The sequence below is a fragment of the Enterobacter cloacae complex sp. CDL013 genome (assembly GCF_049238805.1).
GTDB lineage: Bacteria > Pseudomonadota > Gammaproteobacteria > Enterobacterales > Enterobacteriaceae > Enterobacter > Enterobacter hormaechei_C.
The window spans coordinates 516,340-569,563 of the sequence record NZ_JBMKGT010000002.1 but is presented as its reverse complement, the minus strand read 5'-3'; the positions used below and the strand labels follow the sequence as shown (position 1 = coordinate 569,563).

Annotated in this window: 69 protein-coding genes and 4 pseudogenes (2 of these 73 running past the window's edge); 35 read left to right on the top strand and 38 right to left on the bottom strand. The window is 54.2% G+C overall.

Going from position 1 to position 53,224, the window contains the following annotated elements; genetic code table 11:
- The 27 genes and pseudogenes from ACOTXD_RS05740 to ACOTXD_RS05610 form a co-directional block, all read right to left on the bottom strand.
- On the bottom strand, positions 1–217 hold the beginning of the coding sequence (locus ACOTXD_RS05740) for a hypothetical protein (RefSeq protein WP_421766384.1). It extends 440 nt beyond the left edge of the window; 217 of the gene's 657 nt are visible here — the first part of the coding sequence; the start codon lies at positions 215–217; the stop codon falls past the left edge of the window.
- A 219-nt stretch (positions 218–436) separates the two neighbouring features.
- On the bottom strand, positions 437–667 hold the full coding sequence (locus ACOTXD_RS05735) for a hypothetical protein (RefSeq protein WP_003859853.1): 231 nt from the start codon (positions 665–667) through the stop codon (positions 437–439).
- Positions 668–1,266: 599 nt separating this feature from the next.
- Positions 1,267–1,785, bottom strand: coding sequence for a Rha family transcriptional regulator (locus ACOTXD_RS05730; protein WP_061856548.1), 519 nt, complete (start codon positions 1,783–1,785; stop codon positions 1,267–1,269).
- Between the two features lie 273 nt (positions 1,786–2,058).
- On the bottom strand, positions 2,059–2,226 hold the full coding sequence (gene lysC, locus ACOTXD_RS05725; protein WP_309143738.1) for an Rz1-like lysis system protein LysC: 168 nt from the start codon (positions 2,224–2,226) through the stop codon (positions 2,059–2,061).
- Complete coding sequence (locus ACOTXD_RS05720; protein ID WP_061856549.1) at positions 2,210–2,587, bottom strand: DUF2570 domain-containing protein; 378 nt, start codon at positions 2,585–2,587, stop codon at positions 2,210–2,212. Before ACOTXD_RS05720 ends, lysC begins: the two co-directional genes overlap by 17 nt.
- Positions 2,584–3,036, bottom strand: coding sequence for a lysozyme (locus ACOTXD_RS05715; protein WP_223866363.1), 453 nt, complete (start codon positions 3,034–3,036; stop codon positions 2,584–2,586). Before ACOTXD_RS05715 ends, ACOTXD_RS05720 begins: the two co-directional genes overlap by 4 nt.
- A gap of 55 nt (positions 3,037–3,091) precedes the next feature.
- The gene (locus ACOTXD_RS05710) at positions 3,092–3,412 is read right to left on the bottom strand and encodes a hypothetical protein (RefSeq protein ID WP_032141950.1); all 321 of its coding nucleotides are present in this window, start codon (positions 3,410–3,412) and stop codon (positions 3,092–3,094) included.
- A gap of 736 nt (positions 3,413–4,148) precedes the next feature.
- Positions 4,149–4,838, bottom strand: a complete 690-nt coding sequence (locus ACOTXD_RS05705; protein WP_126501621.1) for a bacteriophage antitermination protein Q — start codon at positions 4,836–4,838, stop codon at positions 4,149–4,151.
- 17 nt (positions 4,839–4,855) lie between these two features.
- Positions 4,856–4,951 (bottom strand): hypothetical protein, encoded by a 96-nt coding sequence (locus ACOTXD_RS05700; RefSeq protein WP_421766383.1) that lies wholly within the window; start codon positions 4,949–4,951, stop codon positions 4,856–4,858.
- Positions 4,948–5,145 carry a Lar family restriction alleviation protein gene (locus ACOTXD_RS05695; protein WP_353622155.1) on the bottom strand — a complete coding sequence of 66 codons (198 nt, stop codon included), beginning with the start codon at positions 5,143–5,145 and terminating at the stop codon, positions 4,948–4,950. Before ACOTXD_RS05695 ends, ACOTXD_RS05700 begins: the two co-directional genes overlap by 4 nt.
- Entirely contained in the window at positions 5,142–5,783 is a 642-nt protein-coding gene (locus ACOTXD_RS05690) for a recombination protein NinG (RefSeq protein WP_126501620.1), read from the bottom strand. Before ACOTXD_RS05690 ends, ACOTXD_RS05695 begins: the two co-directional genes overlap by 4 nt.
- The gene (locus tag ACOTXD_RS05685; protein WP_126501617.1) at positions 5,776–5,946 is read right to left on the bottom strand and encodes a NinE family protein; all 171 of its coding nucleotides are present in this window, start codon (positions 5,944–5,946) and stop codon (positions 5,776–5,778) included. The genes ACOTXD_RS05690 and ACOTXD_RS05685 overlap by 8 nt, the downstream gene beginning before the upstream one ends.
- Positions 5,939–6,388, bottom strand: a complete 450-nt coding sequence (locus ACOTXD_RS05680) for a recombination protein NinB (RefSeq protein ID WP_126501615.1) — start codon at positions 6,386–6,388, stop codon at positions 5,939–5,941. Before ACOTXD_RS05680 ends, ACOTXD_RS05685 begins: the two co-directional genes overlap by 8 nt.
- Before the next feature lie 180 nt (positions 6,389–6,568).
- Positions 6,569–6,826, bottom strand: coding sequence for a hypothetical protein (locus ACOTXD_RS05675; RefSeq protein WP_126501613.1), 258 nt, complete (start codon positions 6,824–6,826; stop codon positions 6,569–6,571).
- 25 nt (positions 6,827–6,851) lie between these two features.
- Positions 6,852–7,106, bottom strand: a complete 255-nt coding sequence (locus ACOTXD_RS05670) for a DNA polymerase III subunit theta (protein WP_126501611.1) — start codon at positions 7,104–7,106, stop codon at positions 6,852–6,854.
- Positions 7,107–7,108: 2 nt separating this feature from the next.
- Complete coding sequence (locus ACOTXD_RS05665; protein ID WP_045344942.1) at positions 7,109–7,357, bottom strand: hypothetical protein; 249 nt, start codon at positions 7,355–7,357, stop codon at positions 7,109–7,111.
- A gap of 33 nt (positions 7,358–7,390) precedes the next feature.
- Entirely contained in the window at positions 7,391–8,221 is an 831-nt protein-coding gene (locus ACOTXD_RS05660) for a hypothetical protein (RefSeq protein ID WP_126501609.1), read from the bottom strand.
- A 199-nt stretch (positions 8,222–8,420) separates the two neighbouring features.
- Positions 8,421–8,609 (bottom strand): annotated as a pseudogene (locus ACOTXD_RS05655) (ead/Ea22-like family protein); the annotation flags it as partial.
- A gap of 158 nt (positions 8,610–8,767) precedes the next feature.
- Positions 8,768–9,055 (bottom strand): hypothetical protein, encoded by a 288-nt coding sequence (locus tag ACOTXD_RS05650; protein ID WP_241237795.1) that lies wholly within the window; start codon positions 9,053–9,055, stop codon positions 8,768–8,770.
- The gene (locus ACOTXD_RS05645) at positions 9,052–9,579 is read right to left on the bottom strand and encodes an ead/Ea22-like family protein (protein ID WP_241237794.1); all 528 of its coding nucleotides are present in this window, start codon (positions 9,577–9,579) and stop codon (positions 9,052–9,054) included. Before ACOTXD_RS05645 ends, ACOTXD_RS05650 begins: the two co-directional genes overlap by 4 nt.
- Positions 9,576–9,875, bottom strand: coding sequence for a protein ren (locus ACOTXD_RS05640; protein WP_206512253.1), 300 nt, complete (start codon positions 9,873–9,875; stop codon positions 9,576–9,578). Before ACOTXD_RS05640 ends, ACOTXD_RS05645 begins: the two co-directional genes overlap by 4 nt.
- A gap of 4 nt (positions 9,876–9,879) precedes the next feature.
- Complete coding sequence (locus tag ACOTXD_RS05635; RefSeq protein WP_126501606.1) at positions 9,880–11,253, bottom strand: replicative DNA helicase; 1,374 nt, start codon at positions 11,251–11,253, stop codon at positions 9,880–9,882.
- Positions 11,250–12,275 (bottom strand): replication protein, encoded by a 1,026-nt coding sequence (locus ACOTXD_RS05630; protein WP_241237793.1) that lies wholly within the window; start codon positions 12,273–12,275, stop codon positions 11,250–11,252. Before ACOTXD_RS05630 ends, ACOTXD_RS05635 begins: the two co-directional genes overlap by 4 nt.
- A 52-nt stretch (positions 12,276–12,327) precedes the next feature.
- Complete coding sequence (locus tag ACOTXD_RS05625; RefSeq protein WP_164552230.1) at positions 12,328–12,474, bottom strand: hypothetical protein; 147 nt, start codon at positions 12,472–12,474, stop codon at positions 12,328–12,330.
- A pseudogene (locus ACOTXD_RS05620) lies at positions 12,469–12,546 on the bottom strand (replication protein); the annotation flags it as partial. The pseudogene ACOTXD_RS05620 and the gene ACOTXD_RS05625, both read right to left, overlap by 6 nt.
- An 11-nt stretch (positions 12,547–12,557) precedes the next feature.
- Entirely contained in the window at positions 12,558–13,103 is a 546-nt protein-coding gene (locus ACOTXD_RS05615; protein WP_126501602.1) for a toxin YdaT domain-containing protein, read from the bottom strand.
- A gap of 29 nt (positions 13,104–13,132) precedes the next feature.
- The gene (locus tag ACOTXD_RS05610) at positions 13,133–13,384 is read right to left on the bottom strand and encodes a transcriptional regulator (RefSeq protein WP_001514164.1); all 252 of its coding nucleotides are present in this window, start codon (positions 13,382–13,384) and stop codon (positions 13,133–13,135) included.
- Positions 13,385–13,511: 127 nt separating this feature from the next.
- On the opposite strand from ACOTXD_RS05610, the gene ACOTXD_RS05605 reads away from it, so the two are divergent.
- The 13 genes and pseudogenes from ACOTXD_RS05605 to ACOTXD_RS05545 all read left to right on the top strand — a co-directional run bounded on the left by ACOTXD_RS05605 (position 13,512) and on the right by ACOTXD_RS05545 (position 21,630).
- Positions 13,512–14,204, top strand: coding sequence for a LexA family transcriptional regulator (locus ACOTXD_RS05605; protein WP_023300413.1), 693 nt, complete (start codon positions 13,512–13,514; stop codon positions 14,202–14,204).
- 756 nt (positions 14,205–14,960) lie between these two features.
- Positions 14,961–15,149: a hypothetical protein gene (locus ACOTXD_RS05600; protein ID WP_063840717.1), complete on the top strand. Its 189-nt coding sequence runs from the start codon at positions 14,961–14,963 to the stop codon at positions 15,147–15,149.
- A 117-nt stretch (positions 15,150–15,266) separates the two neighbouring features.
- The gene (locus ACOTXD_RS05595) at positions 15,267–15,659 is read left to right on the top strand and encodes a hypothetical protein (RefSeq protein ID WP_174719944.1); all 393 of its coding nucleotides are present in this window, start codon (positions 15,267–15,269) and stop codon (positions 15,657–15,659) included.
- Positions 15,660–15,817: 158 nt separating this feature from the next.
- Complete coding sequence (locus tag ACOTXD_RS05590) at positions 15,818–16,042, top strand: hypothetical protein (protein ID WP_103883404.1); 225 nt, start codon at positions 15,818–15,820, stop codon at positions 16,040–16,042.
- Positions 16,039–16,197 carry a hypothetical protein gene (locus tag ACOTXD_RS05585; protein WP_164552225.1) on the top strand — a complete coding sequence of 53 codons (159 nt, stop codon included), beginning with the start codon at positions 16,039–16,041 and terminating at the stop codon, positions 16,195–16,197. Before ACOTXD_RS05590 ends, ACOTXD_RS05585 begins: the two co-directional genes overlap by 4 nt.
- Positions 16,194–16,403 (top strand): cell division protein FtsZ, encoded by a 210-nt coding sequence (locus tag ACOTXD_RS05580; RefSeq protein WP_126501442.1) that lies wholly within the window; start codon positions 16,194–16,196, stop codon positions 16,401–16,403. The genes ACOTXD_RS05585 and ACOTXD_RS05580 overlap by 4 nt, the downstream gene beginning before the upstream one ends.
- A 70-nt stretch (positions 16,404–16,473) precedes the next feature.
- Positions 16,474–17,441, top strand: a pseudogene (locus ACOTXD_RS05575) (hypothetical protein).
- A 7-nt stretch (positions 17,442–17,448) separates the two neighbouring features.
- Positions 17,449–17,733, top strand: a complete 285-nt coding sequence (gene gamL / locus ACOTXD_RS05570; RefSeq protein WP_126501444.1) for a host nuclease inhibitor GamL — start codon at positions 17,449–17,451, stop codon at positions 17,731–17,733.
- Positions 17,734–17,751: 18 nt separating this feature from the next.
- Complete coding sequence (locus ACOTXD_RS05565) at positions 17,752–18,789, top strand: DNA methyltransferase (RefSeq protein ID WP_421766382.1); 1,038 nt, start codon at positions 17,752–17,754, stop codon at positions 18,787–18,789.
- Positions 18,786–19,004, top strand: coding sequence for a hypothetical protein (locus tag ACOTXD_RS05560; protein WP_061856564.1), 219 nt, complete (start codon positions 18,786–18,788; stop codon positions 19,002–19,004). The genes ACOTXD_RS05565 and ACOTXD_RS05560 overlap by 4 nt, the downstream gene beginning before the upstream one ends.
- Before the next feature lie 505 nt (positions 19,005–19,509).
- Positions 19,510–19,983, top strand: a complete 474-nt coding sequence (locus ACOTXD_RS05555) for a hypothetical protein (protein ID WP_017693148.1) — start codon at positions 19,510–19,512, stop codon at positions 19,981–19,983.
- A 60-nt stretch (positions 19,984–20,043) separates the two neighbouring features.
- A complete protein-coding gene (locus tag ACOTXD_RS05550) occupies positions 20,044–20,289 on the top strand; it encodes an excisionase family protein (protein ID WP_014070846.1) in 246 nt (81 codons plus the stop codon).
- 45 nt (positions 20,290–20,334) lie between these two features.
- Positions 20,335–21,630, top strand: coding sequence for a tyrosine-type recombinase/integrase (locus tag ACOTXD_RS05545; RefSeq protein WP_061856565.1), 1,296 nt, complete (start codon positions 20,335–20,337; stop codon positions 21,628–21,630).
- A gap of 26 nt (positions 21,631–21,656) precedes the next feature.
- Here the strand turns inward: ACOTXD_RS05545 and fliE are convergent, their stop codons facing one another.
- Positions 21,657–21,971: a flagellar hook-basal body complex protein FliE gene (fliE, locus tag ACOTXD_RS05540; RefSeq protein ID WP_003859612.1), complete on the bottom strand. Its 315-nt coding sequence runs from the start codon at positions 21,969–21,971 to the stop codon at positions 21,657–21,659.
- Positions 21,972–22,199: 228 nt separating this feature from the next.
- On the opposite strand from fliE, the gene fliF reads away from it, so the two are divergent.
- From fliF to rcsA, 14 genes and pseudogenes are all read left to right on the top strand, one after another.
- Entirely contained in the window at positions 22,200–23,882 is a 1,683-nt protein-coding gene (gene fliF / locus ACOTXD_RS05535) for a flagellar basal-body MS-ring/collar protein FliF (protein ID WP_045617692.1), read from the top strand.
- Complete coding sequence (fliG, locus tag ACOTXD_RS05530) at positions 23,875–24,873, top strand: flagellar motor switch protein FliG (protein WP_003859608.1); 999 nt, start codon at positions 23,875–23,877, stop codon at positions 24,871–24,873. Before fliF ends, fliG begins: the two co-directional genes overlap by 8 nt.
- A complete protein-coding gene (fliH, locus tag ACOTXD_RS05525) occupies positions 24,866–25,573 on the top strand; it encodes a flagellar assembly protein FliH (protein ID WP_045346618.1) in 708 nt (235 codons plus the stop codon). The genes fliG and fliH overlap by 8 nt, the downstream gene beginning before the upstream one ends.
- On the top strand, positions 25,573–26,943 hold the full coding sequence (gene fliI, locus ACOTXD_RS05520; RefSeq protein WP_045330340.1) for a flagellar protein export ATPase FliI: 1,371 nt from the start codon (positions 25,573–25,575) through the stop codon (positions 26,941–26,943). Before fliH ends, fliI begins: the two co-directional genes overlap by 1 nt.
- Before the next feature lie 21 nt (positions 26,944–26,964).
- Entirely contained in the window at positions 26,965–27,408 is a 444-nt protein-coding gene (fliJ, locus tag ACOTXD_RS05515; RefSeq protein WP_006811155.1) for a flagellar export protein FliJ, read from the top strand.
- Complete coding sequence (gene fliK / locus ACOTXD_RS05510; protein WP_061856566.1) at positions 27,405–28,619, top strand: flagellar hook length control protein FliK; 1,215 nt, start codon at positions 27,405–27,407, stop codon at positions 28,617–28,619. The genes fliJ and fliK overlap by 4 nt, the downstream gene beginning before the upstream one ends.
- A 106-nt stretch (positions 28,620–28,725) precedes the next feature.
- A complete protein-coding gene (fliL, locus tag ACOTXD_RS05505; protein ID WP_003859598.1) occupies positions 28,726–29,196 on the top strand; it encodes a flagellar basal body-associated protein FliL in 471 nt (156 codons plus the stop codon).
- 4 nt (positions 29,197–29,200) lie between these two features.
- Positions 29,201–30,205 carry a flagellar motor switch protein FliM gene (fliM, locus tag ACOTXD_RS05500; RefSeq protein WP_003859594.1) on the top strand — a complete coding sequence of 335 codons (1,005 nt, stop codon included), beginning with the start codon at positions 29,201–29,203 and terminating at the stop codon, positions 30,203–30,205.
- Entirely contained in the window at positions 30,202–30,615 is a 414-nt protein-coding gene (gene fliN, locus ACOTXD_RS05495; RefSeq protein ID WP_003859592.1) for a flagellar motor switch protein FliN, read from the top strand. The genes fliM and fliN overlap by 4 nt, the downstream gene beginning before the upstream one ends.
- Positions 30,616–30,617: 2 nt before the next feature.
- Entirely contained in the window at positions 30,618–30,992 is a 375-nt protein-coding gene (fliO, locus tag ACOTXD_RS05490) for a flagellar biosynthetic protein FliO (RefSeq protein WP_003859591.1), read from the top strand.
- Entirely contained in the window at positions 30,992–31,729 is a 738-nt protein-coding gene (gene fliP, locus ACOTXD_RS05485) for a flagellar type III secretion system pore protein FliP (protein ID WP_003859589.1), read from the top strand. Before fliO ends, fliP begins: the two co-directional genes overlap by 1 nt.
- 10 nt (positions 31,730–31,739) lie before the next feature.
- The gene (gene fliQ / locus ACOTXD_RS05480; protein ID WP_003859587.1) at positions 31,740–32,009 is read left to right on the top strand and encodes a flagellar biosynthesis protein FliQ; all 270 of its coding nucleotides are present in this window, start codon (positions 31,740–31,742) and stop codon (positions 32,007–32,009) included.
- A 6-nt stretch (positions 32,010–32,015) separates the two neighbouring features.
- Positions 32,016–32,808 (top strand): annotated as a pseudogene (gene fliR, locus ACOTXD_RS05475) (flagellar biosynthetic protein FliR); the annotation flags it as partial.
- 290 nt (positions 32,809–33,098) lie between these two features.
- Positions 33,099–33,722: a transcriptional regulator RcsA gene (gene rcsA / locus ACOTXD_RS05470; protein ID WP_003859584.1), complete on the top strand. Its 624-nt coding sequence runs from the start codon at positions 33,099–33,101 to the stop codon at positions 33,720–33,722.
- A 99-nt stretch (positions 33,723–33,821) separates the two neighbouring features.
- Here rcsA and dsrB read toward each other — a convergent pair whose 3' ends face one another.
- The gene (dsrB, locus tag ACOTXD_RS05465) at positions 33,822–34,010 is read right to left on the bottom strand and encodes a protein DsrB (RefSeq protein ID WP_003859583.1); all 189 of its coding nucleotides are present in this window, start codon (positions 34,008–34,010) and stop codon (positions 33,822–33,824) included.
- Between the two features lie 128 nt (positions 34,011–34,138).
- On the opposite strand from dsrB, the gene yodD reads away from it, so the two are divergent.
- Together yodD and ACOTXD_RS05455 are read left to right on the top strand one after the other, a co-directional pair.
- Complete coding sequence (yodD, locus tag ACOTXD_RS05460) at positions 34,139–34,366, top strand: YodD family peroxide/acid resistance protein (protein ID WP_017383339.1); 228 nt, start codon at positions 34,139–34,141, stop codon at positions 34,364–34,366.
- 295 nt (positions 34,367–34,661) lie between these two features.
- Complete coding sequence (locus ACOTXD_RS05455; RefSeq protein WP_003859579.1) at positions 34,662–35,462, top strand: mannosyl-3-phosphoglycerate phosphatase-related protein; 801 nt, start codon at positions 34,662–34,664, stop codon at positions 35,460–35,462.
- Here ACOTXD_RS05455 and dgcQ read toward each other — a convergent pair.
- The 3 genes from dgcQ to ACOTXD_RS05440 form a co-directional block, all read right to left on the bottom strand.
- Entirely contained in the window at positions 35,447–37,147 is a 1,701-nt protein-coding gene (gene dgcQ, locus ACOTXD_RS05450) for a cellulose biosynthesis regulator diguanylate cyclase DgcQ (RefSeq protein ID WP_061856568.1), read from the bottom strand. The genes ACOTXD_RS05455 and dgcQ overlap by 16 nt on opposite strands.
- A gap of 84 nt (positions 37,148–37,231) precedes the next feature.
- A complete protein-coding gene (locus ACOTXD_RS05445; protein WP_003859574.1) occupies positions 37,232–37,414 on the bottom strand; it encodes a YodC family protein in 183 nt (60 codons plus the stop codon).
- A 77-nt stretch (positions 37,415–37,491) separates the two neighbouring features.
- Complete coding sequence (locus ACOTXD_RS05440) at positions 37,492–38,403, bottom strand: DUF808 domain-containing protein (protein ID WP_003859571.1); 912 nt, start codon at positions 38,401–38,403, stop codon at positions 37,492–37,494.
- 178 nt (positions 38,404–38,581) lie between these two features.
- On the opposite strand from ACOTXD_RS05440, the gene yedA reads away from it, so the two are divergent.
- Positions 38,582–39,496: a drug/metabolite exporter YedA gene (gene yedA / locus ACOTXD_RS05435; protein ID WP_003859569.1), complete on the top strand. Its 915-nt coding sequence runs from the start codon at positions 38,582–38,584 to the stop codon at positions 39,494–39,496.
- On the opposite strand, the gene ACOTXD_RS05430 is transcribed toward yedA, so the two are convergent.
- The 3 genes from ACOTXD_RS05430 to ACOTXD_RS05420 are packed head-to-tail and all read right to left on the bottom strand — an operon-like array spanning position 39,468 to position 42,118.
- Entirely contained in the window at positions 39,468–39,959 is a 492-nt protein-coding gene (locus ACOTXD_RS05430) for a very short patch repair endonuclease (RefSeq protein ID WP_003859567.1), read from the bottom strand. The two genes, yedA and ACOTXD_RS05430, sit on opposite strands and share 29 nt — an antisense overlap.
- Positions 39,940–41,373 carry a DNA cytosine methyltransferase gene (locus ACOTXD_RS05425; RefSeq protein ID WP_057979973.1) on the bottom strand — a complete coding sequence of 478 codons (1,434 nt, stop codon included), beginning with the start codon at positions 41,371–41,373 and terminating at the stop codon, positions 39,940–39,942. Before ACOTXD_RS05425 ends, ACOTXD_RS05430 begins: the two co-directional genes overlap by 20 nt.
- Positions 41,374–41,416: 43 nt before the next feature.
- A complete protein-coding gene (locus ACOTXD_RS05420) occupies positions 41,417–42,118 on the bottom strand; it encodes a phosphohydrolase (protein ID WP_061856569.1) in 702 nt (233 codons plus the stop codon).
- A 284-nt stretch (positions 42,119–42,402) separates the two neighbouring features.
- On the opposite strand from ACOTXD_RS05420, the gene ompC reads away from it, so the two are divergent.
- Positions 42,403–43,569 (top strand): porin OmpC, encoded by a 1,167-nt coding sequence (ompC, locus tag ACOTXD_RS05415; protein WP_061856570.1) that lies wholly within the window; start codon positions 42,403–42,405, stop codon positions 43,567–43,569.
- A gap of 54 nt (positions 43,570–43,623) precedes the next feature.
- Here ompC and ACOTXD_RS05410 read toward each other — a convergent pair whose 3' ends face one another.
- On the bottom strand, positions 43,624–44,487 hold the full coding sequence (locus ACOTXD_RS05410) for an N-acetylmuramic acid 6-phosphate etherase (RefSeq protein ID WP_045330355.1): 864 nt from the start codon (positions 44,485–44,487) through the stop codon (positions 43,624–43,626).
- 153 nt (positions 44,488–44,640) lie between these two features.
- On the opposite strand from ACOTXD_RS05410, the gene ACOTXD_RS05405 reads away from it, so the two are divergent.
- Both ACOTXD_RS05405 and dcuR read left to right on the top strand, forming a co-directional pair.
- Complete coding sequence (locus ACOTXD_RS05405; RefSeq protein ID WP_032659246.1) at positions 44,641–46,257, top strand: sensor histidine kinase; 1,617 nt, start codon at positions 44,641–44,643, stop codon at positions 46,255–46,257.
- On the top strand, positions 46,254–46,973 hold the full coding sequence (gene dcuR / locus ACOTXD_RS05400; RefSeq protein WP_032609598.1) for a two-component system response regulator DcuR: 720 nt from the start codon (positions 46,254–46,256) through the stop codon (positions 46,971–46,973). The genes ACOTXD_RS05405 and dcuR overlap by 4 nt, the downstream gene beginning before the upstream one ends.
- Here the strand turns inward: dcuR and ACOTXD_RS05395 are convergent.
- Positions 46,954–47,916 carry an FAD:protein FMN transferase gene (locus ACOTXD_RS05395; protein WP_032609600.1) on the bottom strand — a complete coding sequence of 321 codons (963 nt, stop codon included), beginning with the start codon at positions 47,914–47,916 and terminating at the stop codon, positions 46,954–46,956. The two genes, dcuR and ACOTXD_RS05395, sit on opposite strands and share 20 nt — an antisense overlap.
- Before the next feature lie 58 nt (positions 47,917–47,974).
- On the bottom strand, positions 47,975–50,755 hold the full coding sequence (locus ACOTXD_RS05390; protein WP_061856571.1) for a flavocytochrome c: 2,781 nt from the start codon (positions 50,753–50,755) through the stop codon (positions 47,975–47,977).
- Between the two features lie 609 nt (positions 50,756–51,364).
- Here ACOTXD_RS05390 and ACOTXD_RS05385 point away from each other — a divergent pair.
- Together ACOTXD_RS05385 and fumA are read left to right on the top strand one after the other, a co-directional pair.
- A complete protein-coding gene (locus ACOTXD_RS05385) occupies positions 51,365–52,873 on the top strand; it encodes an anion permease (protein ID WP_421766381.1) in 1,509 nt (502 codons plus the stop codon).
- Positions 52,874–52,925: 52 nt separating this feature from the next.
- Positions 52,926–53,224, top strand: partial view of a class I fumarate hydratase FumA gene (gene fumA, locus ACOTXD_RS05380; RefSeq protein ID WP_063132158.1) — the 5' end (the start) only. 1,351 nt of this gene lie beyond the right edge of the window; only the first 299 of its 1,650 coding nucleotides appear in the window; it begins with the start codon at positions 52,926–52,928; the stop codon falls past the right edge of the window.

The window sequence follows — 53,224 nt, the reverse complement described above, 5'->3', positions numbered from 1 at the left end:
TGCTTTCGTTGCGTACCTGTTTGCGTACCTCCTGTTTGCGTACCAGATCATCAGCCTTTTGCTGAATCTTCGCATTGAGGTCACGCGACCAGTCGTCACGCTTGGCGCGCTTACGGATAGCGCCTTCGCTGATACCGTGTTGTGATGCTATTTCTCGGAGGGACATCACTCCGGCCCGGTACGCCGTCTCGATGGCCTCCCAGTCCGGTTTTGCCATTATTCACTCCAATAAAAAAAGCCACCAGCGAGTGCCAGTGGCTTGAATGTGGTAATCAGAAATGGGTTCGAACCGTTGGGACAAACAATATTAAGCGCTCACCCGCTGGATTAAAGTAGCATCACGCTTCGTCTGGCCGATATGAACTCCTGTATCACTCTACTGACGTATAGAACCAAGCATGCCCCATCCTACTGCTACGCGCCAGTCTCGCTGCTTTCAACCAATTAGAGCATCATAAGCCTCGATAATTTCTTTCCTGCTCACGTATCTGTCGGCTGCCACCAATATGGCCCCACTTTCGCCTTTCAGAAAAGTTGAAAAAAAAATCACCACATCCAAACACCTCACCTCATCATTAGCATACAGATAAAGAATCTTGCTCCGATAACTTCGAATTTTCAGCAACTTAGCAGGCTCATCATCAGCAAAAATCAATAGCTGTGCCATAAAATCTCCTTCTACACATAATTCCTTACAAGAGAAGATTGTTAGTCCCATGAACACTCAATCACATTGACGAATCTTTTGCCTGTGATTTACGTTACCTTTAATAGCCCAAAAGTCTTTTTTAACTCATTCACCTGAATTCAATTCTGAAAGAAGTGAAAATGGCAGCAAACAAATCACCAGGAGTTTAACTTTCTTTAATTAGTTATAGTGCAGAATGCTTAACCCTGTATATAGAGTTCGCTTCTTCGCACTTTTCTTTCAAGTATATGAACCGGGTGGATACTTCACTGTTTGAGCAGTTCGTCACAATGCAGTAACCCTCTACCCATGCCTTTTCATCCTTTTCGGTAAACAAACTTTCGAAAATGGCAGCCCAAGTGCTGTTAGGCATGCGTTCCAGTTCAAAATACTTCATTGTCCCTCCCTCACGAAGGGTTCTGTACTCATCCAATCCTAAGATTTTCATACTGCATCTCACGGTCTTTTTAATGTTATGATTTCTAGCATCATATCCAGGCTTTTCCTACCCCAAAATCCATGGGACTCTGCATTTTATCACCATTAGCAACCAGCAGATGAGCTTTGTAATGGCCGGCTTAGCTAATCAGCAACTCAGGCTGCGTAACCTGCATGATGTGCTCATGCTCGAGCTCCAGAACGCGCTTCTCTTTCTTCCGCTCATTCATCAATCGGCTTCCGATCGTGCCTTTCAGCTTTGAGCGCGTTTCTTTAATGGCGAAGCGGTGCTGCATTTCTTCACCCATCGCCATGCGTCGGTTTAGCTGCTCGGCCATCCAGTTAAAGGCATTGATGTAACACTCCTTTACTGCGGCAGCTGTTTTGCCAGTGAACCCCATCACGAGCATCATGCATCCGTCACGGGTGATGTTATACATAGGCTGAACATCGCCATTTTTATCAATGAAATCAATGGGCGCAAAATTGCGCTGGGTGAAGTCATCGGAGCATTTCAGGTTACGTATGGCACGCAAAACGTCTTTGTGTCGCTTGCCAAAGTAATTCGCCACCTTGAGTGATGTGGTGATTATCTTGTTGTCGAGGGTCGTGACCATTTCACGAAAATCGAAAGCCGGAATAACTGACGGATTATTCATAGCGTGTACCTTTCTTTGAGATGAACCTTTGCCGCATAGGAAATCAGCCCGTCGAGGCTCGCCAGCTCTAACTGACTTCCTCAAAGGCTCATTTCAAAGGGTATGGTTCGACGTGGTTTAAATGCGCATGCGGTGCGCGGTGAAATGCGGATACAAAAAAGCCCCGGCGATTGCCGAGGCTCAGAATTTTGTTTTTGACACTTGATGATTTCTCTTCAGCTGGACTGCTCACAGCATGACTGAGTTTTACTACTTTCATTTCTCGAATTCAATTTATTTTTTTCTCGCTTCTTCAACTTTCCTGATCGCCGCCTTATCCAGATTGCACTGCCCCAGCGCCGTGTAGAGCTGAGCGTTTAACTCGAGACTTGCCTGCCATGTGAACGGAACCACCATTCCGGGGATCGGTGTGTCTGCGGTCAGGTCAGCGCTTATCGGCACCACCGGGGCCGGAACGTAAACTGTCTGCGTATTCCCGCAGGCTGTCAGCAGCGGCAGAAGGAACAAGCTGGTTAGCACACGGATCGCCTTCAAGTGCCTGCCTGATGTAGACAATGCGCGTTTCGCCCTTTTGAGCCAGTTCGTTCTTTGCATTCTGGGTAGCCTGTGAGATGTCACGGATAAGGTTCATCGTGGTGATCACGTTGTTGGTGATCGCTTCCGATGTGTCTGCCCTGACCGTCGCCTTGTCGCGCTGGTCCTTGTAGGTGATGGCGTTGTCGCGGTAATGGTTAATCATCCAGGCCATGGAAACCAGCAGACAGATAACGAAAGCACAGATGATTGCTGTTAACCGGCTCATTTAACACCTTCCAGGCAGAGCGCCTTTTCTTTCCCTGCTCGAGTTACCAGACCAGGCAGAACCTTGCCGCCTCCCCATACCCAGCGAGGGAACTGGTTGCATGCCGCCGTGATGTCTCCACTTCTGAGAAGAGAGAACATCGTGGAGGTGCGCATGTTCCCACAGCCAGCACGAAACGTTACCGATACAGCTGCTGAGAAAGTATCGTCAGATAGCTTTCTGCCATTCCCGTAACGGTTAACGCAGGACTCAGCATCAAGGATGTTGCGCTCCCATTCGGCTGCGATCTGCTGGTCAGACTTAACGGTGCCAAGCTTCACGCCATGCGTGTTCCCCATACCGTCAGTCAGCACACCGGCCGGGCAGACATATGGATCTCGTCGGCAAGATTCAGCGTTGCCGATTAACTCCAGCCCGCGCTCGTTAGTCCGGACGTGTCCCGCATTCATCACAATAGCGATGATCGTTCCTACGGAGCAGACAATGCCCGCCGCGCCGCTTTTCTTACTCAGTTTCAACTGTGCCACCGGAAATTCTCCGCATTGCCTCCGTAACCACCTCGGCGGCAGCCGGACGATCGGAGTGAGGTTTTTTACCTACATCAGATAAGTAGTTTTCCAGCAGCTGGGTTCGTTTCCTTTCCTCAGCCATACGCTCACGCTCTTCTTTCCGTTTTGCGTAATAGGTTTTTATCGTGAAGAACGCCGATACCAGCGCGCCGATAATAAAAACGTAATCCTGTAGGCTAAGCAAAGAGAACAGACCCAAGGCCGCCGACCACCAGTACGGCAGATCGTGTCCATTTGTTGGGTTCATACGTTGCATTCCACACCTCCGGGTCCGGGGTGCTGTGTGGTAGTTGGGAAAAGGCCGTCAGACACGATAGCTACGTGGCATCTGGAATTGATTGTCTGCGGCCTGAATAATAAACCTGGCGACAAGCCAGGAAGATGAGGGTAAGGCAATGTCGGCTCTCTGGCCGAAGGGTCCCAGGTAGTGGGTTTGGTCGGTGGTGGCCGGCGCTGATCTCCGGCTTGCTGCGACTGCCTACAGCGGGCTGCGTGGCCACACCGAATCCAGCGAAAGATTCTTGCCCTTGCGCATCAGCCTGCGCATTCACCACAACGGACAGAGCACTGAGCACTTCGCGCCAACTCCATGCTGCTGCGTGGGTTGGGTTATGAGCCCTTCACGCCAATGCTCTTTCCTGTTGTGCAGATACGAAAAAGCCCCGCACAATGGCGAGGCTCTTAATTTTCTTCTTTGCAGTTAAGGTGCTGGTTTCCAGTCACCCCATTCAGGCTCGCTTGATGATTTAAACCAACTCTCGATCGCCTTCATGGCTGCTTCGGTGCATGCTTCACAACTGGATGGGTGAACTGCCTCTCCTTCAGCACCGATGCTACAGGAGCAACCATTACGCCACTCCTCTATTACCTTGAGTGGGTGCATGGGCCTTTTTAGCTGGCTTACTTCCATCTCAACCTCTTAACGAAGCGTTTGATACCGCCAATGCATACATCAATGGCACAATATCAGATTTACATGAAATATATGCGTTTCAGTTCGGTTTTGCAAGACTTACATCTAAATTTGTCGCCTTTTGTTGTGAACGTGATCGCGTTACAGAGATAAGCGCACCGCTATCGAGTCGCTTAAAGCTGTTACGCATAGCCAGCCAGTGAGGCAGATAGGTTTCTGTCCAGGTGGATTTCGCAACGCCCGCCAGTTCCGCCAGCGCCTGATATTCGTACGTCTCACGCCCTGCCAGTTCAGCTTTGACGTCCTGCGCCGCCAGCCATATCAGCTTCTTCAAGCGCTCCATAGTCTTGCCAGCCACCTTCTTCGCGCCGAGTTGCCCACGGAACTCTGCCCACGCCCACTGGGTGATCGACACCTGGTACTCGAAGCGGATATTTTCGCTGTAGTTCCAGAGCAGCCATGCTTTCTGGTGTTCTTCCAGCGACAGGACAGCGCGGCGCCACGATGCTGTCACGAACTCAACCGGGCCCACCAGCGCGATGGATGATCCTTTGGCGCGGGACTGGCTGCCGCTCATCGCCGGGCCGTTGGGGTTAACCTTCCGGCCGGTGACCGGGTCGGTTATTTTCTTCCGTCCCCGACTGCGCGCCGTCGCGGTGAATTGCGCGTTCTCGGCGAAAGCTACCAGCTGCCCTTTCGTCGCCCCGCTCAGATCTGCGGTCGCCACAATGAGCTGCTGACGTACGTATTCCAGTTGCTGACTGTTCATGCGGCTTCCTTCTGTGGCTAGTTGGTTTTGGTCTGGCTGTGCTTTGCTACTGGCGGCAGGTTGGCGCGCTTAACGCTTTCAGCCTGGTATCTGGCAATCTGCTCTCTGGTCATGATGGCCTCCGATTCCACGCACGAATCGCATCTCGTTTTGTTGGATATGTGTCGGTTATTGGCTTTATCAGGCACTGCTTGGTAGCGCATCCGGCATAAACACCATCGCCATCGGCAGCCAGCTCTGCCTCACCACCACTGAATGGGCAGTTAAGCAGTGAAGCCCAATGCGGAAGCTTGAGGTCGTAAATCATGCTGTCTCCCGCTGCTTCAGTGCTTTGAGCTTGGCGCGGTACTCATCGCGGATCCTGATGAAGTCTTCCCGGCGGTAGCTGGTCATTTCGTGGGGGCCGTTGAGCCAGTCGACGTATTCCTGACCGTAACGAGCGACCAGGCCCGCTTCGTAGTGCTGCGCGACAGTGGCCTCCTTGGCGGTGTATTTACCCGCTCCGGCATTACACGATTTGCACTGCTTATGGGCGTTGCGCTCTTCAAAGCGCAGTTCAGGATTAGCGCCGACCGTTTTGAAGTGTCCGCAGTCCCACTGGCCGCCATGCAGATCTGGTGGATTAGTCTCACCGCAGCTGATGCATGGCAAATCGGCATCGCGCGCACGGATGAAGGCGTTGAAAGCCTGCTGTGCCTGCGCTTTGTAGTAACCTGCTGGCCGTAGCTCTGCCAGCCTCTCCTTACGGCGTTTGCGCCCGGCCTTCTCTGCCTCCTTCTGCTCTTTAATGCGCTTAGCAGCGGCTTTCACCTTCTCCTTCTCGCGTTCTTCCATCGCGAGAATTGCTCCGTGCTCCGGGCAGCACCAGCGGATCCGGATGTCGTGGAATTTCGGCACGAAGTATTCACCGCATACTTTGCACTTACGGCGGGATGGTTTACGCATGATTCCTCCGCGCCGCGAGACGCAGCCATTTCTGATCCACCAGGCGGGCGGTGTAGCCTTTCAAGGTCGGGATGTCTGACGGCTTAACCGCGGGCTTACGCTGGCGGCGTGCCGGAACGCGGAAGATGTGATTTGTGATGACGCGTGCGAGAGGATTACCCACGGGAAGCCCTCCACTCTTGCGCCCAGGCGATGCGCTTACTGGATGCTTCTGAGAACTTCACACCGCGGTCGGTGCCGAACCAGTAAATCGCCTCGATGACATCGACCATGTAGCGCTTGCTGGATTTGGATGTGCGGACGCCGAAATAAACGCGGCCGCCGTTGATGCCAGGCGCGGATTTCTGTTCCTGGTCCTGGGTCTGATTCACCAGAACGGTGATGAGGTCCTTCCACTCTTCGCGGGTAAGCTTTTCGCCGTGCCAGACTACCTGGTCAGACAGGTCTTTCAGCAGCGGCCACATCAGACGGTTTTGCTTGTCGGTGCGGGTCTCTTCACGGGCCTCGACAACAATCGGCGCGCGAGGGTTTACCGGCAAGGTGCGAATGTACGCGATGAGATTGTCTTTAACGGTATCGTTGACGATGCAGTAGTGCTGCTTCATACGCCACCTCCGAGAGGTAACGCAGAATGCAGAAAATCGCAGTTGCATTTCTGCATCTGTGACAAGGTGAGGAGTTCATATTGTGGTCGCATTTAAGTCCCCTTAAATGCGCAGAAGTCACCGGAGTTGTTCAGGCTCCGATGACATGATTATGGCTTAATGATTTTGCAAAATCAAAATTTAGAATCTGGTTAAAGTGATAATTAATTCCCTGCCGACATGAGATCCGTTAGGAGACAGATTGCTGCTAATTGTTCTTGTTCCAGCCACAGTGCTGTTCTGAAGTTCTTCCAGAAAAATACCATTAACCTGATGGATGTTTAGTTTAGGAGAAACTTCATACATCCCTTGAATTACACTCATGTGCTCAGAACCGGAGGTAAATAGTATTAAACTGTTTACAACCTCCATCGCCTCCTCAAGAGTATTGATAACCATCCGATCTTCTCTCATTGATTCCCCTTTATTTTTTGTTAGCTTCAGCCATCTCAACATAGCTCGGATCAGAAGGCTTAGGCAATGCAACGCTCTGCTCGCGATAGTGCCGCACGCGATCCATGAAATACTCTCGTAGATGCTCTGGTTGCTCACGAGCTACCTGCTCGGCGATAACAGGCATGTTCAGGCGCTCTTTGTAGGCCACACCGGACGCTGCAAGATCGACGTTAACCTTATCCTGCTCGTCTTTCGGCTTTGATGCGATATTGAATCTACTCATTTTTAATCGTCGACATATCGCACATCTAAAACTACATTTCCTTCAAGGTCCTTTCTCACAATATGGACATTTTCCTTAAATGGAGGCTTTGTCTGCTCGATAACAGTAACTGTGGCTGTGCCAATTTTGTTCTGATTATCGTCAAGGACAATGTAATTTCGGTCAATGCGGCTCGCTAAATGCCCCCTTCTGAAGGTACCGTCGTCCATAAGAGTGTAGCCAGCTTCAAGATTCATTTTTTCTTTAAACATAAAACCCCCTCGGTTATTTGAGGGGATTATAGATCACTTCTGCTGCGGTGATGCTGCTACCATCCGGCGATACACATCATAAGTTCCGAATTGTTCATCACCAGCCTCAAGCATTTCATGGGTGGGTTCTTCTGGCACCAGCACCCAACCATCCGGAATCACCGGAGATTTGGCGGTAAGGGGGATGTAATCTAGTCCCCATACCGATGATGGGTCTTTTTTACCCAAAACGAACAGCGGAGCATTACCCCGCAGACCGCGATTATCATCCTGATAATCAGCACGTAGCCAACCAATCTCTGGCAACTTGTAAGCCGTCGTTACAGGTTCGGATTTACCCTGATTTATGCCGGTGTACGACTCGGCAATTTTTGGCGAAGAATCCAGTGCTGGCGCGGTCTGCATGGTGGTGGGCGTCTCGGCGTTTTCGGCACCCTGAAGCATGGCGGCGCGGCAGGCGTTCCAGGAGTCAGCTGCTGCATTGCACTCATCTCTATCCCACTGGTATGTAATGCCGCGTGGCGCGAATGTGCTGGCAAGAATCGCAATATTTTCAGGCGTGGACTCTTCAGGAACTACCTGCGCTGGCGGGGCGGTGTATAGGCGCTCAATAATGCAGTTTTGAAGTTCGAAAGCGTCAGGTTGACGATGACCCGTATACTCCCAACGCTCGCTACCTATAGCGGAAGTTGATTTTAACTTTGACCTGAACGCCACAGCCTCCGCTTCGAGCGATGCCAGCGCTAGTTTCATCGCAGCCAGAGCATTGGTCGCGTCTTCGTTTACAGCGCATGGTGTCGCATCACGCTCTTCTTCAAGCTCCGCGATAGTCTGCTGGAGCCATTCTTTGGTAAGTGTGCTCATGGGTTCACCTTCCTGAAACTGCGTCTGATGTCATAATCCGCATAACACCGAGATGGCTGAGTAGCATCAGCCTGGTAGACAAGCACAAAACTTTTCCCATCTTTAGAGATGTATTCGATGATGAATTTGTTTCCGGTGTGGACGCTTTCGATAATGTCACCCTGTTTCATGCTCACTCTCCTTTTCCTGCCGCTGCACACTCACGCAGTTGGCATACATACTCAACCAGTGAGCCGCCGGCAGGTATTTCGCACTCCTCGACTAACTGGAAATAGATATCGGCCGCAGCACGGGTATTGCTGTGCTTCGCGTCGCCCATCTCGCCTTCACGAAGAGTATCGCGTTCGGCGGTAAGATTGGCTATTTTCGCGTCTTTGGCTTCCAGCTCATCCAGCAGCGCCTGAATTTTCTGTGCTTGCATTTCGATAACGTTTACCGGACACAAGCCAGTTAACACCTGATATTCGCGAGGACTCCCACGAAGAGAATGAGCCTGCTGCTCAACTTTCGCATAGAGTTCCTTCTGTGCATGTTTGTCGATGTTGCTCATTTGGCGTCCTCCTGAACTGGCATCAGCGCTTCACGCACGCATGGTTTGTAGTAGTGATGGAAAGCGAAAGTCAGACCGAGCTTAGTAGCACTCTGATTCTTCGAGCTCAGCAAGCCAAGCCCCATGCATATGGTTGTTGCAGTCCAGCCGGAGTGATAACCGGCAGCACGCTTCATGACTGTTTCAGCAAGGATGGTGCGGAAATCAGTGCGTCCAAAATTCGTGTTTTCGAAAGCGGCATTGATCACCTCGTCGGTCAGGTGTGCGTCTATTGCGTTGCTCATGACTGCACTCCTTTTCGAAGCTGGGCGGCGATGTCTTCGAGTACGCCATCAGCGAACGAGCGATCGAAATCGCCTTCGGGAGCATCAGCCATAAACTCTGTGGAGGTAAGGATCATCCGCGCAATGTCAGCTGCGTTCTTCGCCGTGTCATCAATAAACCCAGCCTCCCATGCAGCCAACATTCGGTTGGCAACAAAGTGAGCGCCTTCCTTGTGGGACTGAGCCCGAACTTCAGCCAGGAAAGCGTCGGTGGCTTGGGTGTCAGGTGCTTCAATGTATTCAGAATGAGCGCAAGCAGGGCAATCTCTATAACTGCCGTCACCACCGCAAGCCTCCTTCAGCCCCGCATTCTCCGCAGCCAGCGCCGCGCACTTGGCTTCAAGTTCCGCATTGCGCTTTTCTGCCTCTTCCACTTTTTCCGCAACCTGTTTCAGGCAATACTGGAAAGCAGCTACTCGCGGCGAGTTCTCTTCCATCTGCTGCATTAATTCAGCCATTTTTTCTACTGCACTTACGTTTGTCATACCCCCACCCTCCCCCAAACCATCAATACCCTTCTCATCGCCGGACTGTTTCGGCACTCCTGAAATATCCCATTGGTACAGCTTCGTGCCGTACCGGCCTGCTCTTCTGGTGTCGCAAGGCGATATGTCACTGTTCGCCAGACCTTGCTCACCCGGACAATCTTGCGGGACCGCTCCAGATCGATAGCATTCTTCGTGATGCAGTTGATGGTCATGCCGCACTCTGTGGCCACATCCTTCGCGGTAAAGGTCCTGTGCGTTTCGAGATAACGCAGAATTTCCTGTTTGCCTTTCATCGACTTAGCACTCATAGTCAGCCTCCTGTTGCATCTGGCCGCTGTAGGTGAAATCTACCGGGTCCAGGCCTGAGTAGCGGCTGCTGAAGTGGTAGGTCTTTTCTGCCCCCGGCGCATGGCGGGACTTCACACAGATGATTTCGGTAATGCCTTTCAGTTCGGTGTTTTCGTTGTACTTCTCATCCCGATACACCATGAAGATCACATCCGCCTCCTGCTCAATAACGCCAGACTCTCGCAGGTCTGCCGCAACGGGACGCTTATTAGCGCGCTGCTCCAGGTTTCGGTTCAACTGGGCCAGAGCGATGACCGGGCAACGCAATTCTTTCGCCAGGTTTTTCAGTCCAGTGGCGATCTCCCCTACACTGCGGTTCATGTTCTCCGGGTCTGACATCCGCATTTTCTGAAGATAATCGACGATGACCACGCCCAAGCCGCCCAGCTTCTTGCTCATTCTGCGCGCTTCAGCACGCACCTGGTGAACGCTTAGGGATGGCTTGTCATTGATGTAGATCGTAGAGTCGATGAACTCCTTCATACAGTGACTAACCTTCCCCCATGCCTCGTCCATTTTCCCGCTAACCTTGCTCAGCAGTTCTTCTTTGCTTACCCGCGCCCGGTGGAAAGCGACTCGCTCAGAGATTTGTTCCACTGGCATCTCGAGACTGAAGAACAGCACCGGCTTTTTGTTTTTCAGGCCTACGGTTTCTGTCACTGTGGTGCTAAACATGGTTTTCCCCATGCCAGGACGTCCGCCAACGACGATAAAATCCGTATTGTTGAATCCTCCGAAAGCGCTATCGATAGTCGACATACCCAGCTCTGTTTTGTATTTCCAGATGTCGCCATTGATGATCGCCTGGATTGTTTCCAGCGACATGTCGATGCCAGTGGTGATGTGTTCAGTTCCGTAGTCAGCGCTGTGCTCAATTCCAGAGATGTCGGCCTGAATGTTGCCAATGATGTCTGCTATACCCTCGGTCGTTGGTTCGGACAACTTCTGGATCCCAACCTGTAACGCCAGGGTCATACGGCGACCAAGGTACATTTCCCGAAGCTTTTCGCAGTAGGCTGCAAGGTTTGCGAAAGACGGAGTGTTTTTGCTGCATTCAGCCAGGTAAGCGAACCCACCCGCACTCTCAAGAACCCCGAGTTGTTCAAGATCGCTGGTCAGCGTAAGCAGGTCTATCTTCGAACCGGATTCGTTGAGTCGCTTATATGACCGCAGAGCCACTTTATGGGGCGTTGCTGTGAAGTGGTCCTCAGTCAGGCCCTCAATCGCATCGGTAGCCATGTCGGCGCCATCTGCGCGACCTGCTGCAAGCATAATTCCGCCAATGACGGACTGCTCAACGTATAAATCAATAAAACGGCTCATGCTTTGACTCCCTTGCGCTCACGGTGCTCGTTGATGGCCTGCTCGTAGACAGATCCCCAGTTCTTCGGATTCAGTATCCAGTCGAGAGTCAGCCATGGCTGATCGCCTCTGGTGCCGAACAGGGAAGACTTGCTAATCAGCTCGAAGGCCATTCCCATGTGCTTTAGTTCTAGCCAGTTGCCCTGGGTGGTTTTGCCGTTCCACACAGCTTCCAGGTCTCGATAGGCCGGACGGCGGCGGTTCCACTCATGCAGTGAAACGGCCTTCGAAGGGAATTTTTCATTCCAGAGCTTGATGATCTCTTCGTGCGGACAGGCTTTCGGGTTGCTGCCATGACCATCTGCCCATATCAGGGCGTCTGACAGGTATCCATCAAAGCGGGTCATACGGCACAGGTTCTCTGGCTTGAAGCTGTGACCCCAGTTCACATGGGCCCAGCGGATAACCAGCTTCAGCTCTTCAGCGGTGTAGCACTGGTCTTTGCTCTTCACTGTGGAGAGAGCTTTCTCAAAAGGTGCCAGCGCAGCACAACGACTACCCGTTAGCTCATTGAAGTAATCCATCACCTCCTGAGCGAGTGAGTTTTCCCCCCGGGGGGATTTAGGGGGATCTTTTCTTTCTTTCTTTTGAATAGTTTCTTTTGTGTTTAGCTGAGTTGGCTTATGGGTATTAGCTGACTTGGCTAATGTTTCATTAGCTGTTTCGGCTAATGATTTGCCATTTTGGCTAATGCTGAAATTCCAGTCAGAAATCACCTTATTCACCCCGATCGCCAGGCCGTTGGTAACGATGATGTTCATTGCAATCATCTCGTTCTTGGCCTTGCAGACATGCGTATGGTGAATGCCGGTCATTGCTGCAATCTGGGTATTGGTAATGCGGTCAAACTTTTTCCCGAACCCGTAAGTTTTGCGGATCACCGCCAGAACGACCTTCAGCTGGCGAGCCGTTAAATCAGCAGCCATAACCGCTTCCAGCAGCTCGTTAGCGATGCGGGTATACCCATCATCGATATCTGCCACCTGACGCTCCACGACCGTTACAGACGGTCTGAAAGGTATTACTTTTGCGAGGCTACCCACGGCCACTCTCCTTACGTTTCAGCTCTTCCAGGATGGCGCGCATCTTCTCTGCCACAATCGGATTAACCGAGCGGATGAAGCGGTCGCGGGTTATGTTTTTATGAACAGCGGTATGGTAATAGCGTTGATTTTTTGCCATTATTCCTCCTGCAACTACTCTCGTTTTTGCACCTGAAAGTCGGTTCTGTTCGCGCAGACCGGCTTTCGCCATTTCTGTAGTTCTCACATAACCCCCAACATCGAAGTGACCATGGCCATCAGCGGCGCGGTCAGGTCCGGGTCGACACGGAACATCTCTACAATCCCCTCACTGAGTTCCTTGAGCTTCTGGTGACGCGGGGCATTCATCGCAACGGCCACTTTCGCCTCGCTCGTTTCCTTCTCAAGTCGCGCTAAGCGGGACATAAAGCTGTCTTCTGGAAGAAGGCGGTGGCGGTACTCCAGCGGCAGGACGGCCATGATTGCCGGGGCCAGCTGGCGAATGTTGTTAGTCGCATATTCGGTGTCGCCGTCGATCCAGCGGAAAACCTTCTGCATCTGGCGGTGAGAGTCGGTCGGGATATCAAGACCTGTGCCGCCGGTTGCCCGCCACTCTTCAACAATCAGAGCGGCGACAAATTCACGGCTGCGGCAATCAGCTGCCCAGGCGCGAACAGCTGCGCGGATCCCATCGATGTTTAACGCCTTGGAATCAGGTTCCCGGCGATTCTGGTAAATCATCGCCGTTGGCGAAAATTTGTTACCTTGTTGATACGCAAGTGAATGCATTGCTTTCCCTTTCGTGGTTAGGGCCGCCGTTAAGCGGCATGGTTGTCAGGGTGTGGAAAGATGGACGGCAGGTCCGGGCGGAATTCGTGAGCCTGGATTTCACCACCAACCGCTTTCACCAGTTCAGGAACGTGAACCGGGGAGATGCGTTTCTTTCCGTTAAGCCAGTCACAGATAGTGGACTGGGCTTTGCCGCAACGTTTTGCCAGTTCTTTCTGGCTGCCAGCGATGGCGATCGCTTTCTCTACTGCGGAGTTCTTCTCTACTGTTGGGGTCTTCATAATCACCTCAGCTATCAGTTTAAAGCGATTATGGTTATCACTTTAGCGAATGTCAATCGCATAGGCGATTTTTTGCTAAATAATCGCTTGAGCGATAGAGTTAAAGGAGTCATTAACAGAGGTGAATATGGGATTCTCGGAGCGCTTAGCGCAGGCAATGGAAAACGCTGGATATACACAGGGTCGATTAGCTAAAGAGGTCGACATGGCTCAGTCCAGCGTAAATAAGTTACTAAAGAATGCTAAAGGCTCTCGAAAAACCGTTGAGATTGCCTCTGTACTTGGTGTTCGACCTGAATGGCTTTCTACTGGTGAGGGGGAAATGGCTGCCGGTGGCGCCAGGGAGTCAACTGCGCTATACCAGGTTAAGCCGTCACTGAATGGGATTTATCGCGTGGATGTACTCGACGTTAAAGCCAGTGCTGGGCCGGGCACACTGGTCACCAGCGATTTCATTGAAACTATCCGGGCCATCGAATACACAAATGAGCAGGCGCGAGCGCTGTTTGGCAACCGGCCAGCTACACACGTTAAGGTCATTACCGTTAATGGTGACAGTATGGATGGCACCATTTCGCCTGGAGATCAGATCTTCGTTGATACCGGCGTTACGCATTTTGATGGTGACGGGGTATATGTCTTCGTCTTCGGCAAAACACTGCATGTTAAGCGACTTCAGATGCAGCGTGACCGTCTCGCAGTAATATCCGACAACCCCATTTACGAGAAGTGGTACGTTGAGCCAGAGGACGAGGACGCGTTCTACGTCATGGCAAAGGTACTACTCAGACAGTCAGTCGACTATAAACGATTCGCATAACCCGCTCCGGCGGGTTTTTTATTGTCCGCAGATCCATCCTCTCTTTCTCACCCCTTCTAAAAACCAAATCCTTATCACTTTTTTCTTCAGAAAATAAAAAAATATCGCTTTAACACTCAATGCATTATCGCTTTATCGATGATAAATATCGTTTTGGCGATTGACTCAAATAATCGCTTTAGCTATTGTTAGTCCATCGAAACGAAACATCGACAGCTGAGCGAAGTTAGCCAGCGGCGGACAGCAAGTGGCCTGCTTTTTAAAAACATGCAAAGTCGGAACAGCACTCGGTAATCCTGTTTAGACCCCAACGCACAAAATGCGGCGTATCACCGGCGGCGAACCGGTCGGTGAGAAGGCTACCCCCTCGCGAGAGCGATAAAGGCGTGGGAACGGGCAACACTGGCGGGATGAGAGGTGCGAAGCGCAAAGAGATTTATTCCAGTCCATTCGAAGTTGAGTGGGCTGGGCTGAATCACAGAATCTTTCACGCCCGATTGGGCATCACGTTCAAATGGCTAGCCGCTGCCACCCTTTTCGACGCGGCGCACCGTATCGGAGGAGTTATGTAACAGGTAACAGTGACGACTGAAAACCAACATTCAGCCCCGGATTATTCCGGGGCACACAGTGGAATGTTTTGGGGTGTGGTGGGCAGCTGATTCGTGATGCTCGCGGATCAATCCGGTCCACGAATCCACCACACCGACCAAAGCATTTCTCCCGCATCAGCGGGCAAATCATATGAGGTGAAGTATGAAAGAGACAATCGCAATTATTGGTGCTGATGCTCTGTTTACGAAGCGTCCTGACATGTCAGAGGTTAGCGACATCATCAGTTATCTGATGACGCGTGATTCATATGCACGCCCAGAGGACGCAGATGGTGACCCGGTTAAGCGGTACGCCATCGTTTGCAAAATTACGATTGAAGAAATTGATTAAGGCTGCCAGTGGCGGCCTTTTTTACGCCCGTCAGCGGGTAACTACAGAGCCAACCTCAAGCACCGGGCGCCGATGCTTGGTGATGGTAATACTGCCATCTCAACCGCACAGGAGACGATGATCCTGTTCTGGTTGGATTGGAAAAGTCTTCTTGGCCCGCCAGCGCGCGGGCATTTTTTTGGAGGTTGCATGTTTGCTACTGACATCTCACTGAAATACGGCACCCATCAGCCAGAGACGATTCTGGAAACAATGCCGATTGAAGAAGCCTCCGAAATCATCAAGGAGAAGCTTCGTGATGAAGTGCGCCAGGAACTCGAGTGCGAGTATGGCGATCGCCTTTATGAGGCTGAAGAAGAGGCATCAAACTGGGAAAGCAGAGCTGATGACTATGAAAGCGATGCGACTTGCCTGGCTAAGGCCATAAGAGAGGCTTTTGAATCTGCCAGCTTTGAAGATGCAAAGGTGATCCTCCAGCGAGCGATGCACGACCACAAAGACTATTTCTGAAGACCCGCTACGGCGGGTTTTTTCATACCTCAGTCGCTTCACCGAGGCGGCTTAGTTATGACAACCGGCGGCCATCCACCGCCCATTGAAACACTGAATAAATGCGTTGAAGTCTTGTATTAACCGTTCCGTTCGCCGCGATAAGGCCAAGAGGATTTATGAGTAGAGAAAATAATGGAGGCCCTGCTTTCCCTAATCAGGGTTATGAAGGCTTGACAATTCGAGACTACTTCGCGGCTAAGGCTATGCAGTCCATCGTATCAAGTCCTAAAGAAATGGAATCGCTTATCGACGTTCTTGGTGCAAAAACTGCTTACGCGAAGGTCTCAGAAACAGCATACGTCATCGCTGACGAAATGCTCCGCGCCCGGGAGGCGTCATGACAGTCACCCACAACGGAAAGCAGTACACCGCCAAAAAGCTCAACGATAACGAGTGGCAGCTGACGTCGTTATCGGCACCACGCGACAAGTTGACGCTGAACCGCTGGCAGATTCATGTTGCTGGCCTCCTGAAACAGGTTGAGGTGAAGGTATGATGCACCACTACGGCACCACCCCGCTCATTCGCCAGTGCGTCACGCCCGGCATGATGGCAATGCATGAAGGCCGCACCTATCGCGTCTCAGCAGTCATTCAGGAGCGCAAATGGGTATACCTGCACACCGATGCAGAAATTATCCGCCTCAGTGACTGCGTTATTGACGTCCTTCTGGAAGGTCACGGCAACCCTATCCAGCACTAACCACCCTATTCAACCGATCGGCCTGGCTTTTTGCGGGCGGGATCTGCACATCCAAATTTCAGGAGAAACCATGAGCGAAGTAACGGACTTAACTGTCATCGAAATCAAGCCGGAACAGGCTCCGGTGCTTTACGTAGCGGGCGGCCTTGATGCTTACCTCGAACAAATCCGCAGGCAGTAAACGAAGTGCCGGACCTGTCCACGAAGAAGGGCCGTGACCGTGTCGCATCTCTGGCGGCGCAGGTGTCCCGCAGCAAGACGGCAATCGAAAAGCCGGGCCGTGAGTACCTCAAGCGCCTGAAAGAGGCTGTACGACCTGCAGAGGCCGAAATTAAGCGGTTCGTTGATGCCTGCGACGAGCTACGTGATGCGACCCGACGCCCACTCACCGAATGGGAGGCCGAGCAGGAACGCATTAAGGCTGAAGAAGCCATGAACGCGATGCATGCCGAAGCGCTGGAGATGAACATCAAGTTCGATCAGGAGTTTGCTGCCAAGTTCGAAGCGGACCACGAAATGGCTCTGCTGATGAATAAGGATTTCGACCGTGACCGCGAAGAGCAGCGCCTCCAGGCGGAACAGGCTCAGCGTGAACGTGACGAGCGGCTTAAGCAGGAAGCGGCTGACAAAGCTAAGCGCGAAGCCGAAGAGAGACATAAAGCGGAACTGGATGCTGCAATGCGGCGCGAAGCTGATGAGAAAGCGCGTGCTGAAGCAGCGGAACGCCAGCGCATTGAAGCGGAGCAGCGTGCGGCACGTGAGAAGCAGGAAGCAGAAGAGCGTGCACGACGTGAAAAAGAAGAAGCCGTTGCCGCCGAGCGCCGCCGCCTGGAAGGGGCAGAAGCCGCCCGTCTGGCCGAAGAGCAGCGCAAAGCTGAAGAAGAAGCGCGCCGCGCCGCGGACAAAGAGCACCGCCGCACCGTCAACCGTCGTGTCTACGCAGACCTGATTGCTCAGGGCATCCCCGAAGAATTCGCGCAGAAAGCAGTGCTGGCGATCGCTGGCGGCAAAGTGCAGGACGCGCACATCAAATATTGAGGAAACCATGAACGCATACCTCACTTACGACCGAATCGAAGATCGTCGCTGGGTTGAGCAGCAGCGCGACGACGAGAAAGAGAAGTGGATCGGCGACCGGGCGCAGCAAATTATCGACATGATGCCAAAAGAGCCGTCCGGCCTCTTCCACTTCTCCGTACCGATTGACTCCAGCCCATACGAAGGACTTCGCAGCGATAAAGCTGGCGAGGCGTACAACGATTTCATTTCGGCAGTAGCTTACGCCCAGGCGGAATACGACTGGGAACACCGTACCGGCTGCCCGTTTTAATTTTTGAGGGGATTAACGATGGCAAACGAATTAACAATCACAGCGAGTACGCTGGCGGAAAAAGGTATCGATGTCGCTACCTGGAGCGCGCTGAAGAACAGTATCTACCCTGGCGCAAAAGACGAATCGGTAATGATGGCGCTCGATTACTGCCGCGCCCGCCAGTTGGATCCTCTACTGAAGCCTGTCCATCTCGTGCCGATGAGCGTCAAAGACTCGAGAACAGGTAAGAGTGAATGGCGTGACGTGGTCATGCCGGGTACCGCCTTGAAACCAGCCCATGAGCCAATCGTCATGGCGCGCAAACCATTCAAAAACACGGTGTCGGCGAACATGGCTGAGCACGGTACCGGGGCGATCAATATCAATGCCTGCCGCATCCCTACCGACGAGGCGCTAAATGGTGGTGCTGGCGGTCTTCTTTCACACCAGCGCGATGGTACCGAACCTGTTGCCGATTACGAGCAGGCACCAGAGGGGCGCTGGCCAGCAAACATAATTCACGACGGAAGTGATGTTGTCGTTTCAGCGTTCCCGGATGCGAAAGGCCAACAAGGAGCGCTTAACGGCAATGAGCCCAGCTCGAAAATGGGTGCGGCGAATTGCTATGGGCAAATGGACCGGCGGCACGAGTCAACTCCACGCATCGATAGCAGCAAGAGCGCTGCCCGCTTCTTCTACTGCGCCAAGGTCAAACCTAAAGAGCGCGATGAAGGCCTCGAGAGATTTATCGCGACGTCAGCCAGCGACATGACCGGCGGACGCAAAGAAGGAAGCGTCGGCATTAATGATGCGCGCGCCGGTGCCGGGCGTACCAGTGGCGCGAAGAACAACCACCCTACCGTTAAGCCGATCGCTCTTATGAGTTATCTCTGCAGGCTGATTACTCCGCCTGGCGGTACCGTGCTTGATCCGTGGATGGGAAGCGGGAGCACAGGCCGGGCAGCTATAGAGGAAGGGTTTAACTTCATCGGCATCGACCTTAACCCGGATTACGTAACCATTGCTTCTGCCCGTATTGCTCATTCCTTCAAAAAGATGACGGAGGCCGCATGACGCCAGCAAATGAAAACGCCATCCGAGCAGCCTGCCGCCGCTGCACCGAGGAAATACAGCAGGCCATGCGCAAGAAGCCAAAGCCTAACTGGAACGAAACTGTGCCCCCCATCATCAACAAGCATCACAAGAAAATTGAAGCTCTGGGAGTTAGCCCCCTGGAGTTTGTCGTTAAAACTGGCCGCCTAAATGGGCGGTTTGGAACCGAGCAATGAGCAAATATTTAGAACTGGATCGTCTAGTCCTCAACAAAATCGGCGATAATCCAATCCATCTCATTAAGATTTACGTCCGAGATGTTTTAAATGAATCAGAATGCATAGCCACTGCGGAAGGGAAATCATATCCCTACCGCTTCGTCGATCGGCACCTGCAAGCATTACGTATAAGCGCCGTTATACGCAACGTGACAAGTAAGCTGGGTGTGAACATGAATGAATAATCGATCAAGTCAGTGCTCTTGAAGAAATGATGCACGAACAGATCATTACCGTTTTCCATCCTAAACGCAACGTACAATCGGGTAATCATTGCTAGATATCCTGATAAAATATCCTACCCCTGCTATACCATGGGATTTGAAAGTGACAAGATAAGCAGCCCTAACTTGAAAAAAACATCATATTAATGTCTTTATGAGTAGTTGTAAGCGTACTTACATTCATATAAGGTAATGGTTATAGTAAACTACATATATTCATCCATAAAAAGAGAAGATCAATGTTAGAGCCCGCTACTTTCTCAGCTATTGCAGCCTCTTGTGCAGCAATAGCCGCTGCAATCAATGCTTATGTAGGTTATCAAAATAGAAGTGATGCTTTAGATAAGCAAATTATTGACTCACTCACAAAAAAAGCAGATGAATGTAATGCAATTGTCGTAAGACATAATTATAAAGTGCCTTTAAAAGAGGAAAACATTGGAGAGACACTTAGAATAATTTCTTTGCTTTATCTTTCCATTGCAGATATTAAAAGAATTGATAAACGCTACAAACATCTTCTGAAGTATGATTTCTTTATAAATACCAACAATGTGAAGAAAATTAACTTCAAGGAATACTTCGTATACTCCCTCCACCCTTCAATATTTGAAGATTTAAAGATTGATGGGAAAAATAAAGAATTTTCGAATGTCGTACCATTGGAAAAAATGCGATCTATATCAGAGTTCTATAAAAAACAGTTACGGTGAAATTTAGAGTTAGAAAATAAACCGCCCATTGTGGCGGTTTTTTATTGCCTGGAGACACCCATGAGCGAAATGACCTTAATTGTGCCCAACGACTGGGTAACCGAAGAAAAGCTCGTAGAGATTACCGGCCTTCGCCCGGGTACTATCGAGCGGGCCCGCAAAAAATGCTGGATGGTCGGACGGGAATATCTGCATGTCTCCCCGGACGGCGTACCGAAGAAGAACAGCGAATGCATGTACAACCGTAAGGCTGTCGACCAGTGGGTTGAGAGCATGTCAAAGAAACAGCCGGGTGCGCGCCAATGAAGATCCGTTTATGCTTAGCGGGCTCTTGGACGTCAGGAGGGAATAATGGCTAAGTCAGCATACCCAACAGGCGTGGAGAACCATGGCGGTACGCTCCGCATATGGTTCATCTATAAAGGCAGCCGGGTTCGTGAAAGCCTCGGCGTGCCCGATACACCAAAAAACAGAAAGGTCGCTGGCGAGTTGCGCGCGTCGGTGTGCTTTTCGATTAAAACTGGCAACTTCAACTATGCGGCCCAATTCCCTGACTCACCTAACCTGAAAAGATTTGGCGTAGAGAGTAAGGAAATCACCGTGCTGGGGTTGGCGAATAAGTGGCTTGAACTGAAGCGCATGGAGATCAGCACCAACGCGATGTCTCGCTATTCATCTATAGCGCGCAACATGGTGCCAAGGATCGGCGGTGACAGGCTGGTATCTGCGGTGACGCAGGAAGATCTGCTGTTTATCAGAAAGGAATTGCTGACCGGTTATCACACCCTGAAGGCGGGACAGAAAACGCCGATTAAAGGTCGTTCCGTAAGAACGGTCAACAACTACATGAAGATTATGGGGGGCATGTTTAAGTTTGCCGCCGATAGTGGATATGTCCGGGTGAATCCGTTTACCGGAATCGCCATGCTTAAGCGGTCTCGCTGCGAACCGGACCCGCTGACGCGCGATGAGTTTGTCAGGATGATTAACGCCTGCGCCCACCAGCAACTGAAAAACATGTGGTCTCTTGCCGTCTACACCGGCGTGCGCCACGGCGAACTCGTTTCGCTGGCCTGGGAAGATATCGACCTGAAAGCGGGTACGATGATGATCCGCCGGAACCACACGTTAACGAAGGAGTTCACCCTTCCGAAGACGGAGGCCGGAACGGACCGCATCATCAACCTCATTCAGCCAGCTATCGACGTACTGAAGAGCCAGGCAGAACTAACACGCCTAGGTAAGCAGTATCAGGTTGAGGTGAAACTGCGCGAGTATGGCCGTACTGATGTGCATCCGTGCACGTTCGTGTTCAACCCGCAGATCGCATCACGTAATGGCCGTGCCGGGCATCATTACGCAGTGGGGTCGATTAACCAGTCGTGGGAAGCCGCAATGCGACGCGCCGGGATTCGCTATCGCAAAGCATACCAGTCCCGACATACGTATGCATGCTGGTCGTTAGCTGCCGGTGCCAACCCGAACTTCATCGCGAAGCAAATGGGTCACACTGACGCGCAAATGGTTTATCGGGTGTACGGATCCTGGATGGCTGAAAATAACCAGGACCAGGTACTCATCCTCAACCAGAAATTAAGTGAGTTTGCCCCATCCATGCCCCACGCAGTTGGATCGGATGGTTATTAATTTTAAATATCATTAGGTTAGCTAACCTAAACCTGCATGCCCATCACTTCCTGGTATGCCGACACCAGCTTGTTACGCACCTGCAACCCCATCTGCAATGACACCGACGCTTTTTGCAGATCGGCCATCACATCGTTGAGCGCCACGCCGGGTTCGCCAAGGGTAAATCTCTCAGCCTGGGTACGGGCCGCGTTTTGCTTGTCGCTGATCCGGTCCAGCGCCGCATGCAGTTGACCGGCGAAACTGACGCCCGGCGGCTGGTCAGCCACGCTCTGATTACGGGCGGTCATCGCCGTTGCCTGTAACTGACTGAGTACCCCTTCAATGCCCTGTATAGCCATGACTCTCCCCTGGATGGTTTTTTACGAGGTCAAGACTAACAGCTTGTCAATAAGATAATGGCGGTAAATAGCGTTAAAAAACCAGGTTATTTGACGCATAGAAAATCCCGAATCATCAAATAATGGCAGGGCCATCAGTATGGAACTTTTGTCGTGTTTGCCGACCCGGGAGTCAGTTTTGTTTCTCTACACGAATAACGTAAACCACCAGGATTTAAGAGGTGCGCAATGAGTGCGACAGCAGCATCGACAGCGCCACAGAATAAATCACTCGAGTGGATGAACCGCCTTCGCGCCAACCCTAAGATCCCGTTGATTGTGGCAGGCGCTGCCGCCATTGCGATCGTTGTCGCGATGGTCTTATGGGCAAAAAGCCCCGATTACCGCACGCTCTACAGCAACCTTTCCGACCAGGATGGCGGTGCCATCGTCACCCAGTTGACCCAGATGAACATCCCGTATCGCTTTGCCGATAACGGCGGTGCGCTTGAAGTACCGGCAGATAAAGTGCACGAGCTTCGCCTGCGTCTCGCCCAGCAGGGGCTGCCGAAAGGCGGCGCGGTTGGGTTTGAGCTGCTGGATCAGGAAAAATTCGGCATCAGTCAGTTCAGCGAGCAGGTTAACTACCAACGCGCGCTGGAAGGTGAGCTGGCCCGTACGATTGAAACCTTAGGCCCGGTGAAAAGTGCCCGTGTGCACCTGGCGATGCCTAAGCCGTCCCTGTTTGTCCGCGAACAAAAGTCCCCTTCTGCCTCTGTGACCGTTAACCTCGAACCTGGCCGTGCGCTGGATGAAGGGCAGATCAGCGCCGTTACGCACCTGGTTTCCAGCGCGGTGGCCGGTCTGCCGCCAGGTAACGTCACGCTGGTGGATCAGAGTGGTCATCTGCTGACGCAGTCCAACACCGCCGGGCGCGATCTCAATGACGCTCAGCTGAAATACGCCGCGGATGTGGAAGGCCGTCTCCAGCGTCGCATCGAAGCGATTCTGGGCCCGGTGGTCGGCAGCAGCAACGTACACGCGCAAGTCACCGCGCAGATTGATTTCTCGAATAAAGAACAAACCGAAGAGCAGTACGCTCCGAACGGGGATGCCTCCCGCGCCGTGTTACGCTCGCGTCAGATCAATGAGTCGGAACAGGTCGGCGGCCAGTATCCTGGCGGTGTGCCGGGCGCGCTCTCTAACCAGCCTGCACCTGCCAACGCCGCGCCAATCTCCACCCCGCCGGCAAACCCGCAGAACGGTCAGCAAACGAATCAGCAGACGACCTCGACCGCGAACAGTACCGGCCCGCGTAACAGCAGCCGTAACGAAACGACCAACTACGAAGTCGACCGGACCATCCGCCATACCAAACTGAACACGGGCGATATTCAGCGTCTCTCTGTTGCCGTGGTGGTGAACTACAAAACGCTGCCGGACGGTAAACCGCTGCCGCTCACGGCGGAGCAGATGAAGCAGATCGAAGATTTGACCCGCGAAGCGATGGGCTTCTCTGAAAAACGTGGCGATACCCTCAACGTTGTGAACTCACCGTTCAACCCGGTGGATGAGACCGGTGGCGAACTGCCGTTCTGGCAACAGCAGGCGTTCTTCGATCAGCTGATGTCCGCAGGCCGCTGGCTGCTGGTGCTGATTGTCGCGTGGCTGCTGTGGCGTAAGGGCGTTCGTCCTCAGCTACAGCGTCGTGCTGAAGCCGAGAAAGCCGCGCTGGAACAGAAGAACGCGCGTCCGGACGAGGAAGAAGCGGTTGAAGTTCGTCTCAGCAAAGATGAACAGATGCAGCAGCGTCGTGCTAACCAGCGCATGGGCGCAGAGGTGATGAGCCAGCGCATTCGCGAAATGTCAGATAACGATCCGCGCGTCGTCGCGCTGGTCATCCGCGGTTGGATGGGTAACGAACATGAGTAATACGCTTACAGGCACCGATAAGAGCGTCATCCTGCTGATGACCATTGGGGAAGATCGCGCGGCGGAGGTGTTTAAACACCTCTCCCAGCGAGAAGTGCAGATCCTCAGCGCGGCGATGGCCAACGTGCGCCAGATCTCTAACAAGCAGCTGACCGAGGTGCTGGCGGAGTTTGAGCAGGAAGCCGAGCAGTTTGCCGCCCTCAACGTCAACGCCAACGAATACCTGCGCTCCGTGCTGGTTAAGGCGCTGGGCGAAGAGCGCGCCGCCAGCCTGCTGGAAGATATTCTCGAAACGCGCGACACCGCCAGTGGGATCGAAACGCTCAACTTTATGGAGCCGCAAAGCGCCGCCGATCTTATTCGCGACGAGCACCCGCAGATTATCGCCACCATTCTGGTCCACCTCAAACGGGGCCAGGCGGCCGATATTCTTGCGCTGTTCGACGAGCGCCTGCGCCACGACGTGATGCTGCGTATCGCCACCTTCGGCGGCGTCCAGCCAGCCGCGCTGGCGGAGCTGACCGAAGTGCTGAACAACCTGCTCGACGGCCAGAACCTCAAGCGCAGCAAAATGGGCGGCGTGAGAACGGCAGCGGAAATCATCAACCTGATGAAAACGCAGCAGGAAGAGGCGGTTATTACGGCGGTACGCGAGTTCGACGGCGAGCTGGCGCAGAAAATTATCGACGAGATGTTCCTGTTCGAAAACCTGGTCGAAGTGGACGACCGCAGCATCCAGCGCCTGCTCCAGGAGGTGGACTCCGAATCGCTGCTTATCGCCCTCAAAGGCGCCGAGCAGCCGCTGCGCGAGAAGTTCCTGCGCAACATGTCCCAGCGTGCGGCCGATATCCTGCGCGACGACCTGGCCAACCGTGGCCCGGTACGTCTGTCTCAGGTGGAAAACGAACAGAAAGCGATCCTGCTTATTGTTCGTCGACTGGCCGAAACCGGCGAGATGGTGATTGGCAGCGGAGACGACACCTATGTCTGATGAACTGTCGTGGAAGCGCTGGACGCCTGACGACCTCTCCCCTCCCAGCGCAGAGTTCACCCCTGCCGTTGTGTCGTCCGACGAGGGCGACGCCGGGGCGGGCGAACCCGAGCTGAGTGAAGAGGAACAGCGCGCCCAGTTGCTGGCCCAGATGCAAATGCAGGCGCACGAACAGGGCTTCAATGCAGGGATGAACGAAGGCCGTCAGACCGGGCACGCACAGGGTTATCAGGAAGGGCTGGCGAAAGGTTTAGAGCAGGGCATCGAGCAGGCGCGCCAGCAGCAGGCGCCGCTACATGCCCGCATGCAGCAGCTGGTGAGCGAGTTTCAGCATACGCTGGATGCGCTCGACAGCGTGATTGCTTCGCGCCTGATGCAGATGGCGCTGGAGGCGGCCCGTCAGGTGATCGGCCAGACGCCGATAGTGGATAACGCCGCGCTGATTAAGCAGATCCAGGGGCTACTCCAGCAGGAGCCGCTGTTCAGCGGCAAACCGCAGCTGCGCGTTCATCCTGATGATTTGCAGCGCGTGGAAGAGAGCCTCGGCGCGACGCTGAGCCTGCACGGCTGGCGGCTGCGCGGCGATCCGTCACTTCATCACGGAGGCTGTAAGGTCTCGGCGGATGAGGGCGATCTGGATGCCAGCGTCGCGACCCGCTGGCAGGAACTGTGCCGCCTGGCGGCACCGGGAGTCGTCTGATGACCGCTCGCCTTACGCGCTGGCTTAACACGCTTGATAATTTTGAAACGAAGATGGCGCAGCTGCCATCCGTTCGTCGTTATGGACGCCTGACGCGCGCCACCGGTCTGGTTCTGGAAGCCACGGGGCTGCAACTTCCGCTCGGCGCCACCTGCGTGATTGAGCGGCAGGACGGGGGGGAGACGCGTGAAGTGGAAAGCGAAGTGGTCGGGTTCAACGGTCAGCGCCTGTTTCTGATGCCCCTTGAAGAAGTGGAAGGGATTTTGCCCGGCGCCCGCGTCTACGCGAAAAACATTAGCGGTGACGGCCTGCAAAGCGGCAAACAGCTCCCGCTCGGTCCGGCGCTGCTGGGCCGCGTCCTGGACGGAAGCGGCAAACCGCTCGATGGCCTGCCCTCCCCTGATACCACCGAAACCGGCGCGCTGATCACCCAACCCTTCAACCCGCTGCAACGCACGCCAATCGAGCACGTACTGGATACCGGCGTGCGGCCGATTAACGCCCTGCTCACCGTGGGACGCGGCCAGCGTATGGGGCTGTTTGCCGGTTCCGGCGTGGGTAAATCGGTCCTGCTCGGCATGATGGCGCGTTATACCCAGGCTGACGTGATCGTCGTTGGCCTGATTGGTGAGCGTGGTCGCGAAGTCAAAGATTTCATCGAAAACATTCTGGGTACGGAGGGCCGCGCCCGCTCGGTGGTGATCGCCGCGCCTGCGGACGTGTCGCCGCTGCTGCGTATGCAGGGTGCCGCCTACGCCACGCGTATTGCGGAAGATTTCCGCGACCGGGGCCAGCACGTGCTGCTGATTATGGACTCCCTGACCCGCTACGCGATGGCGCAGCGTGAGATTGCGCTGGCCATCGGCGAGCCGCCCGCGACCAAAGGCTACCCGCCGTCGGTCTTCGCCAAGCTCCCGGCGTTGGTTGAGCGCGCGGGGAACGGCATCAGCGGCGGCGGCTCCATCACCGCGTTCTATACGGTACTGACCGAAGGTGATGACCAGCAGGACCCGATTGCCGACTCCGCGCGCGCGATCCTCGACGGCCATATCGTGCTGTCGCGCCGTCTGGCCGAAGCCGGGCACTACCCGGCGATTGATATTGAAGCGTCGATCAGCCGTGCGATGACGGCCCTGATCACCGAGCAACACTACGCCCGCGTGCGTAACTTCAAACAACTGCTCTCCAGCTTCCAGCGCAACCGCGATCTGGTAAGCGTCGGGGCGTACGCCAAAGGCAGCGACCCGATGCTCGATAAAGCGATTGCCCTCTGGCCGCAGCTGGAGGCATTTCTGCAACAGGGTATTTTTGAACGCGCCGACTGGGAAGATTCCCTCCAGGCACTGGAGCTGATTTTCCCGCAGGTGTAACACAGGTGGAGGGCGAAGGTCATGGCGCAGAACAGCGCGTTATCAACGCTGAAAGATCTGGCTGAAAAAGAAGTTGATGATGCCGCATTGCAGCTTGGCGCAATGCGACGCGGGTGCCAGCAGGCTGAAGAACAGTTGAAGATGTTAATCGACTATCAGCATGAATATCGCACCAACCTTAACACCGACATGACGCAGGGCATTGGTAGCCAGCGCTGGATTAACTATCAGCAGTTTATTCAGACGCTGGAAAAGGCGATTGAGCAGCATCGCCAGCAGCTTAACCAGTGGACGCAAAAAGTCGATACCGCGCTGAATTTCTGGCGCGAGAAAAAACAGCGGTTGCAGGCCTGGCAAACCCTACAGGACCGGCAGATTGCAGCCTCGACCCTGGCGGAAAACCGTCTGGATCAGAAAAAAATGGATGAGTTTGCCCAGCGCGCATCAATGAGGAAACCTGAATGATCACAATGCAACAACTGCTGATGACCGACAGCGACCCGTCCGGCGGCACGCTTGCCGGGAAAGGCGCTGAGGGCGCGCAAGATTTTCTCTCTCTGCTGGCGGGCGCGCTGACCGAGACCACCGGCAAAGGCAAAGATGCTCCGCTGACGCTGGCCGATCTAAAAGCGGCGGGAAGCAAGCTGTCGACAGCGGCACAGGAAAAAAACGGTGATACCACGCTCCAGGCCAAAATCGCCGAGCTGCTCTCCCGCCAGGAGACGCTGACCGGTGAAGATACCGCCGTCTCCCTGCAAAGCCTCGTCTCCGGCCTGAAACCCGCCGCGAATACGGATGCGCTGAAGGCGCTAACCCAGCCGGAGGCGAAAACAAACAGCGAGACCACGACTGAAGAAGAGGAGCTGGCCGGGTTAAGCGCGCTGATGGCGATGTTACCGCACCAGCAGACCACCACCCCGGTAGCGACGCAGCCTGCGAGCACCGGGGAGATCGCCCCCCGTGCCTCCCTCCCCTCTGCGCTAGCCCAGACGGATAACGGCCAGCATCAGCCGCTTAGCCATGCGTTAACGGGTCAGGAAAAAATGCCGGTTCAGGACAGCGACACCTCGCTGCCCGCCACGGCAGCCGTTACGCCAGCCGTCGCCGCCGTCGCGGAGAAGCAGGACGTAGCGAGCGCGGCGTCGCCTGCCGCCAGCCCAACCGCGACGCTGGCCCCGATCGTCAGTCACCTGGCGCCTTCACAGCCTGCCGCTACCGTTGCGACAGCGCCGGTGTTAAGCCAGCCGCTGGGCACGCACGAATGGCAGCAGAATCTGAGCCAGCACATCACCCTGTTCACCAGACAGGGACAGCAGACCGCAGAGCTGCGTCTGCACCCGGAAGATCTGGGTCAGGTGCAAATTTCGCTTAAGCTGGATGACAACCAGGCACAGTTGCAGATGGTTTCGCCCCACAGCCACGTTCGCGCGGCGCTGGAAGCGGCCCTGCCGATCCTGCGCACGCAGCTTGCGGAAAACGGCATTCAGCTTTCTCAAAGCAGCGTCAGCAGCGAGGGCTTTGCCGGGCAGCAGCAGTCCTCATCCGGGCAGCAACAGCACGCTTCGCGTTCCGGCCAGCATGGCGGGTTTAACGATGAGAGTGAAGAGTTATTGCCTGCCCCTGCCGCCCTGCAATCCGCCGCGCGCGGCAGCCGTGCCGTAGACATCTTTGCCTAAACGCCAGAGGTAACGTGATTATCCCCGTCTTTTCCACGCTTTGACCTAAGCCGGACACGGGATAATCACCGTATTAAGCTGTACCGAAACAGGAAGCTCGTATCAGATGACAGACTCCGCTATCACCAAAAAAAGCAAGCGTTCCATCTGGATCCCGCTGCTGGTGTTGATTACCCTCGCGGCCTGCGCCACCGCAGGCTACAGTTACTGGCGTATGCAGCAGGAACCCTCCAGCGCGGCCGCCAAAGCTGAAGCGCCGCCTCCACCGGCGCCGGTCTTCTACCCGCTGGATACGTTCACCGTGAACCTGGGCGATGCGGATCGCGTGCTTTACGTGGGTATTACGCTGCGTCTGAAAGATGAAGCGACCCGTGCACGTCTGAACGACTACCTGCCAGAAGTGCGTAGCCGTCTGCTGCTGCTGTTTTCTCGTCAGGATGCCTCCGCGCTCGCCACCGATGTGGGCAAGCAAAAGCTGGTCGATGCCATCAAACAGACGCTGGCGACCCCGCTGGTAAACGGCCAACCTAAGCAGGAAGTCACTGACGTTCTGTATACAGCCTTCATTCTGCGGTAACGACATGGGCGACAGTATTCTTTCTCAGGCAGAAATCGATGCGCTGCTCAACGGCGACAGCGATAAGAGTGACGAACCGAAACCGGGTCTGACCGGCGACGATAATATTCGTCCCTACGATCCCAATACCCAGCGTCGCGTGGTGCGCGAGCGTTTACAGGCGCTGGAGATCATCAACGAACGTTTCGCACGTCAGTTCCGTATGGGGCTGTTTAACCTGCTGCGTCGTAGCCCGGATATCACCGTCGGTGCCATCCGCATTCAGCCGTATCATGAGTTTGCCCGCAACCTGCCGGTGCCAACCAACCTTAACCTGATCCATCTGAAACCGCTGCGCGGTACCGGCCTGGTGGTGTTCTCGCCAAGCCTGGTGTTCATCGCAGTGGACAACCTGTTCGGTGGCGATGGCCGTTTCCCGACCAAAGTGGAAGGCCGCGAGTTTACCCATACCGAACAGCGCGTGATTAACCGCATGCTGAAGCTGGCGCTGGAATCCTACAGCGACGCGTGGAAAGCGATTAACCCGCTGGAAGTGGAGTACGTGCGTTCCGAGATGCAGGTGAAATTTACCAACATCACCACCTCCCCGAATGACATCGTCGTGAATACCCCGTTCCACGTCGAGATCGGCAACCTGACGGGCGAGTTCAACATCTGCCTGCCGTTCAGCATGATTGAACCGCTGCGCGAACTGCTGGTGAACCCGCCGCTGGAGAACTCACGTCACGAAGATCAGAACTGGCGTGAGAACCTGGTGCGTCAGGTGCAGCACTCGCAGCTGGAGCTGGTAGCCAACTTTGCCGACATCTCCATGCGGTTATCGCAGATCCTGAAATTACAACCCGGCGACGTTTTGCCGATAGATAAACCCGACCGCATTATTGCCCATGTGGATGGCGTACCCGTGCTGACAAGCCAGTACGGCACGATTAACGGCCAGTATGCGTTACGCGTTGAGCACTTGATCAACCCGATTTTGAATTCGCTGAATGAGGAACAGCCCAAATGAGTGACATGAACAATCCGTCCGATGAAAACAGCGGAGCACTGGACGATCTGTGGGCTGACGCGTTAAACGAGCAGAAAACGACGCCGACGAAAAGCGCGGCAGACGCGGTCTTTCAGCAGTTAGGCGGCGGCGACGTCAGCGGCACGTTGCAGGACATCGACCTGATTATGGACATTCCGGTCAAGCTCACCGTTGAGCTGGGTCGCACCCGCATGACCATTAAAGAGCTGCTGCGCCTGACGCAGGGTTCCGTGGTGGCGCTTGACGGTTTAGCGGGTGAGCCGCTGGATATTCTGATCAACGGCTACCTGATTGCACAAGGCGAAGTGGTGGTGGTGGCCGATAAATACGGCGTACGTATCACCGACATCATTACCCCTTCCGAACGTATGCGTCGTCTGAGCCGTTAAGTATGAAAACCCAGGCAACACTGTCCGCGCCCTCCGCCGTACCCGGCTCACCGCTGCTCCAGGTGAGCGGCGCGCTGTTCGGTATTATTGCCTTTATCCTTATCGCCGCCTGGCTGGCAAAGCGTTTCGGTCTGGCGGGGAAAACGGCCGGTACCCGCGGGTTGAAGGTCAGCGCCAGCACCCCGCTAGGACCGCGCGAACGCGTGGTCATTGTGGAGGTGGAAGATGCGCGACTGGTGCTGGGCGTGACCGCCTCCAGCATTAACGTTCTTCACACGCTGCCCCCTGCGCCTGCCACGGTGGAGGCTAACGCCCAGGCCCCTGCGGATTTCCAGTCCGTTATGAAGAGTTTGCTCAAGCGTCCCGGGAGATCCTGATGCGCCGTTTGTTATTCCTTACGCTGGCAGGCCTGGGCCTGTTCGCGCCCTCTGTGTATGCGCAACTGCCGGGGCTGGTTTCCACGCCGCTGGCGAACGGGGGACAAAGCTGGTCCCTGTCCGTGCAGACGCTGGTGTTCATCACCTCGCTGACCTTTATCCCGGCGATCCTGCTGATGATGACCAGCTTCACCCGCATCATCATTGTGTTTGGTCTGCTGCGAAATGCGCTCGGCACACCGTCCGCACCGCCCAATCAGGTGCTGCTGGGTTTAGCCCTGTTCCTGACCTTTTTCATTATGTCGCCGGTTATCGACAAGATTTACACCGAGGCGTACCAGCCGTTCAGCGAAGATAAAATTTCCATGCAGGTTGCCCTGGAAAAGGGGGCTCAGCCATTACGTGAATTTATGCTTCGCCAGACGCGCGAAGCGGATTTGGCCCTGTTTGCCCGTCTCGCTAACACGGGCGAGTTACAGGGACCGGAAGCGGTGCCGATGCGCATCCTGCTGCCAGCGTATGTCACCAGCGAGCTGAAAACCGCGTTCCAGATTGGCTTCACCATTTTCATTCCGTTCCTGATTATCGACCTGGTGATCGCCAGCGTTCTGATGGCGCTCGGGATGATGATGGTTCCGCCCGCGACCATTGCCCTGCCCTTTAAGATCATGCTGTTCGTGCTGGTCGACGGCTGGCAGCTGCTGGTCAGCTCGCTGGCGCAGAGTTTCTACAGTTGAGGAGCGCGCAATGACGCCTGAGTCGGTCATGATGATGGGCACGGAGGCGATGAAAGTCGCGATTGCCGTCGCCGCGCCCCTGCTGCTGGTTGCGCTAGTCACCGGTCTGATTATCAGTATTCTCCAGGCCGCCACGCAGATTAACGAAATGACCCTGTCGTTCATCCCGAAGATCATTGCCGTCTTCGTGGCGATTATCGTTGCCGGGCCATGGATGCTCAATTTGCTGCTGGACTATATGCGCAACCTGTTCACCAATCTGCCTTACATCATCGGCTGACGGACGATGCTGCATTTCACCAGCGATCAATTTGTTCAGTGGCTCGGGATCTATTTCTGGCCGATGCTGCGCATCATGGCGCTGATCTCCACCGCCCCCATACTCAGTGAAAAGTCGGTGCCTAAACGCGTCAAAATTGGGCTGGGCATGGTTATCACGATTATCGTTGCCCCTTCCCTGCCGGCGGTGGATATCCCGATCTTTTCCCCGAATGCGATCTGGATTGCCCTGCAACAGGTGATGATTGGCGTGGCGGTCGGGTTCACGATGCAGCTCGCCTTCGCCGCGGTTCGAACGGCGGGTGAACTTATCGGTTTGCAAATGGGCCTGTCTTTCGCGACGTTCGTTGACCCGGGCAGCCACCTGAATATGCCCGTGCTGGCGCGTATTATCGACCTGCTGGCGATGCTGTTGTTTCTCTCGTTCAACGGCCACCTGTGGCTCATCTCGATGCTGGTGGACACCTTCCACACGCTGCCGATTGGCGACAACCCGGTCAACAGCAACGCGTTTCTGGCGCTGGTGAGGGCTGCCGGGCTGATCTTCCTCAACGGGCTGATGCTGGCGCTGCCGATCATTACCCTGCTGCTCACCGTTAACCTCGCATTAGGTTTACTCAACCGAATGGCTCCGCAGCTGTCGGTATTCGTCATCGGCTTTCCGGTGACGTTGACGGTTGGCCTTTTATTAATGTCATTATTGATGCCACTTATCGCCCCCTTCTGCGAACATTTATTCAGTGAGATATTCAATCTGTTAGCGGATATTGTTAGCGAACTTCCACGCAAATAATAACCCGCAGTGTTTGCAATGTCTTTCTGAGGATATTCCTAAAAATAATCTCGAAAAACATCTACCAGGATATATCTGACGCGGTTTAAATGTTTCTAACCACCTCACAATACTTAATATTTACTTTACTTTAAGATGATTCCTGGCAAATTATACGTAACTTTACGGGATAGTGAGTTCGCCTGAAAGTCTTTGTCATGCTCACAGGTTTTATTAGATTTTTTCCATCCCGTATGGCTGTTTATGAGCTCTCAGGCAGGTGGTGAATTATCGTTACGCATTGAGTGAGGGTATGCCATGTCAACGATCATTATGGATTTATGCAGCTACACCCGGCTAGGGTTAACCGGGTACTTAGCAAGCAGAGGGGTTAGAAAGAGAGACATCAACGATGCACACACCGTTGAAGAACTCGCAGCCGCTTGTGACGCCCACAAGCCCGGCGTGGTGTTTATTAATGAGGACTGTTTCATTCACGACCCCGCTAACAGTCAGCACATTAAGCAGATCATTAATCAGCATCCTAAGACCCTGTTTATTGTTTTTATGGCGATCGCCAATATTCATTTCGATGAGTATTTGTTGGTGCGTAAAAACTTATTAATCAGCTCGAAATCGATTAAACCAGAGTCACTTGATGACATTCTGGGCGATTATTTGAATAAAGAAGTTAAGAATGTAGGGGCGATTAACTTACCCACCCTATCATTAAGCAGAACTGAATCAAGTATGCTAAGAATGTGGATGGCTGGACAAGGGACAATTCAGATCTCAGACCAGATGAATATCAAGGCAAAAACAGTATCGTCACACAAAGGAAATATTAAAAGGAAAATTAAAACGCATAATAAGCAAGTGATATACCATGTCGTACGCCTGACAGATAATGTGACGAATGGGATTTTCGTTAATATGCGCTAATTTGCACGGCCATGTTGTACCCTACCTTGATCTCTGGCCTGGCCAGAGATTTTGCTTTTAAGCAGCCGGAGCCGGGGAGAAGACGCCCCCGACGCCGCCCTATTCCGCCGTTTCCACAAAGATCCCATCCGGGTGCCCCAGTTCGTTGAAGAACCAGATGCCGAGCGGGTAATCTTCCAGCGACACCAGATACATTGTGCCTTCATTAAACTCTTCTATTGCCAGAACCACGCCCGGGCGGCGCGGCCCACCGTCCGTTTTGACGGTTACCCGATCGTTGACCTTCATACATTCCTCCTGTGGTTTTGAGCCAGTGTAGAACAAATTACATTGCCTGGCATCGCCGCCTGGCGCGAATGGCGTTTTTGTGTGCGGTCTATACTTAGCTGTTGAGACGGTTAAATGAGGAGCCCGCCATGAAGACTGACAAAGAGTACAGCGACACCATTAAGCGTGAGGTTGAAGTGGATGTCGATGCCCTGCTTGCCGCCATCAATGAAATTAGTGAGTCCGAAGTTCATCGCGCGGAGGATAATTCAGACCGTGTCGTGGTCAATGGTCGGGATTACCATACCTACCGTGAACTGGCTGAAGCATTCGAGCTGGATATCCATGACTTTAGCGTCTCGGAGACGAACCGCTAAGACGAAAAAAATCCCGGTCATGGGGATGACCGGGATCAAACTTGCTTATGCAAGAAGCACTTGTAAATTCGTTACACCAGGAAATCTGATGCAGGTAAGACATTATCCCCAACAGAATTGTCTTACAAGCATATATTCTCTTAGCGAATATTATATTTTATACATGTGAATTTTGGTTATGAGTATAAACCTGCGCCGCGTGTGGGTTTGTCGGGATCGTTTGCACTTAAACGGCGCTTCAATGCCTATTTTTTTTAAGATTTTTCTTAGGAAAAAGCATCATCCGGGAGACATTATGCCTTCGCTTGAGGAGACTCTTCTTGTCTTTACCGACCTCGACGGCACGCTGTTGGATTTTCACACCCTTGACTGGCAGCCTGCGGCCCCGTGGCTGGAAAAATTAATGGATGAACAGATACCGGTCATTCTGTGCAGCAGCAAAACCGCGTCCGAGATGGATGACATCCAGCAGGAACTGGGGCTTGGCGGGCTGCCCTACATTGCGGAAAACGGCGCGGTGATCCAGCCTGACGTACGGTGGGAAAACGCCGCACGGTTCATCTCAGAAAAGAAGCATGACGATATCCGGCAGTGTATTGCCCGGGTACGCCAGGAGATGCATCTGAAATTCACCACCTTCGATGATGTGGACGAGCACGTAGTCGCCGAATGGACCGGGCTGAGCCGTCCCCGTTCGGTGCTTGCGCGCAAGCACGAGGCTTCCGTGACGCTGATCTGGCGTGACAGTGATGAACAAATGAGATACTTTGCCGCCGAACTCGCCCGGCAGCGGCTGAAGATCGTCCAGGGTGCACGCTTCTGGCATATTCTGGACACCTGCTGCGGCAAAGACGTGGCGGTTCACTGGCTTGTGGACCAGTATCGCCTGCACGAGGGCTACGAACCGACGACGCTGGGCCTGGGCGACGGCCCCAATGATGCCCCGCTGCTGGACAGCGTAGGCTTCGCCGTGGTGGTGAAAGGCTTCAACCGGGAGGGTATCAGCCTTATAAACAACGATCCAGCCCGGGTTTATCACACTCAGCACACCGGGCCGACCGGCTGGTGCGAGGGACTTGATTACTTTTTGAGGTGATCTTGCCAGATGACCCGGTTACGCCCGCGCTGTTTCGCCTCATACAGACGCGCATCGGCGGTGGATTGCAGATTTTCGAAGTGATAATTGCCCTTCTCCTGCGCACCAGAGACGCCAAACGACGCACTCACGCGCAGGGTGGTACTTTTCTTAATCAGGATCTCTTTGCTGTCGATACGCTCGCGGATCTGCTCTGCGACTTCCGCCGCCTCTTCAAGCGTCATGCCGGGCAGCACCACACAGAACTCTTCCCCCCCGACACGTCCGGCAATATCTTTATCACGGAAGGTGCTGGCAATCAGCCCCGCGGCATGGGACAACACCTTATCACCCGCCTGATGCCCGAACCGATCATTGATACTCTTGAAGCAGTCAAGATCGATCTGAATGACCGAGAAAGGCAGCGACTGCTGTTCACACTGCTTCGCCAGTATTTTCGCCTGATCAAACAGCGATCCACGATTATTCAGCCGGGTCAGAGGGTCATGCCAGGCCTGCCATTGCAGCGAGTTCTGCATCGAATACATATTACTGACCATGCGCCGGATCACCAGCCATGAGATGAGCAGCATCGCGGTGAACAGCGCCCAAAGCAATGCCAGCACAATGCTGATGCTACCGAAATCGCCGCGCACCCCTTCATCCAGGGTGTGCACGCGCAGGATGACGCCATCAAAATGGTCAAGACGCTCCCAACTGACAAAACGACTCCCCAGACGAATGCCGCCTTCGGAATCCGATTCTATCGCGTGCGCTATCTGGGCTAATTCGCGCGCGTCAAAATGATTAACGTCCACAGCAGGTGACTCAGATGTCGCAAGCAGGGTAAGCCGGCTGTCATACAGCTGGTATTCCCCTTCCGGGTTATCGCCCACGGCTTCCACCAGCAGGCGACGCAGGGTGGCAAAGGTGAAATCCATCGCCACCACGCCATACCAGACGTGATGGTAATAAACCGGCACGCTGGCGGTAATCAGCGGCTTTTTGCCCACAAAAGAGGAAGGCGGCGAGATAAACCAGCGCACGGCACGCGCACGGTTTTCACGCTCGGACTGTTGGGTAAACCAGGGCTGAGTGACCAGATGATAATAGCGCTGCACGATATCGCTGGAATTTCCCGGCGTATCCGTTTCCAGAAAGAATCCGGCGCGAGAGACATAAATCACGCGCTCTTCGTTGCGGGAAGGGCTGGATGCCAGACGCAGTAAATACCCCACTTCAAGCGCCGCGGACAATTCATTATCAAGGTACTCATCATCACGGTTCAGAAGAGTGGTCTTTTCAACGAAGGCATCCGAAACACCGTTGATCGGTAATGTGCGCCGTTTATCAACCGCAATTTGCCAGGTGGGAGACGTGCGCAAATGCGCAAAACGCTTTACCGCATCATGCAGCGCGCCAAACGCCAGCGGCGTTTCCAGCGCATCATGCATGCTGTGGCGAAAAAACAGCATTTTATCGACGCTGAACTGAAGCTGTCTGTCCAGCGCACTGGCAACCGTTTCCAGATGGTTACGCTGGCTGGAGATATAAGCATCTTCCAGTACCACAACTTCGCGCCAGGTCAGGAGAGTGGAAAAAATCAGGACAACGATAAAACAGAGGTTAACAATCAAACTGGGATTGCTACGCTTATGCAGCCACTGCAAAAAAGATTGTTTTACAACAAAGGTATCGTGCTGCACACACACTCCCTGATTGTCGCTCACCATCCGATATGATAAGTCTTCTGCCAGTAAAAACGCCCGGCAAGGCCGGGCGTTGTGTGATTAAGCCTTGTCGCGTTTTTGCCTTTTATTAGCAGGCTGAAGCTCGTCTTCACGAAAAGCCTCCCGCTTAATGCCGTATCCATCATGCCACCGACACTCCACCATTCCGCTGGAATACCCGGTGACGATCATGCCTGGACCACCATTTTTAGGCTTAACTTCATCACTGATCAAAAAGACCATACCTGCCTCCTGTATCAGGGTGAAACGTTTTCAATTTAGACGAGGAATAGTCTTTTTGCACCCGGGGTCAGCAATAATTAATGCGATTTCCCGCGTACTTTTTCAACCAGCTTAACAACGGCTACCACAATCAGACCGACGATAAAGCCCAGCACGAGGTTAAGCAGTGTGGGCAGGATCGCAGCGACTACCGCTCCCTGGCCTGACGCAAAATGTTCAATCATGTGATGCAGCGAAGCAACACCGTGCACGATAATTCCGCCGCCGACCAGGAACATTGCCAGGGTTCCCACCACGGATAAGGTTTTCATCAGCCACGGCGCTACCACCAGCAGGCTTTTCCCGATGCCGCGCGCAATTGCGCTGGATTTTTTTTCCAGCCAGAATCCGATATCGTCCAGCTTGACGATCAGCCCGACCAGACCATAAACCCCTATCGTCACGAGGATCGCAATGCCGGACAGGATCAGCACCTGGTTCATCAGAGGGGCTTCTGAGACGATCCCCAGCGTAATCGCCACAATTTCGGCCGAGAGGATGAAGTCAGTACGGATCGCGCCTTTGACCTTATCGCGCTCGAACGTTTTTGGATCCTGCGCGGCCAGCGCTTCCAGACGCTGCTGGCGCATTTCCGGGGTGTCTTTCTCTTTGCGTGCAGCGAACATATGCAACACTTTTTCGGCACCCTCGAAGCACAGGAACGCCCCGCCAATCATCAGCAGGGGCGTAATGGCCCAGGGTATAAAGGCGCTAATCAGCAACGCCAGCGGAACGAGGATCACCTTGTTAATAAAGGACCCTTTCGCTACGCCCCACACCACCGGCAACTCACGGTTCGCCCGCACGCCGCTGACCTGCTGCGCGTTCAACGACAAATCATCTCCCAGTACCCCGGCGGTTTTTTTCGCCGCCAGTTTTCCCATAACCGAAATGTCATCCAGCAAGGTGGCGATATCATCCAGCAATGTTAATAAGCTACTTCCTGCCAAAATCTCTATCCTTCTTTTTTTGCTAATTAAGTGAATAGTATGGAACAAAACTCACCGCCCGGAAACAGGCACCTCACGTCAACAAAAATTTCACATTAACTACACAATTAAAGCACTCGCCAGCCCGATAGTTTTGGCGTTAACTATGAGCGAACTTTTTATTTCGTCGTGAGGGACTATGCGTTTTCGGCATTTATTACCGCTCATTGGAGCACTCTTTTCTCTTTATATCATCTGGGGATCCACCTATTTTGTCATTCGTATAGGCGTGGAAAGCTGGCCCCCGCTGATGATGGCCGGTATTCGTTTCCTTACGGCCGGCGTGCTGCTGATGGCATTTTTATTGCTACGCGGCCACAGGCTACCGCCGCTGCGTCCCTTGCTTAACGCCGCCCTGATTGGCCTGCTGCTGCTGGCGGTGGGCAATGGCGCGGTAACCGTCGCCGAGCACCAGAACGTACCGTCGGGCATCGCCGCCGTGGTCGTCGCGACCGTGCCGCTGTTTACGCTCTGCTTTAGTCGTCTCTTCGGGATCCGCACCCGTAAGCTCGAATGGCTGGGCATCGCGATTGGGCTTGTGGGTATCATCCTGCTGAACAGCGGCGGTAACCTGAGCGGGAACCCCTGGGCTGCCGTTCTGATCATGATCGGCTCCATGAGCTGGGCCTTCGGCTCGGTCTACGGTTCCCGCATCGAGCTGCCTTCCGGGATGATGGCGGGTGCCATTGAGATGCTCGCGGCAGGCATTGTGCTGCTGATGGCCTCCGCGTTGACGGGTGAAAAACTGACGGCGATGCCAGACCTTTCAGGTTTCCTGGCCGTCGGGTATCTGGCGCTGTTTGGCTCCATTATCGCCATTAACGCCTATATGTACCTGATCCGCAACGTCTCACCGGCGGTTGCCACCAGCTACGCCTACGTTAACCCGGTGGTGGCCGTGCTGCTGGGTACCGGTTTTGCGGGCGAAGTGCTGTCGACGATTGAATGGCTGGCGCTGGGCGTGATTGTCTTTGCCGTGGTGCTGGTCACGCTGGGTAAATATTTGCTGCCCGCGAAACCGATTGTTACGACGTGTGAGGTGGAGAAACCGTGATCGGGTGAATGCCCTGGGTATCGATCTGCGCGGCCTGACCGCCGCCGCAGATCCACTCTTCCAGCCGCTCCGTCAGTTCCACGTCATTCAGCTTCATTCTTCCGCGCAGCGCGCACTCCCAGACAATCATCACCCGCCAGCCCTGAGCGTAAAGCTGCGAAACATCGCGTTTATCACGCTCGACGTTCCTGCCAATTTTGTCCAGCCAGAAGTCGGTGCGTGTCGCCGGGACTTTAAACAGATAGCAGTCATGATGATGCCAGAAACAGCCGTGGGTAAAGATGATGCACTGGTACGCGTCGATGACGAAATCAGGACGCCCGGCAAGCGTGGCATCCTGAACCCTGAATTCAAACCCGACGGCGGTCAGGAGGCCCGCGATCCGTTTTTCGATCGCGGTATCACGCGTGCCGATGGCACGCATGTTTTTACTGCGCGTGGCCTTATTGTGAACGTCCGCCATTGACGGCCTCACTCTGACGAAGCTGAACGGCCTTGCTGATACGTGAGGCCAGCAGTTTAGCTACGGCGGCAAAGGCGGGCACTACCACCGAGTTGCCAAACTGACGATAGGCCTGGGTGTCCGACACGGGGATGCGAAAACTGTAGCCCTGCGGCGTCTCAAAGCCCATTAAGCGAGCGCACTCGCGCGGCGTTAAGCGCCGCGGTCGGTGCTGTTGGTTTTGTGGATCGTCGAAATCTTTTTCGCCCAGCGCCTTATCCCAGCCCCGATCGATAAGAATTTCCGCGCCATCTTTGTAATAGCGCGCCGACAGCGTACGCGTCACGCTGTCAGGATTAAGCGGATTGACCATGCCAAACCCAAAGCCATTGCCTTTGGCCTGATGCTTTTTGGCATAGCGATAGAGGTATTTCCACAGCACCGGGGTCAGAATGAATTTCGCATCGACGGCCGGCTCCAGCAGATCGGCCACCGTCGGGCGGCGCGCCGGATACAGCGAAGGCAAATCACGCAGCGTAAAATCGCCTTTTAGATTGAGATCGCGGCGGAAACCCACCAGCACGATGCGTTCGCGGTGCTGTGGCAGGAAGTGTTTGCCGTCGATAATTTTCGGATCGTCCGGCCCCATATCCTCTGCATCCGCCACGTCGTAACCCAGTTCATCCAGCGTTTGCATGATAATGCGGAAGGTTTTTCCGCCGTCATGACTCTTTAAATTCTTGACGTTCTCCAGCACAAAAATTGCCGGGCGGCGGGCATCAATAATCCGGGCAACGTCAAAAAACAGTGTGCCCTGCGTATCACAGGCAAAGCCGTGTGCGCGTCCCAGCGCGTTCTTTTTCGACACGCCAGCCAGCGAGAACGGCTGACACGGAAAGCCTGCCAGCAGCACATCGTGCGCCGGAATGGTATTGCGAATGTGTTCGGCGGCCTCTTCATCGCTGACGCCAGTTTTGTGGCTCAGCGTGACATCACGAATATCCGCGTTGAACTGGTGCGCGTCGGGGTCGCAATACCAGTTGGCTTTATAGGTACGGACGGCATGTTTATTCCATTCACTGGTGAACACACACTGCCCGCCAATAGCTTCAAAGCCATGGCGAATGCCGCCGATACCGGCAAAGAGATCGATAAAGCGAAAGGCATAATTCGGATGCGCAGCAGGAGGACGCGGCAGCAGGTTGCGCAGATAACGGAACTCGCCGTCGCTCAGGCGGTGCCCTGCCCTGTCGCTTATCAGCAACCGCTTGAGTATCGCCGGGCTCCAGTGACTCTCGCCATGGGCCACCAGCTGGTTTGCCAGCGTTTTAGCATCATACATTTCCAGCAGCTGACGCAGGAGTGCCTGCACGGCTGCCGTTGATTTCTCAACCCGCTCAGGCGCGGGCACAGTCACTGATCGATTTTCCTGCATTCTCTTAACCGGACAATAAAGACAGAAAACAGAGTACCACAGTTCAGGATCGCACACTGCGACGGAAATGGGTCAATATCTGGCTGTCGGTTCCGAGGTAATCGCCCTGTAATTCGGCACTCAGCTTCGCCATAAACTGGATCAGAAAATCGGCATTGTGACGCGCAAGTTTGCGCCCCCGCGCGGTTTGCATAGTGTCCGGCAGGCGCAGGAGTTTGGTCTGAAAGTGGTCGAGCGCGAAGGCTTTATCATCCAGCGCTCGTGTTCCGGCGAACGGGTCGTCGGCATCAAACAGCGCGGCGCCCAGCGCACCGGAGACGGCAAAGACGCGCGCCAGGCCGATAGCGCCTAACGCCTCCAGCCGGTCGGCATCCTGCACAATTTTGGCCTCCAGGCTTTGCGGCGCGATACCGGCACTGAAGCTGTGCGCTTCAATAGCATGCTCAACGGCTGCATAACGATCCGGCGGAAAATCAGGAAAGTCGCGACTGAGGATCTCGCGCGTTTTTCGCGCTGCCAGCCGCGAGGAGTGGCTACGTTCCGGGTGATTTTTCGGCAGGCTGACAATGTCATGGAAGTAGCATGCGGTCAACACAACCAGCGGATCGCTATCCTCGTCAGCCATAATACCCTGCGCCGTCATCCAGACGCGGCGAAAATGGGCGATATCGTGCGCCGCATCATCAGTAAAATGATTTTCGTATAGCCAGCGCTCATAACGGTGCTGCCACTGCGCAAGTTCCATCATCCCATCCTGTTGCTCAAAAGAGAGTGAATTATAATACATCCGAATCAAAATCTTTAATAAATAGAATTACGAAATACTTAATAATAATTACCCGCTATATTTTCAATTAATTAATTCACATGAAAAATAAAGAGATAAAAAGAAATATTTTGTAATATTTTTACCAGTTTAATTACATTTATTTTTGAACCTAAACAATAATCCATAGAATAGTATCAGCCATGTAGTTACGGAGGGTAATTACATATATTCAGACAATTTATATTTAAAGGGAATATATAATGAAAAGAAAAGTTCTGGCAATTCTCGTACCCGCGTTATTAATGGCTGGCGCAGCAAATGCAGCGGAAATGTATAACAAAAACGGCAACAAAGTTGACCTGTACGGTAAGGTTGATGCGCGTCATACCTTCTCCGACAACCCAGGCGACGACGGCGATGAAACCTATGTACAGGTGGGTTTCAAAGGCGAAACGCAGATCACGAACGACCTGACAGGTTACGGCCAGTGGGAATATAAAACCTACGCTAACGATACCGAAGGCGCAGGCGACACCTCTTTTAACCGTCTGGCCTTTGCTGGCCTGAAATACGGCGAATATGGCTCATTCGATTATGGCCGTAATTACGGCGTCGTGTATGACGTTGAAGCCTGGACAGATATGCTGCCGGTATTTGGTGGCGACTCCTATACCTGGACCGACAACTATATGGTTGGCCGTACTAACGGTGTGGCGACCTACCGTAATAATGACTTCTTCGGTCTGGTCGACAGCCTGAACTTTGCGCTGCAATACCAGGGTGCTAACGAAGGTGCTAACGCAAACGAAAATCAGGAAGGCACCAAAAACGGTCATGATGATGTTCGTTTCCAGAACGGCGACGGCTTCGGTATGTCTACCACCTATGACTTCGATTTCGGCCTGACGCTGGGTGCGGCTTATTCTTCCTCTGACCGTACTAACGACCAGGTCGCTTACGGCGCTGGCACCTATAACCGCTTCAGCAAATATGCTGGCGGTGAACGTGCGGAAGCGTGGACAATCGGCGCTAAATACGATGCTAATGATGTCTATCTGGCCATGATGTATGCGGAAACCCGTAACATGACTCCGTACGGCAACGATGGCATCGCCAACAAAACCCAGAACTTTGAAGCCGTAGCACAGTACCAGTTTGACTTCGGTCTGCGTCCATCCCTGGCGTGGGTCTATTCTAAAGGCATCGATTTGGGTGGTAACGATTATCATCCAGGCAATGGTTATGACTATGTTGACCAGGATCTGGTTAACTATATCGACGTGGGCATGACCTACAGCTTCAACAAGAACTTCTCCACCTACGTTGATTATAAAATCAACCTGCTGGACGAAGATGATGCCTTCTACAATGACAACGGTATTGCTACCGATGACATCGTTGGCATCGGTATGATCTACCAGTTCTGATCCCCATAAATAGCAAAGCCCGCAACGCGGGCTTTTTTATTTGACGCTGAAATGTTATGGCGCTTCCTGCAAGGCCAGGCGAACAAACCCGTTATTCTGCGCCAGCAATTCATGCGCTTTCCAGGCATTCAGACCCGTCAGCACCATCAGTACCGCCGTTTTGCACTGGTGGTTACAGCTTTCCAGCGCGGCCTTCGCCTGCGCCCGGCTACATCCCCCCGCTTCCATCACAATGGCAATTTGTCGTTCGGCCCATCTGGTGTTGCTTGCCTCCAGATCAACGCGCAGGTTGCTGTACACCCGTCCTGTCCGTACCGCCAGACCGGTGGTGATCATATGCAGGATCATGCTTTGCGCAATGCCTGCTTTAGCGTTGGTATACCCGGCCACCACATCCGCGCCCAGATCGGGAGCAATGACCATACTCGCCAGCTGCGCCGCTTCACTTTGCGCATCCTCAGTAATGAGCGCAACCGTTGAGCCCAGAGACCACGCATGACGCATCGCGCCCCAAACCCATGGCGTTTTGCCGCTGACGGACAGCGCCAGCATCATGTCATGCTCGCCAAATTCTATCGTCTGAAGGTCGGCAACGCCGCGCGCGTAGCTTCCGGCGTTATCACCTGCTGTTAACGCAATGACGGGGTGTTTGCCCGGCGCAAACGCTTCTGCCGCCTGCTCAGCCATGCGTCCGGACGCGCCCGCGCCGGTCAGCACCAGACGTCCGCCGTGGCTAAGCGTCGCCGCCGCGTTATCCACCACGCGGGCCAGCATACTTAAGTGTGGGGTAAGTGCAGAAGAGATTTGCGCGTCATCCTGGTGTATGACGTTAAGCATATCCAGCGTCGATAATCTGTCGATGTTCATCGTGCTGGCGTGCCGTCTTTCCCTGGCCGTACCGGTAAGCATAATGCTCATAAACTGCCTCCTTATTATGAGTACCCACACACTATAAAGTGTTTTATATAGGTCACCTGAGAGGAGGCTCACGAAACGCCTCTCTTTACATGGCTTTATGAAACGCCCGTCATCAGCGATAATTAGCCCTTTCTTTTTCATCGCGGAGTGTTAATGAGCGATTTGCAGCCCTTCCCCCCGACGCGCAAGCGCCCTATGAAGCTGAATACGCTGGTTACGCTGATGGTGTGCGCGATTATCGGCTCGGTGCTGCTGGTGGTCTTCGCGCTCTACTCTGTGCAGATCACCCGCGCCACGCGCGATGACGTGAAAGATACCGCGCTGGGTATCGCCCGGACGCTGGCCGACAGCCCGGAGATCAAGCGTGGCCTGATGGAATCGCCGCAGGCTGGCATCATCCAGCCGATAGCCGAGGCGGTGACGAAGCGCAACGACTTGCTGTTTACCGTGGTCACCGACCTGCGTGGGATCCGCTATTCCCATCCAAACGAAGCGCTGTTAGGTTTGCATTTTATTGGCGACGATCTGACGCCCGCCCTGGAAGGGAAAGAGAACGTCTCCGTTAACCGCGGTGCGCTCGCGGAAGCGCTGCGCGTCTTTACCCCCGTGTATGACGACCAGCACGACCAGATCGGCGTGGTGGTGGTGGGTATTTCGCTGAATAAAGTTGAAGATCAGATTGCCCGCGGGCGGCTCAACGCCGTGTGGACCATCTTATTCAGCGTTCTGATGAGCTCGGTGGCGATATGGGGTCTGGTCCGGGTGCTGAAGCGTATCCTATTTGGGCTGGAGCCTTACGAGATCTCAGCCCTCTTTGAGCAGCGCCAGGCCATGTTGCAGTCCCTGCGCGAAGGCGTGATGGCCGTGGATATGCACGGGCGCGTGACGATGATTAACCACACCGCCAGAGAGATTTTGCTCCTGAGCTCGGGTGAGCACTCCGAGAGCAGCGGCGAACCACTGCTGGCCAGCCTGCGGGAAGTGGCGAAAACCGGCATTGCTCGCCAAGATCAGGAGATCGGCTGTAACGGACGGCTACTGCTGTGCAACATGGTCCCCGTGAAAAGCCAGAATCAGGTGATCGGGGCAATCAGCACCTTCCGCGATAAGACCGAAATCAGCCAGTTAATGCAGCGTATCGATGGCATGGTCAACTATGTTGATGCCCTGCGCTCCCATACGCATGAGTTTATGAACAAGCTGCACGTGATCCTCGGCCTGCTGCACATGAAGCGCTACGATAAGCTGGAGGAGTACATCATCCAGACCGCGCAGAATTATCAGACGGATATCGGCGCGATACAGCGCAAAGTTAAATCGCCGGTCATTGCGGGTTTCCTGCTGGGTAAAATTAACCGCGCCAAAGAGGCTGGAGTGACCCTGACGCTGGCGGAGGAGAGTCAGCTTCCTGACACCGCCAATGAAGAGCAGGTTGCGGTGCTGATCACCGTGCTGGGCAATTTAATCGAAAATGCCCTGGATGCGATGGAAGGCCAGCCGGAAGGCGAGATCGGCCTGCTGCTGCATTATCAGAACGGCTGGCTGAGCGGTGAGGTCAGCGATGACGGTCCCGGTATTGATCCCGAGCGGCTGGAGGCTATTTTTACAAAGGGCTACTCAACAAAAGGTGAAAACCGCGGCGTTGGGCTGTTCCTTGCGCGTCAGCAGATCCAGAATCTGGGCGGAGATATTACCGTCGAGTCTGAACCTGGCGTATTTACCCAATTTTTTGTTCAGATCCCCTGGGATAGCGAGAGGAATATCGCGTGATAAATGTGTTAATTGTCGATGATGACGCCATGGTAGCCGACCTCAACCGTCTGTATGTTAACCGCGTTGAGGGTTTTAGCTGCTGCGGCGTCGCTTCCACGCTCAACCAGGCCGAGGCGTTGATCGCCAACCCAGGCCAGCCGATCGATCTGGTGCTGCTGGATGTCTATATGCAGCAGGATAACGGGCTGGATCTGCTGCCCATCATTCGCGCGTCGGGCCGCCCGATTGACGTCATCATGATCTCGTCGGCCTCCGACGCCGCAACAATCCAGACGTCCATGCACTATGGCGTGGTGGATTACCTGATTAAACCGTTCCAGTTCCCGCGTTTTGAAGAGGCGCTGAACGGCTGGAAGGCAAAGCGCAACCTGATGGGATCGCATCAGTATTATGAACAGGCCGACGTCGACAGGCTGATCCACGGCGGCGCGCCGGAGCTGGCTGACAGCAAAAAATTACCGAAAGGCCTAACGCCGCAGACGCTGCGCACCATTTGCCAGTGGATCGACAGCCATCCGGAGATAGAATTTTCCACCGACGATCTGGCGAATGCGGTCAACATTTCCCGCGTCTCCTGCCGCAAATACCTGATCTGGCTGGCGCAAATTAATATCCTGTTCACCAGCATTCATTACGGCGCTACCGGCCGACCGGTATATCGCTACCGTTTGCAGCCGGAACAGGTCGGACTGCTCAAACAGTACTGCCAGTAATTCGGTAGCTGTCGTCCAGAAGGGTAAAACGGAAGTGGTGCATCGAGGAGATCACCACTTCTTTTGTTTTGGTGACAAAAATGGCTTCAATATCGGGGCGCGAACGCAGCGCGGCGCAGCCCTTTTCCACACCCATGCCGTAGATCAGCGTGGTCCAGATATCGCCGTCGAGAGAGTCTGGCGAAATAATCGTCACGCTGTCCAGTTCGTTATCCAGCGGGTAGCCGGTGCGCGGGTCAAGTATGTGGTGATAACGTTTGCCGTTCTGCTCGAAATAGCGCTCATAGGTGCCTGACGTTACCACCGACCGGTTCTCTACCGTCATAGCGCCAATCAGTGCGTCACCGGCGAACGGTTTTTTCAGGCCGACGCGCCAGCCGCCCTCCGGCGAACCTAACGTCTGGACGTTGCCGCCAAGGTTGATCAGCCCAAGTTCAACGCCCTCTTTATGCAGGTGATCCCGCACCCTGTCGGCGATATAGCCTTTAGCAATAGCACCCAGATCGATCTCCATTCCCTGGCGAGTAAGAAACACGCTGCTATTGGCTTCATCCAGCACCACGTCCGCAGGATCCGTGATGCCCATCAAGGCGGCGATCTCGTCCGCGGGCGGTACCGCGTCCCCCTTAAAGCCAATTTTCCAGCATTTCACCAGCGGGCCGATCGCCAGGTTAAAGGCGCTGTCTTTAAGCAGGCTTGCCGCTTTCGCGCAGCGGATCAGCTCAAACACCGGACGACTGACGGCAACCGGATGCTGACCAGCCGCATGGTTGATGTCCATTACCTGGGAGTGCGCACGGTTAACGGTGAGCAGATCTTCGTACTGTTTGATCAGGCGAAACACGCGGGAGGCAAGCGCTTCGTCATGGGAAAAGAGTTTCAGGAGGATGGGCGAGCCCATCAGAACGGCGGAGTAGCTGTAAACGCGATGGCTATCAGGCATTGCATGAGTCCTCAGGTGTAGCCCCGGCAGGCACCGCGCCGCCGGGGAAACAGGAGCCTTACCGTGTTTTCGAACGCATAGCCGCCTGATGTCCTGCAAGCGTACCAAAAATAATGATATCTGCCACCGCATTACCGCCGATGCGGTTACCGCCGTGGATGCCCCCGACAACCTCACCCGCAGCAAACGCTCCCGGCAATACGTTGTGGTTGCTGTCCAGCACGCAGGTATCGGTATTGATGGTCACGCCGCCCATGGTGTGGTGAACCCCTGGTGCAATCTGAATGGCGTAGAACGGCCCTTCGTTGATTGGCGCACGCAGCGCGGTGGTACGTCCAAAGTCGTCATCGTGCTGTTTCTCCACAAAGACGTTGTAGCGTTCCAGCGTTGCCAGGAACTGGTGGTGATCCATCCCCAGCGCTTCCGCCAGGGCTTTTGGCGAGCTGGCGCTGGTAACAAACCCTTTCGCGATGTACTCATCCGCGGCTTTATTTTTGACGCGAACATGCTCGTCAAAGACGATGTAAGCGTATTTCTCCGGCAGCGCGATGATTGACGCCGAGACTTTATCGCGGGTCTCCATTTCGTTAAAGAATCGGTTCCCCTGTTGATTGACCAGAATCGCCCCGCCGCCGCGGATGGATTCGGAAATCAGATACGACGTTTTCTGCTCAACGGTTGGGTGGATCTGAATTTCGCCCATATCCACTGTGCCCGCACCGATACGCTCCAGCAGCGCGATACCGCCCCCGGTCGCCCCTTTGTGGTTAGTGGTAACGAACCCTGCAAGATCCGGACGGTATTTCACCACCATCTGGCTGTTGGCGCTGAAGCCGCCCGTTGCCACAATCACGCTTTTGGTTGCCACGGTGAGGGTTTCGTTCTCTTCGGTGGTCAGACGCACGCCGGTCACTTCGCCATTTTCGAAAATGATGTCGCTCACGGAGGTATCCAGCATCACCTCGATGTTGCGCTTGTTGACGTTACGCACCAGGCCGCTGATCAGATACCCGCCCACTGCGGAACCGTCTTTCGGACGGTGCGTACGGTCGATGCTCATCCCGCCGGTGGTGGTGATGTCGTTCAGCATAATGCCGCGCGTGGCCAGCCATTCGATAGCCTGCGGCGCGTTCTCGACAAAGCGACGCAACAGTTCAGGGTTGTTCTTATTGCCACCGCCTTTCAGGCTTTCCTGGTAGAACAGCTCTTTGCTGTCCTGAATGCCCTTCACGCGCTGGAAGCGGGTCTCCGCCGCGTTCATCCCGGCAGAGGCTTTAATGGTGTTCCCGCCAATAGTCGGCATTTTCTCAACGATCAGCACGCTCGCGCCTTCGTCGTGAGCCTGAATCGCCGCCGCCAGACCGGCGCCGCCGCTGCCGACCACCACCACGTCCACGCTTTTAGTCTCATTCGGGTCAGCGCCCTCTTCTGCCGCCAGCGCTTTGCTGGATTTCAGCATCGCCTTCGAGACCGCTTTTTTCACCGCCTCGCTTTGGCTGGTCGCGCCGGTGATAGCATCCACGTGCGGAGTGTTGGCATCAAGAATTCGGGTACGGATCTCTTCGAAGCTGGTGACAAACTCGACGTCTTCACTCGGGCCGGAGGCCAGTTCGATATCGGCAATACGATCGGTTTCGAGGCTGACGTTAATCACCAGTTCGTTAGCATCGTCCTGCACTTTTTCAATAAAGGTGCCCGGTTTGAATTTAGATTCGCCCATGCTCATGTCGCGGATCATCGCTTCCACCAGCGAGAAGCGCCACAGCGGTTCCGGGATGCTAAGTTCTTCGCGTCGGGTACTGTCCATAAACAGCTCCAGGCTTTCGCCCGCCGCGATGCGATCGGTCCAGTCCGGATAGGCGATGGTGGCACGACCAACGGCAATCAGGTCGTAACCGTGATCCAGCGCTTCATTCACATCCGTGGCATTCACCACGCCGCCAACGCCCATCACCGGTACCTGAGCCAGCGTGTCTGAGCGCATGGCGCAGTATTTTTCGATAAGTGGCGTCGGGTCCTGAGTATCGACGATAGAAGGACGCAGGGCGGCGCCAAGGGAAAAGTGGAGATAATCCACCCCGCGCGCGGCCAGTTTTTCCAGCAGATACAGGGTATCTTCGAAGCGAATGCCCGGGACTTCCAGCTCTTCCGGAGAGAAACGGTAGCCAATGATAAACGCGTCGTCCGCGCACTGGCGCACCATCTTGTGGGTAATGTCCAGCACCGCCAGCGGGAATTTCGCGCGGTTTTCGCGGCTGCCGCCCCACTCGTCGTCGCGCTGGTTGGAGTTCGGGGAGAAGAACTGCTGGATCAGATAGGTATTCGCCCCGTGGATTTCGACGCCGTCGAACCCGGCCTGAATTGCGCGGCGCACGGCTTCGCCAAACTTGCCGATCATGCCTTCCACCTCTTCCGCGGTCAGGGCAACCGGCGTGGCGGCACCGTCACGCGGCGCGGCAACGGCGCTTGGGCCAACCGGCGTGCGACCGCCGATCAGTTTTGGGTCGACCATACGGCCGCCGTGGTAGATTTGCAGCACGGCTTTGGAGCCTTTTGACTTGATGGCGTCAGCGATTTTTGCCAGCCCGGCGATTTTCTCGTCGTTATCAATGCCAATTGCGCCCGGGAACGCCAGGCCGAGATCGTCAACAAAACAGCACTCAACGATGATGGTGCCGATGCTGCCCGCGCGGGCGCGGTAGTACTCCACCAGCTCGCTGGTCACGGTGCCATCGTAATAACCGGTACAGGTTGTCATCGGGGCCATTAACAAACGGTTTTTCAGTTCAGTACCATTCGGTAATGTGAAGGGGCTTAAAATACGTTCGTTAGTGCTCATAATAGAAACTCCAAACTTTAAAAATTAAGAATTCGTTATCGGGATGATTTTTTTATTTCGTGTCTTTTGCCGATGTCATGATAGTAATATAAAGCTTTTTTTAGTTTCTAAAGCCATTACGTTAGTTAATAAACTATTTAATCCCTTCGATAACATTAATAACACATTGGTGTTAGCGGGAATGTTTCACTCGTTCACAATAATTTAAAAAAAGTTAAATCACAAAAGGTCAAACCAATACACCACAACTATCAAAAAACCAAATAAAACAACAACAAGCAAAAGCACCAAAATTTAAATGTTATAGTTTTGATACATAAAATGCGTAAAATCAGCGAATAACCACACTACTCAGAGTGGTTATTATAAAAAATATAAAAATAGCCATTCAGTTCCGTTTTTTTGATCGTGATCAATAGTTATGGCATTCAAAAGAGCAATATAAAAACATCATCATTTTTTATTTGGCGCAAACAAAAATGCGTTAAATCGCTATTACTGAAAACACAAAAACGCACCTTAAATAACTAAAAAAAGCAAAACGAATAAAGCAATCGAATTTGTGTTTTCGCTGTACGACGAATTTTTGACAACTTAAGACGTGAAACTATGAAAACAAAAACTGCTGTAACGCCTCCTGCGGCGAATCTGGCATCAAATGGAACAGCAAAACGCCTGCTGATGATGGCCCTGCCCGTCATTGTTGCCGTCCTGCTGTTGTTTGTTCCCGTTCCGGACGGGCTGCCGCCTTATGCGTGGCACTACTTCGCCATCTTTGTCGGCGTCATCGTCGGGTTAATTTTCGAACCGCTGCCGGGCGCCGTGATCGGTCTTACCGGCGTCGTGGCGATTGCGCTGTGCAGCCAGTGGGTGCTCTTTAGCCCGGAACAGCTGGCTGACCCAAAATTCAAGCTGGCGGGCGCCTCCTTTAAATGGGCGGTCAGCGGGTTTGGTAACTCCACCGTGTGGCTGATCTTCGGTGCCTTTATGTTTGCTGCGGGCTACGACAAAACCCGCTTCGGTCGCCGCCTGGCGCTGATTCTGGTGAAGTACCTGGGCCGTCGCAGCCTGACGCTCGGTTACGCCATTACGTTTGCGGACCTGCTGCTGGCCCCGTTTACCCCGTCCAATACCGCGCGCAGCGGTGGGACCATCTACCCGATCATCGCCAACCTGCCGCCGCTGTACGGTTCAAAACCCAACGACCCAAGCGCGCGCAAAATCGGTTCGTATCTGATGTGGGTGGCAATTACCGCGGCCTGTATCACCAGCTCGATGTTCCTTTCCGCTCTGGCACCTAACCTGCTGGCGCTGGCGCTGGTAAAAAGCACGGTCGGAATTGATATCTCCTGGGGGACCTGGTTCCTCGCCTTCCTGCCGCTGGGTATTCTGCTGATCCTGACCATGCCGCTGCTGGCTTACTGGTTCTACCCGCCGGAAGTGAAGGTAAACAACGAAGTACCGTTATGGGCGACCCGTGAACTGGAAAAACTGGGCAAACTGTCGCGCAATGAGATCCTGCTGCTGGTGTTCGTGTGCTGTGCGCTGCTGATGTGGATCTTCGCCGCCGCATGGATTGAGCCCGCGATGGCTGCCCTGCTCATCGTCGGCCTGATGCTGTGGACCGGCGTGCTGGAGTGGAACGACATCACCGGCAACAAAGCCGCCTGGAACACCTTCGTCTGGTTCGCCACCCTGGTGGCGCTGGCGGATGGCCTCTCCTCCACCGGTTTTATCAGCTGGCTGGGTAAAGAAGGCGGCCTGCTGATGAGCGGTATCTCTCCGGGTGTCGCCACCATCGTGCTGCTGCTGGCGTTCTACCTGCTGCACTACCTGTTTGCCAGCACCACCGCGCACACCACGGCGCTGCTGCCGGCGATGCTGACCATCGCCTCCACCATTCCGGGCATGAATATGGAAGTGTTCGTCCTGCTGATGGTGACCTCTCTGGGCGTGATGGGGATCATCACCCCCTACGGTACGGGTCCAAGCCCGATTTACTACGGTAGCGGTTACCTGCCAACCAAAGACTACTGGCGCCTCGGCACCATCTTCGGCGCCATCTTCCTGGCGGCCCTGCTGCTGAATGGCTACCCGTGGATGTCCATGATGTTCTGATTCCTGACCGCCGGACATATCCTCCGGCGGTTTTATTTTTGTGGAGCAAGCTATGTCAAACAAACCCTTTATTTACCAGAACCCCTTCCCTCTCGCGCATGACGACACCGAATACTATCTGCTGACCAAAGAGCATGTCTCCGTTGCCGAGTTCGATGGTCAGGAAGTGCTGAAAGTGGAGCCGGAAGCCCTGACCCTGCTGGCGCAGCAGGCTTTCCACGACGCCGCGTTTATGCTGCGTCCGTCTCATCAGAAGCAGGTTGCCGCCATTCTTAACGATCCGGAAGCCAGCCAGAACGATAAGTACGTTGCCCTGCAATTCCTGCGCAACTCCGAAATTGCGGCGAAAGG

Excerpts from the sequence above, each read along its gene's own strand:
- ACOTXD_RS05705 (WP_126501621.1), bottom strand. The coding sequence starts at position 4,838 with ATGAACAGTCAGCAACTGGAATACGTACGTCAGCAGCTCATTGTGGCG.
- ACOTXD_RS05420 (WP_061856569.1), bottom strand. The coding sequence starts at position 42,118 with ATGGAACTTGCGCAGTGGCAGCACCGTTATGAGCGCTGGCTATACGAA.
- ACOTXD_RS05695 (WP_353622155.1), bottom strand. The coding sequence starts at position 5,145 with ATGATTTACGACCTCAAGCTTCCGCATTGGGCTTCACTGCTTAACTGC.
- ACOTXD_RS05680 (WP_126501615.1), bottom strand. The coding sequence starts at position 6,388 with ATGAAGCAGCACTACTGCATCGTCAACGATACCGTTAAAGACAATCTC.
- ACOTXD_RS05455 (WP_003859579.1), top strand. The coding sequence starts at position 34,662 with ATGCCTTCGCTTGAGGAGACTCTTCTTGTCTTTACCGACCTCGACGGC.
- ACOTXD_RS05560 (WP_061856564.1), top strand. The coding sequence starts at position 18,786 with ATGACGCCAGCAAATGAAAACGCCATCCGAGCAGCCTGCCGCCGCTGC.
- ACOTXD_RS05690 (WP_126501620.1), bottom strand. The coding sequence starts at position 5,783 with ATGCGTAAACCATCCCGCCGTAAGTGCAAAGTATGCGGTGAATACTTC.
- ACOTXD_RS05430 (WP_003859567.1), bottom strand. The coding sequence starts at position 39,959 with ATGGCGGACGTTCACAATAAGGCCACGCGCAGTAAAAACATGCGTGCC.
- ACOTXD_RS05545 (WP_061856565.1), top strand. The coding sequence starts at position 20,335 with ATGGCTAAGTCAGCATACCCAACAGGCGTGGAGAACCATGGCGGTACG.
- ACOTXD_RS05565 (WP_421766382.1), top strand. The coding sequence starts at position 17,752 with ATGGCAAACGAATTAACAATCACAGCGAGTACGCTGGCGGAAAAAGGT.
- ACOTXD_RS05625 (WP_164552230.1), bottom strand. The coding sequence starts at position 12,474 with ATGGCAAAAAATCAACGCTATTACCATACCGCTGTTCATAAAAACATA.
- yodD (WP_017383339.1), top strand. The coding sequence starts at position 34,139 with ATGAAGACTGACAAAGAGTACAGCGACACCATTAAGCGTGAGGTTGAA.
- ACOTXD_RS05590 (WP_103883404.1), top strand. The coding sequence starts at position 15,818 with ATGAGTAGAGAAAATAATGGAGGCCCTGCTTTCCCTAATCAGGGTTAT.
- ACOTXD_RS05670 (WP_126501611.1), bottom strand. The coding sequence starts at position 7,106 with ATGAGTAGATTCAATATCGCATCAAAGCCGAAAGACGAGCAGGATAAG.
- ACOTXD_RS05640 (WP_206512253.1), bottom strand. The coding sequence starts at position 9,875 with ATGAAAGGCAAACAGGAAATTCTGCGTTATCTCGAAACGCACAGGACC.
- ACOTXD_RS05615 (WP_126501602.1), bottom strand. The coding sequence starts at position 13,103 with ATGCATTCACTTGCGTATCAACAAGGTAACAAATTTTCGCCAACGGCG.
- ACOTXD_RS05610 (WP_001514164.1), bottom strand. The coding sequence starts at position 13,384 with ATGAAGACCCCAACAGTAGAGAAGAACTCCGCAGTAGAGAAAGCGATC.
- fliK (WP_061856566.1), top strand. The coding sequence starts at position 27,405 with ATGATCACAATGCAACAACTGCTGATGACCGACAGCGACCCGTCCGGC.
- ACOTXD_RS05605 (WP_023300413.1), top strand. The coding sequence starts at position 13,512 with ATGGGATTCTCGGAGCGCTTAGCGCAGGCAATGGAAAACGCTGGATAT.
- ACOTXD_RS05395 (WP_032609600.1), bottom strand. The coding sequence starts at position 47,916 with ATGCCTGATAGCCATCGCGTTTACAGCTACTCCGCCGTTCTGATGGGC.
- fliJ (WP_006811155.1), top strand. The coding sequence starts at position 26,965 with ATGGCGCAGAACAGCGCGTTATCAACGCTGAAAGATCTGGCTGAAAAA.
- ACOTXD_RS05665 (WP_045344942.1), bottom strand. The coding sequence starts at position 7,357 with ATGTTTAAAGAAAAAATGAATCTTGAAGCTGGCTACACTCTTATGGAC.
- fliI (WP_045330340.1), top strand. The coding sequence starts at position 25,573 with ATGACCGCTCGCCTTACGCGCTGGCTTAACACGCTTGATAATTTTGAA.
- fliO (WP_003859591.1), top strand. The coding sequence starts at position 30,618 with ATGAAAACCCAGGCAACACTGTCCGCGCCCTCCGCCGTACCCGGCTCA.
- ACOTXD_RS05385 (WP_421766381.1), top strand. The coding sequence starts at position 51,365 with ATGAAAACAAAAACTGCTGTAACGCCTCCTGCGGCGAATCTGGCATCA.
- fliL (WP_003859598.1), top strand. The coding sequence starts at position 28,726 with ATGACAGACTCCGCTATCACCAAAAAAAGCAAGCGTTCCATCTGGATC.
- ompC (WP_061856570.1), top strand. The coding sequence starts at position 42,403 with ATGAAAAGAAAAGTTCTGGCAATTCTCGTACCCGCGTTATTAATGGCT.
- gamL (WP_126501444.1), top strand. The coding sequence starts at position 17,449 with ATGAACGCATACCTCACTTACGACCGAATCGAAGATCGTCGCTGGGTT.
- fliH (WP_045346618.1), top strand. The coding sequence starts at position 24,866 with ATGTCTGATGAACTGTCGTGGAAGCGCTGGACGCCTGACGACCTCTCC.
- fliE (WP_003859612.1), bottom strand. The coding sequence starts at position 21,971 with ATGGCTATACAGGGCATTGAAGGGGTACTCAGTCAGTTACAGGCAACG.
- ACOTXD_RS05595 (WP_174719944.1), top strand. The coding sequence starts at position 15,267 with ATGATCCTGTTCTGGTTGGATTGGAAAAGTCTTCTTGGCCCGCCAGCG.
- ACOTXD_RS05405 (WP_032659246.1), top strand. The coding sequence starts at position 44,641 with ATGAGCGATTTGCAGCCCTTCCCCCCGACGCGCAAGCGCCCTATGAAG.
- dsrB (WP_003859583.1), bottom strand. The coding sequence starts at position 34,010 with ATGAAGGTCAACGATCGGGTAACCGTCAAAACGGACGGTGGGCCGCGC.
- ACOTXD_RS05585 (WP_164552225.1), top strand. The coding sequence starts at position 16,039 with ATGACAGTCACCCACAACGGAAAGCAGTACACCGCCAAAAAGCTCAAC.
- yedA (WP_003859569.1), top strand. The coding sequence starts at position 38,582 with ATGCGTTTTCGGCATTTATTACCGCTCATTGGAGCACTCTTTTCTCTT.
- ACOTXD_RS05650 (WP_241237795.1), bottom strand. The coding sequence starts at position 9,055 with ATGAGCAACGCAATAGACGCACACCTGACCGACGAGGTGATCAATGCC.
- fliG (WP_003859608.1), top strand. The coding sequence starts at position 23,875 with ATGAGTAATACGCTTACAGGCACCGATAAGAGCGTCATCCTGCTGATG.
- ACOTXD_RS05710 (WP_032141950.1), bottom strand. The coding sequence starts at position 3,412 with ATGCAACGTATGAACCCAACAAATGGACACGATCTGCCGTACTGGTGG.
- ACOTXD_RS05390 (WP_061856571.1), bottom strand. The coding sequence starts at position 50,755 with ATGAGCACTAACGAACGTATTTTAAGCCCCTTCACATTACCGAATGGT.
- ACOTXD_RS05735 (WP_003859853.1), bottom strand. The coding sequence starts at position 667 with ATGGCACAGCTATTGATTTTTGCTGATGATGAGCCTGCTAAGTTGCTG.
- ACOTXD_RS05715 (WP_223866363.1), bottom strand. The coding sequence starts at position 3,036 with ATGAATGCGGGACACGTCCGGACTAACGAGCGCGGGCTGGAGTTAATC.
- ACOTXD_RS05555 (WP_017693148.1), top strand. The coding sequence starts at position 19,510 with ATGTTAGAGCCCGCTACTTTCTCAGCTATTGCAGCCTCTTGTGCAGCA.
- ACOTXD_RS05580 (WP_126501442.1), top strand. The coding sequence starts at position 16,194 with ATGATGCACCACTACGGCACCACCCCGCTCATTCGCCAGTGCGTCACG.
- ACOTXD_RS05730 (WP_061856548.1), bottom strand. The coding sequence starts at position 1,785 with ATGAATAATCCGTCAGTTATTCCGGCTTTCGATTTTCGTGAAATGGTC.
- fliP (WP_003859589.1), top strand. The coding sequence starts at position 30,992 with ATGCGCCGTTTGTTATTCCTTACGCTGGCAGGCCTGGGCCTGTTCGCG.
- ACOTXD_RS05700 (WP_421766383.1), bottom strand. The coding sequence starts at position 4,951 with ATGACCAGAGAGCAGATTGCCAGATACCAGGCTGAAAGCGTTAAGCGC.
- ACOTXD_RS05425 (WP_057979973.1), bottom strand. The coding sequence starts at position 41,373 with ATGCAGGAAAATCGATCAGTGACTGTGCCCGCGCCTGAGCGGGTTGAG.
- fliQ (WP_003859587.1), top strand. The coding sequence starts at position 31,740 with ATGACGCCTGAGTCGGTCATGATGATGGGCACGGAGGCGATGAAAGTC.
- ACOTXD_RS05600 (WP_063840717.1), top strand. The coding sequence starts at position 14,961 with ATGAAAGAGACAATCGCAATTATTGGTGCTGATGCTCTGTTTACGAAG.
- rcsA (WP_003859584.1), top strand. The coding sequence starts at position 33,099 with ATGTCAACGATCATTATGGATTTATGCAGCTACACCCGGCTAGGGTTA.
- ACOTXD_RS05720 (WP_061856549.1), bottom strand. The coding sequence starts at position 2,587 with ATGAGCCGGTTAACAGCAATCATCTGTGCTTTCGTTATCTGTCTGCTG.
- ACOTXD_RS05645 (WP_241237794.1), bottom strand. The coding sequence starts at position 9,579 with ATGACAAACGTAAGTGCAGTAGAAAAAATGGCTGAATTAATGCAGCAG.
- ACOTXD_RS05445 (WP_003859574.1), bottom strand. The coding sequence starts at position 37,414 with ATGGTCTTTTTGATCAGTGATGAAGTTAAGCCTAAAAATGGTGGTCCA.
- ACOTXD_RS05550 (WP_014070846.1), top strand. The coding sequence starts at position 20,044 with ATGAGCGAAATGACCTTAATTGTGCCCAACGACTGGGTAACCGAAGAA.
- ACOTXD_RS05675 (WP_126501613.1), bottom strand. The coding sequence starts at position 6,826 with ATGGTTATCAATACTCTTGAGGAGGCGATGGAGGTTGTAAACAGTTTA.
- fliN (WP_003859592.1), top strand. The coding sequence starts at position 30,202 with ATGAGTGACATGAACAATCCGTCCGATGAAAACAGCGGAGCACTGGAC.
- ACOTXD_RS05410 (WP_045330355.1), bottom strand. The coding sequence starts at position 44,487 with ATGAGCATTATGCTTACCGGTACGGCCAGGGAAAGACGGCACGCCAGC.
- ACOTXD_RS05635 (WP_126501606.1), bottom strand. The coding sequence starts at position 11,253 with ATGAGCCGTTTTATTGATTTATACGTTGAGCAGTCCGTCATTGGCGGA.
- ACOTXD_RS05660 (WP_126501609.1), bottom strand. The coding sequence starts at position 8,221 with ATGAGCACACTTACCAAAGAATGGCTCCAGCAGACTATCGCGGAGCTT.
- fliM (WP_003859594.1), top strand. The coding sequence starts at position 29,201 with ATGGGCGACAGTATTCTTTCTCAGGCAGAAATCGATGCGCTGCTCAAC.
- fliF (WP_045617692.1), top strand. The coding sequence starts at position 22,200 with ATGAGTGCGACAGCAGCATCGACAGCGCCACAGAATAAATCACTCGAG.